This is a genomic window from Psychrobacillus sp. MER TA 171, assembly GCF_023713305.1.
Classification (GTDB): domain Bacteria; phylum Bacillota; class Bacilli; order Bacillales_A; family Planococcaceae; genus Psychrobacillus.
Genome location: NZ_JAMAWN010000010.1, coordinates 1 through 56425, shown reverse-complemented (window position 1 = coordinate 56425; position 56425 = coordinate 1). Strand labels below are relative to the sequence as shown.

At 39.1% G+C, this 56425-nt stretch carries 72 protein-coding genes, 1 rRNA gene and 2 other annotated features (1 of these 75 cut by a window edge); of the genes, 71 read left to right on the top strand and 2 right to left on the bottom strand.

Features of this window, described 5'->3' with window-relative positions:
• The 69 genes from ispD to M3627_RS10760 all read left to right on the top strand — a co-directional run.
• Nucleotides 1-478: the 3' portion of a 2-C-methyl-D-erythritol 4-phosphate cytidylyltransferase gene (ispD, locus tag M3627_RS11100; protein ID WP_169359393.1), read on the top strand. It extends 215 nt beyond the left edge of the window; 478 of the gene's 693 nt are visible here — the last part of the coding sequence; its start codon lies beyond the left edge, outside the window; it ends in the stop codon at nt 476-478.
• A gap of 1 nt (nt 479) precedes the next feature.
• Complete coding sequence (gene ispF, locus M3627_RS11095; RefSeq protein WP_169359392.1) at nt 480-959, top strand: 2-C-methyl-D-erythritol 2,4-cyclodiphosphate synthase; 480 nt, start codon at nt 480-482, stop codon at nt 957-959.
• 146 nt (nt 960-1105) lie between these two features.
• Nucleotides 1106-2569, top strand: coding sequence for a glutamate--tRNA ligase (gltX, locus tag M3627_RS11090; protein ID WP_169359391.1), 1464 nt, complete (start codon nt 1106-1108; stop codon nt 2567-2569).
• A 54-nt stretch (nt 2570-2623) separates the two neighbouring features.
• Nucleotides 2624-2841 (top strand) — a binding site (T-box leader).
• A gap of 48 nt (nt 2842-2889) precedes the next feature.
• A complete protein-coding gene (cysE, locus tag M3627_RS11085; protein ID WP_169359390.1) occupies nt 2890-3564 on the top strand; it encodes a serine O-acetyltransferase in 675 nt (224 codons plus the stop codon).
• Nucleotides 3545-4945 carry a cysteine--tRNA ligase gene (gene cysS, locus M3627_RS11080; protein WP_169359389.1) on the top strand — a complete coding sequence of 467 codons (1401 nt, stop codon included), beginning with the start codon at nt 3545-3547 and terminating at the stop codon, nt 4943-4945. Before cysE ends, cysS begins: the two co-directional genes overlap by 20 nt.
• Before the next feature lie 59 nt (nt 4946-5004).
• Nucleotides 5005-5367: a Mini-ribonuclease 3 gene (locus M3627_RS11075; protein WP_445678204.1), complete on the top strand. Its 363-nt coding sequence runs from the start codon at nt 5005-5007 to the stop codon at nt 5365-5367.
• The gene (rlmB, locus tag M3627_RS11070; protein WP_169359387.1) at nt 5367-6128 is read left to right on the top strand and encodes a 23S rRNA (guanosine(2251)-2'-O)-methyltransferase RlmB; all 762 of its coding nucleotides are present in this window, start codon (nt 5367-5369) and stop codon (nt 6126-6128) included. Before M3627_RS11075 ends, rlmB begins: the two co-directional genes overlap by 1 nt.
• Before the next feature lie 4 nt (nt 6129-6132).
• Nucleotides 6133-6642 carry an NYN domain-containing protein gene (locus M3627_RS11065; protein ID WP_169359386.1) on the top strand — a complete coding sequence of 170 codons (510 nt, stop codon included), beginning with the start codon at nt 6133-6135 and terminating at the stop codon, nt 6640-6642.
• Nucleotides 6643-6686: 44 nt separating this feature from the next.
• Complete coding sequence (gene sigH, locus M3627_RS11060; RefSeq protein WP_169359385.1) at nt 6687-7358, top strand: RNA polymerase sporulation sigma factor SigH; 672 nt, start codon at nt 6687-6689, stop codon at nt 7356-7358.
• A 74-nt stretch (nt 7359-7432) separates the two neighbouring features.
• Nucleotides 7433-7582, top strand: coding sequence for a 50S ribosomal protein L33 (rpmG, locus tag M3627_RS11055; RefSeq protein WP_251555629.1), 150 nt, complete (start codon nt 7433-7435; stop codon nt 7580-7582).
• Between the two features lie 40 nt (nt 7583-7622).
• Entirely contained in the window at nt 7623-7808 is a 186-nt protein-coding gene (secE, locus tag M3627_RS11050) for a preprotein translocase subunit SecE (protein WP_169359383.1), read from the top strand.
• Between the two features lie 101 nt (nt 7809-7909).
• Complete coding sequence (gene nusG / locus M3627_RS11045) at nt 7910-8443, top strand: transcription termination/antitermination protein NusG (protein WP_169359382.1); 534 nt, start codon at nt 7910-7912, stop codon at nt 8441-8443.
• Nucleotides 8444-8608: 165 nt separating this feature from the next.
• Entirely contained in the window at nt 8609-9034 is a 426-nt protein-coding gene (gene rplK / locus M3627_RS11040) for a 50S ribosomal protein L11 (protein ID WP_169359381.1), read from the top strand.
• A gap of 128 nt (nt 9035-9162) precedes the next feature.
• Nucleotides 9163-9855, top strand: a complete 693-nt coding sequence (gene rplA / locus M3627_RS11035; RefSeq protein WP_169359380.1) for a 50S ribosomal protein L1 — start codon at nt 9163-9165, stop codon at nt 9853-9855.
• 42 nt (nt 9856-9897) lie between these two features.
• Nucleotides 9898-10041, top strand: a sequence feature (ribosomal protein L10 leader region).
• Nucleotides 10042-10073: 32 nt separating this feature from the next.
• Complete coding sequence (rplJ, locus tag M3627_RS11030) at nt 10074-10574, top strand: 50S ribosomal protein L10 (protein WP_169359379.1); 501 nt, start codon at nt 10074-10076, stop codon at nt 10572-10574.
• A 70-nt stretch (nt 10575-10644) separates the two neighbouring features.
• Nucleotides 10645-11007 carry a 50S ribosomal protein L7/L12 gene (gene rplL, locus M3627_RS11025; RefSeq protein WP_169359378.1) on the top strand — a complete coding sequence of 121 codons (363 nt, stop codon included), beginning with the start codon at nt 10645-10647 and terminating at the stop codon, nt 11005-11007.
• Between the two features lie 77 nt (nt 11008-11084).
• Entirely contained in the window at nt 11085-11687 is a 603-nt protein-coding gene (locus tag M3627_RS11020) for a class I SAM-dependent methyltransferase (RefSeq protein WP_169359377.1), read from the top strand.
• 228 nt (nt 11688-11915) lie between these two features.
• Nucleotides 11916-15470 carry a DNA-directed RNA polymerase subunit beta gene (gene rpoB / locus M3627_RS11015; protein ID WP_169359376.1) on the top strand — a complete coding sequence of 1185 codons (3555 nt, stop codon included), beginning with the start codon at nt 11916-11918 and terminating at the stop codon, nt 15468-15470.
• A gap of 134 nt (nt 15471-15604) precedes the next feature.
• On the top strand, nt 15605-19207 hold the full coding sequence (gene rpoC / locus M3627_RS11010; RefSeq protein WP_169359375.1) for a DNA-directed RNA polymerase subunit beta': 3603 nt from the start codon (nt 15605-15607) through the stop codon (nt 19205-19207).
• 130 nt (nt 19208-19337) lie between these two features.
• Nucleotides 19338-19586 (top strand): ribosomal L7Ae/L30e/S12e/Gadd45 family protein, encoded by a 249-nt coding sequence (locus M3627_RS11005; RefSeq protein ID WP_169359374.1) that lies wholly within the window; start codon nt 19338-19340, stop codon nt 19584-19586.
• 97 nt (nt 19587-19683) lie between these two features.
• Nucleotides 19684-20103, top strand: coding sequence for a 30S ribosomal protein S12 (gene rpsL, locus M3627_RS11000; protein ID WP_169359373.1), 420 nt, complete (start codon nt 19684-19686; stop codon nt 20101-20103).
• 41 nt (nt 20104-20144) lie between these two features.
• Nucleotides 20145-20615 (top strand): 30S ribosomal protein S7, encoded by a 471-nt coding sequence (rpsG, locus tag M3627_RS10995; protein ID WP_169359372.1) that lies wholly within the window; start codon nt 20145-20147, stop codon nt 20613-20615.
• 50 nt (nt 20616-20665) lie between these two features.
• On the top strand, nt 20666-22744 hold the full coding sequence (fusA, locus tag M3627_RS10990) for an elongation factor G (protein ID WP_169359371.1): 2079 nt from the start codon (nt 20666-20668) through the stop codon (nt 22742-22744).
• Nucleotides 22745-22860: 116 nt separating this feature from the next.
• Nucleotides 22861-24048, top strand: coding sequence for an elongation factor Tu (tuf, locus tag M3627_RS10985; protein ID WP_169359370.1), 1188 nt, complete (start codon nt 22861-22863; stop codon nt 24046-24048).
• A gap of 90 nt (nt 24049-24138) precedes the next feature.
• The gene (locus M3627_RS10980) at nt 24139-24828 is read left to right on the top strand and encodes a response regulator transcription factor (protein ID WP_169359369.1); all 690 of its coding nucleotides are present in this window, start codon (nt 24139-24141) and stop codon (nt 24826-24828) included.
• Nucleotides 24825-25856, top strand: a complete 1032-nt coding sequence (locus M3627_RS10975; RefSeq protein WP_169359368.1) for a sensor histidine kinase — start codon at nt 24825-24827, stop codon at nt 25854-25856. The genes M3627_RS10980 and M3627_RS10975 overlap by 4 nt, the downstream gene beginning before the upstream one ends.
• 98 nt (nt 25857-25954) lie before the next feature.
• Entirely contained in the window at nt 25955-26716 is a 762-nt protein-coding gene (locus M3627_RS10970; protein ID WP_169359367.1) for an ABC transporter ATP-binding protein, read from the top strand.
• Nucleotides 26706-28685, top strand: a complete 1980-nt coding sequence (locus M3627_RS10965; protein WP_169359366.1) for an ABC transporter permease — start codon at nt 26706-26708, stop codon at nt 28683-28685. The genes M3627_RS10970 and M3627_RS10965 overlap by 11 nt, the downstream gene beginning before the upstream one ends.
• 175 nt (nt 28686-28860) lie before the next feature.
• On the top strand, nt 28861-30177 hold the full coding sequence (locus M3627_RS10960) for a Na+/H+ antiporter family protein (protein ID WP_169359365.1): 1317 nt from the start codon (nt 28861-28863) through the stop codon (nt 30175-30177).
• Between the two features lie 366 nt (nt 30178-30543).
• Nucleotides 30544-30852: a 30S ribosomal protein S10 gene (gene rpsJ, locus M3627_RS10955; protein ID WP_042478628.1), complete on the top strand. Its 309-nt coding sequence runs from the start codon at nt 30544-30546 to the stop codon at nt 30850-30852.
• Nucleotides 30853-30897: 45 nt separating this feature from the next.
• Nucleotides 30898-31527, top strand: coding sequence for a 50S ribosomal protein L3 (rplC, locus tag M3627_RS10950; protein ID WP_144540976.1), 630 nt, complete (start codon nt 30898-30900; stop codon nt 31525-31527).
• Nucleotides 31528-31553: 26 nt separating this feature from the next.
• The gene (gene rplD, locus M3627_RS10945; protein WP_169359364.1) at nt 31554-32177 is read left to right on the top strand and encodes a 50S ribosomal protein L4; all 624 of its coding nucleotides are present in this window, start codon (nt 31554-31556) and stop codon (nt 32175-32177) included.
• On the top strand, nt 32177-32461 hold the full coding sequence (gene rplW / locus M3627_RS10940) for a 50S ribosomal protein L23 (RefSeq protein WP_169359363.1): 285 nt from the start codon (nt 32177-32179) through the stop codon (nt 32459-32461). Before rplD ends, rplW begins: the two co-directional genes overlap by 1 nt.
• Before the next feature lie 41 nt (nt 32462-32502).
• Nucleotides 32503-33333, top strand: a complete 831-nt coding sequence (rplB, locus tag M3627_RS10935) for a 50S ribosomal protein L2 (RefSeq protein WP_169359362.1) — start codon at nt 32503-32505, stop codon at nt 33331-33333.
• 60 nt (nt 33334-33393) lie between these two features.
• A complete protein-coding gene (rpsS, locus tag M3627_RS10930; protein ID WP_090567829.1) occupies nt 33394-33672 on the top strand; it encodes a 30S ribosomal protein S19 in 279 nt (92 codons plus the stop codon).
• Nucleotides 33673-33692: 20 nt separating this feature from the next.
• Complete coding sequence (gene rplV / locus M3627_RS10925; RefSeq protein WP_144540983.1) at nt 33693-34037, top strand: 50S ribosomal protein L22; 345 nt, start codon at nt 33693-33695, stop codon at nt 34035-34037.
• Between the two features lie 3 nt (nt 34038-34040).
• On the top strand, nt 34041-34697 hold the full coding sequence (gene rpsC / locus M3627_RS10920) for a 30S ribosomal protein S3 (RefSeq protein ID WP_169359361.1): 657 nt from the start codon (nt 34041-34043) through the stop codon (nt 34695-34697).
• A gap of 1 nt (nt 34698) precedes the next feature.
• Complete coding sequence (rplP, locus tag M3627_RS10915; RefSeq protein WP_144540987.1) at nt 34699-35133, top strand: 50S ribosomal protein L16; 435 nt, start codon at nt 34699-34701, stop codon at nt 35131-35133.
• Nucleotides 35123-35323, top strand: a complete 201-nt coding sequence (gene rpmC / locus M3627_RS10910) for a 50S ribosomal protein L29 (protein ID WP_053591325.1) — start codon at nt 35123-35125, stop codon at nt 35321-35323. Before rplP ends, rpmC begins: the two co-directional genes overlap by 11 nt.
• 18 nt (nt 35324-35341) lie before the next feature.
• A complete protein-coding gene (gene rpsQ, locus M3627_RS10905) occupies nt 35342-35605 on the top strand; it encodes a 30S ribosomal protein S17 (RefSeq protein ID WP_169359360.1) in 264 nt (87 codons plus the stop codon).
• Nucleotides 35606-35648: 43 nt separating this feature from the next.
• The gene (gene rplN, locus M3627_RS10900; protein ID WP_053591327.1) at nt 35649-36017 is read left to right on the top strand and encodes a 50S ribosomal protein L14; all 369 of its coding nucleotides are present in this window, start codon (nt 35649-35651) and stop codon (nt 36015-36017) included.
• Nucleotides 36018-36053: 36 nt separating this feature from the next.
• Nucleotides 36054-36362 carry a 50S ribosomal protein L24 gene (gene rplX, locus M3627_RS10895; RefSeq protein WP_169359359.1) on the top strand — a complete coding sequence of 103 codons (309 nt, stop codon included), beginning with the start codon at nt 36054-36056 and terminating at the stop codon, nt 36360-36362.
• A 23-nt stretch (nt 36363-36385) separates the two neighbouring features.
• On the top strand, nt 36386-36925 hold the full coding sequence (gene rplE / locus M3627_RS10890; RefSeq protein ID WP_169359358.1) for a 50S ribosomal protein L5: 540 nt from the start codon (nt 36386-36388) through the stop codon (nt 36923-36925).
• Nucleotides 36926-36943: 18 nt separating this feature from the next.
• Complete coding sequence (gene rpsN / locus M3627_RS10885; RefSeq protein ID WP_169359357.1) at nt 36944-37129, top strand: 30S ribosomal protein S14; 186 nt, start codon at nt 36944-36946, stop codon at nt 37127-37129.
• A gap of 30 nt (nt 37130-37159) precedes the next feature.
• Nucleotides 37160-37558, top strand: coding sequence for a 30S ribosomal protein S8 (rpsH, locus tag M3627_RS10880; protein WP_169359356.1), 399 nt, complete (start codon nt 37160-37162; stop codon nt 37556-37558).
• A gap of 30 nt (nt 37559-37588) precedes the next feature.
• Nucleotides 37589-38128 carry a 50S ribosomal protein L6 gene (rplF, locus tag M3627_RS10875; protein ID WP_169359355.1) on the top strand — a complete coding sequence of 180 codons (540 nt, stop codon included), beginning with the start codon at nt 37589-37591 and terminating at the stop codon, nt 38126-38128.
• Between the two features lie 30 nt (nt 38129-38158).
• Nucleotides 38159-38518: a 50S ribosomal protein L18 gene (gene rplR / locus M3627_RS10870; protein WP_169359354.1), complete on the top strand. Its 360-nt coding sequence runs from the start codon at nt 38159-38161 to the stop codon at nt 38516-38518.
• A gap of 21 nt (nt 38519-38539) precedes the next feature.
• Nucleotides 38540-39040: a 30S ribosomal protein S5 gene (gene rpsE, locus M3627_RS10865; RefSeq protein WP_251555628.1), complete on the top strand. Its 501-nt coding sequence runs from the start codon at nt 38540-38542 to the stop codon at nt 39038-39040.
• A 14-nt stretch (nt 39041-39054) separates the two neighbouring features.
• Entirely contained in the window at nt 39055-39237 is a 183-nt protein-coding gene (rpmD, locus tag M3627_RS10860; RefSeq protein ID WP_142538201.1) for a 50S ribosomal protein L30, read from the top strand.
• Nucleotides 39238-39269: 32 nt separating this feature from the next.
• Nucleotides 39270-39710, top strand: coding sequence for a 50S ribosomal protein L15 (gene rplO / locus M3627_RS10855; RefSeq protein ID WP_169359353.1), 441 nt, complete (start codon nt 39270-39272; stop codon nt 39708-39710).
• Nucleotides 39710-41002: a preprotein translocase subunit SecY gene (gene secY, locus M3627_RS10850; protein ID WP_169359352.1), complete on the top strand. Its 1293-nt coding sequence runs from the start codon at nt 39710-39712 to the stop codon at nt 41000-41002. Before rplO ends, secY begins: the two co-directional genes overlap by 1 nt.
• A gap of 65 nt (nt 41003-41067) precedes the next feature.
• Entirely contained in the window at nt 41068-41721 is a 654-nt protein-coding gene (locus M3627_RS10845) for an adenylate kinase (RefSeq protein WP_169359351.1), read from the top strand.
• A gap of 452 nt (nt 41722-42173) precedes the next feature.
• The gene (gene infA, locus M3627_RS10840; protein WP_016429904.1) at nt 42174-42392 is read left to right on the top strand and encodes a translation initiation factor IF-1; all 219 of its coding nucleotides are present in this window, start codon (nt 42174-42176) and stop codon (nt 42390-42392) included.
• 38 nt (nt 42393-42430) lie between these two features.
• Complete coding sequence (gene rpmJ, locus M3627_RS10835) at nt 42431-42544, top strand: 50S ribosomal protein L36 (RefSeq protein WP_003247619.1); 114 nt, start codon at nt 42431-42433, stop codon at nt 42542-42544.
• A gap of 23 nt (nt 42545-42567) precedes the next feature.
• The gene (gene rpsM / locus M3627_RS10830; RefSeq protein ID WP_090567879.1) at nt 42568-42933 is read left to right on the top strand and encodes a 30S ribosomal protein S13; all 366 of its coding nucleotides are present in this window, start codon (nt 42568-42570) and stop codon (nt 42931-42933) included.
• A 25-nt stretch (nt 42934-42958) separates the two neighbouring features.
• The gene (gene rpsK, locus M3627_RS10825; RefSeq protein WP_169359350.1) at nt 42959-43348 is read left to right on the top strand and encodes a 30S ribosomal protein S11; all 390 of its coding nucleotides are present in this window, start codon (nt 42959-42961) and stop codon (nt 43346-43348) included.
• 136 nt (nt 43349-43484) lie between these two features.
• On the top strand, nt 43485-44429 hold the full coding sequence (locus tag M3627_RS10820) for a DNA-directed RNA polymerase subunit alpha (protein WP_169359349.1): 945 nt from the start codon (nt 43485-43487) through the stop codon (nt 44427-44429).
• A 52-nt stretch (nt 44430-44481) separates the two neighbouring features.
• On the top strand, nt 44482-44862 hold the full coding sequence (rplQ, locus tag M3627_RS10815) for a 50S ribosomal protein L17 (RefSeq protein ID WP_169359348.1): 381 nt from the start codon (nt 44482-44484) through the stop codon (nt 44860-44862).
• Nucleotides 44863-45187: 325 nt separating this feature from the next.
• Nucleotides 45188-46036, top strand: coding sequence for an energy-coupling factor ABC transporter ATP-binding protein (locus tag M3627_RS10810; RefSeq protein WP_251555627.1), 849 nt, complete (start codon nt 45188-45190; stop codon nt 46034-46036).
• Nucleotides 46012-46887, top strand: coding sequence for an energy-coupling factor ABC transporter ATP-binding protein (locus tag M3627_RS10805; RefSeq protein ID WP_169359346.1), 876 nt, complete (start codon nt 46012-46014; stop codon nt 46885-46887). Before M3627_RS10810 ends, M3627_RS10805 begins: the two co-directional genes overlap by 25 nt.
• Nucleotides 46881-47678: an energy-coupling factor transporter transmembrane component T family protein gene (locus M3627_RS10800; protein WP_169359345.1), complete on the top strand. Its 798-nt coding sequence runs from the start codon at nt 46881-46883 to the stop codon at nt 47676-47678. The genes M3627_RS10805 and M3627_RS10800 overlap by 7 nt, the downstream gene beginning before the upstream one ends.
• Before the next feature lie 14 nt (nt 47679-47692).
• A complete protein-coding gene (gene truA / locus M3627_RS10795) occupies nt 47693-48439 on the top strand; it encodes a tRNA pseudouridine(38-40) synthase TruA (RefSeq protein WP_169359344.1) in 747 nt (248 codons plus the stop codon).
• A gap of 171 nt (nt 48440-48610) precedes the next feature.
• Nucleotides 48611-49048, top strand: coding sequence for a 50S ribosomal protein L13 (gene rplM / locus M3627_RS10790; protein ID WP_151112062.1), 438 nt, complete (start codon nt 48611-48613; stop codon nt 49046-49048).
• Between the two features lie 22 nt (nt 49049-49070).
• The gene (gene rpsI, locus M3627_RS10785; protein ID WP_144512714.1) at nt 49071-49463 is read left to right on the top strand and encodes a 30S ribosomal protein S9; all 393 of its coding nucleotides are present in this window, start codon (nt 49071-49073) and stop codon (nt 49461-49463) included.
• A gap of 283 nt (nt 49464-49746) precedes the next feature.
• Complete coding sequence (locus M3627_RS10780; protein ID WP_169359343.1) at nt 49747-50169, top strand: GNAT family N-acetyltransferase; 423 nt, start codon at nt 49747-49749, stop codon at nt 50167-50169.
• 191 nt (nt 50170-50360) lie between these two features.
• On the top strand, nt 50361-50864 hold the full coding sequence (locus M3627_RS10775; protein WP_251555626.1) for a GNAT family N-acetyltransferase: 504 nt from the start codon (nt 50361-50363) through the stop codon (nt 50862-50864).
• A gap of 17 nt (nt 50865-50881) precedes the next feature.
• The gene (locus tag M3627_RS10770) at nt 50882-52066 is read left to right on the top strand and encodes an MFS transporter (RefSeq protein WP_251555625.1); all 1185 of its coding nucleotides are present in this window, start codon (nt 50882-50884) and stop codon (nt 52064-52066) included.
• 51 nt (nt 52067-52117) lie between these two features.
• A complete protein-coding gene (locus tag M3627_RS10765; protein WP_251555654.1) occupies nt 52118-52831 on the top strand; it encodes an N-acetylmuramoyl-L-alanine amidase in 714 nt (237 codons plus the stop codon).
• Between the two features lie 77 nt (nt 52832-52908).
• Nucleotides 52909-53961: an Mrp/NBP35 family ATP-binding protein gene (locus M3627_RS10760; RefSeq protein WP_169359341.1), complete on the top strand. Its 1053-nt coding sequence runs from the start codon at nt 52909-52911 to the stop codon at nt 53959-53961.
• 30 nt (nt 53962-53991) lie between these two features.
• Here M3627_RS10760 and gerD read toward each other — a convergent pair whose 3' ends face one another.
• Nucleotides 53992-54564 (bottom strand): spore germination lipoprotein GerD, encoded by a 573-nt coding sequence (gene gerD, locus M3627_RS10755; protein WP_251555624.1) that lies wholly within the window; start codon nt 54562-54564, stop codon nt 53992-53994.
• Between the two features lie 137 nt (nt 54565-54701).
• Here gerD and M3627_RS10750 point away from each other — a divergent pair, with 137 nt between their 5' ends.
• Nucleotides 54702-55379 carry a KinB-signaling pathway activation protein gene (locus tag M3627_RS10750; protein WP_251555623.1) on the top strand — a complete coding sequence of 226 codons (678 nt, stop codon included), beginning with the start codon at nt 54702-54704 and terminating at the stop codon, nt 55377-55379.
• Nucleotides 55380-55443: 64 nt separating this feature from the next.
• Here M3627_RS10750 and M3627_RS10745 read toward each other — a convergent pair whose 3' ends face one another.
• Nucleotides 55444-56103 carry a polysaccharide deacetylase family protein gene (locus M3627_RS10745; protein WP_251555622.1) on the bottom strand — a complete coding sequence of 220 codons (660 nt, stop codon included), beginning with the start codon at nt 56101-56103 and terminating at the stop codon, nt 55444-55446.
• 252 nt (nt 56104-56355) lie between these two features.
• On the opposite strand from M3627_RS10745, the gene M3627_RS10740 reads away from it, so the two are divergent.
• Nucleotides 56356-56425, top strand: a 16S ribosomal RNA gene (locus tag M3627_RS10740); the annotation flags it as partial.

The following is a 56425-nucleotide window of genomic DNA, read 5'->3' as shown; positions in this document are numbered from 1 at the left end:
GGTGTCAGCCATTGTAGAAGGCGGTTCTGAAAGACAGCATAGTGTATATGCGGGCTTGAAGGCTAGTCCTGCTAAAGGGATTGTATTGGTGCATGATGCTGCTAGACCGTTCATTCAGCAGGAAATCATTCATCAGCTAGTCCAAGCAGCTGAAAAATTTGGCGCAGCAGTTGCTGCAGTACGGGCAAAGGATACGATGAAAAAGGTTCACAATGGTATAATACAGGAAACGGTTGATCGAGAGAGTCTTTGGATTATCCAAACACCTCAAGCTTTTCAATATGATGTATTGGAGAAAGCCGAAAGACTCGCTGAGCAGGAATCCTTTTTAGGGACAGACGAGGCTATGCTAGTAGAGAAGCAAGGTGGAAATGTTCACATCGTGGAGAGTACCTATGATAACGTAAAGGTAACCACTCAAGAGGACTTATTGTTAGGAGAAGTAATTTTAAATAAACGAAAGCAGGAGGAAAAATAAATTGTTAAGAATAGGACAAGGCTTTGATGTACATGAATTTGCAGATAACCGCCCATTAATCATAGGTGGGATAACGATCCCTTATGAAAGAGGTTTAATAGGTCACTCGGATGCAGATGTGTTACTCCATACCATTACAGATGCAGCGCTAGGAGCAATTGGAGAAGGAGATATTGGAAGACATTTCCCTGATACGGATCCTGAATTTAAAGATGCAGATTCAGCGAAATTACTCGAGTATATTTGGAAGCTAGTAGATGCAAAAGGCTATAAGCTTGGAAATATAGATTGCACGATAATAGCTCAGATGCCTAAAATGGCCCCGTACATAGAGCAAATCCGCTCAAAAGTAGCAGAGCTTCTGCAAGCTGATGTCTCTCAGGTCAATGTAAAGGCAACAACTACCGAAAAGCTAGGGTTTACTGGGCGTGGGGAAGGGATTGCTTCGATGGCAACTATCCTTTTAATGAAAAAAGACTAGCTTTAAAAATGCTACACGCAGTGGTAGAATAGATAAAGTTTACTACTTTAGCGAAACAGGCAACAATCACGTTGTCTATCAACGGTTTAATTCCACTTTCCAGATAACGGTTTAATTTAAACGTAAGATAATTAGGAGGATTTATAATGACACAAGAAGTTCGCGTACGCTATGCACCAAGTCCTACAGGAAATCTTCATATTGGAGGAGCACGTACTGCATTATTCAATTATTTATATGCTCGCCACCATAATGGGAAATTTATCGTTCGTATTGAAGACACAGATATTGAGCGAAATATTGAAGGCGGAGAATTATCACAGCTGGATAACTTAAAGTGGCTAGGAATGGAATACGATGAATCAGTAGATATCGGTGGACCTTATGCACCTTATCGCCAAATGGAGCGATTAGATATTTACACGAAATACGCAGAGGAAATGCTAGAAAAAGGCCATGCTTATAAATGTTTCTGTACTTCTGAGGAATTAGAAGCTGACCGTGAGCAACAAAAAGAAAATGGTGTAGCTGCTCCGATGTATAACGGAAAATGCCGACATCTATCCAAAGAAGAAGTACAAGAGAAGGAAGCGGCAGGAACACCTTATACGATTCGTATGCGTGTGCCTGAGAATGTAACGTATAAGTTTGACGATTTAGTTCGTGGAACTGTGTCCTTTGAATCCAAAGACGTTGGTGACTGGGTTCTTGTCAAAGCAAATGGCATTCCAACCTATAACTACGCAGTAGTATTAGATGATCACTTAATGGAGATTACGCATGTATTCCGAGGTGAAGAGCATTTATCCAATACTCCAAAACAATTAATGGTATTTGACGTTTTCGGCTGGGAATATCCTAAGTACGGGCACATGACGTTAATCATCAACGAAAGCCGTAAAAAATTATCTAAACGTGATGAATCAATCATACAATTTGTAGCACAATATAAAGACCTAGGGTATCTTCCAGAAGCAATGTTCAACTTCTTTGCTCTATTAGGCTGGTCTCCTGAAGGAGAAGAAGAAATCTTCTCTAAAGAGGAATTCATTAAACAATTTGATGTAGCTCGTCTTTCCAAATCACCGTCAATGTTCGATAAGCAAAAACTAACTTGGATGAACAATCAATACATTAAGCAACTTCCACTAGAAAAAGTAGTAGAGCTTGCGTTGCCACATCTACAAAAAGAAGGACTTCTTCCAGAGGAATTATCTGAGGAGCAACAAGTATGGGCTACAAATTTAATAGGGCTTTACCATGATCAAATGAGCTTTGGAGCAGAAATTATTGAGTTGTCATCATTGTTCTTTAACGACGATGTTGCATATAATGAAGAAGCTCTTGAAGTATTGACTGGTGAACAAGTACCAGAGGTTATGGCTGCCTTTAAAGCACAGTTAGAGGCTCTAGAAACATTTGAACCAGCAGAAATTAAAGCATCGATTAAAGCAGTGCAAAAGGAAACGGGTCATAAGGGGAAAAACCTATTTATGCCTATCCGTGTCGTAACTACTGGCCAAACACATGGTCCGGAATTAGCGGATGCAATTAGCTTAATCGGTAAAGAAAAAGTAATTGCAAGAGTTTCCAAATACGCTAAACAATAAAATTGACTTTTCCACTACAAGGTGTGAAAATGAGTGTAATTCATGAACGAAGTAAAGAAAGCTAAGAAGAGGAGAAGTACGTAACGCAAGTTCCTTAGAGAGGACCATCACCGGCTGAAAGTGGTCTGAACCTATGAGTTATGGAAATGCACCTCGGAGCGCCAAGCCGAACGATTAGTAGGCTGGACGTATCATCTGCGTTAAAGATGTGAAGCGGGAAAGATAAACATCTTTCCAATCAGAGTGGAACCGCGCAAAACAGCGTCTCTGTCTATATTTATAGACAGAGACTTTTTTTATGGAAAAAAGGAGTGATTAACGTGTTTGAGCGGATGAAAGAAGATATAGAGGTAGTGTTTGAACAGGATCCCGCTGCTACTAGTAAGTTGGAGGTTATATTAACCTATGCAGGTTTACATGCAGTTTGGAGCCATAGGTTAGCACATGTCTTTTATAAGAGGAAATGGTTTTTCCTTGCAAGGCTAATCTCCCAAATCAGCAGGTTCTTTACAGGTATAGAAATCCATCCTGGAGCGGTGATAGGCAGACGCTTCTTCATCGACCATGGTTCAGGGGTGGTTATTGGAGAAACCTGTGAGATAGGAGACGATTGTACGATCTATCAAGGTGTTACCTTAGGGGGAACTGGTAAAGAAAAAGGAAAGCGTCACCCTACTCTTAAGAATAATGTCTTAGTAGCTACTGGAGCTAAGGTGTTGGGGTCTATCACAATCGGCGACAACAGTAAGGTAGGAGCAGGCTCCGTCGTCCTAAAGGATGTACCAGAAGATTCTACGGTAGTTGGCATACCTGGTGTAGTCGTTATTCAAAATGGTAAAAAGGTAAAAAGAAACTTAGATCATCAAGATCTTCCTGATCCATTTGCAGATCGGTGCAAGGAAATGGAAGATAAGATTAAGCAGCTACAGGAAGAAATAGTTCGATTGCTAGAGGAAAAGGAGAGAGCCAAACGCCATGACAATTCAAATCTTTAATTCACTAAAACGTGAGAAGGAACCATTTGTGCCAATAGAAGAAGGAAAGGTAAAAATGTATGTATGCGGTCCAACGGTATACAATTACATTCATATCGGTAATGCACGACCGGTTATCGTATATGACACGGTCCGAAAGTATTTGCAATATCGTGGATACGATGTGACATTCGTAAGTAACTTTACTGATGTAGACGACAAGATTATTAAAGCGGCCAACGAACTCGGTGAAGATGTATCAGAGCTTACGGATCGCTTTATTAAAGCTTATTATGCAGACGTAGAGGCACTAGGGTGCACAAAGGCAGACTCCCATCCTCGTGTAACGGAACATATGGATGAAATTATAGATTTTATTAAAGTGCTAGTAGAAAAAGGCTATGCTTATGAATCACAAGGTGACGTTTACTACCGTACGAGAAAGTTTGAAGGGTACGGAAAGCTTTCACATCAGTCCGTAGATGACTTAAAGGTAGGAGCACGCATTGAGCGTGGAGAGAAGAAAGAAGACGCATTAGACTTCGCTCTATGGAAAGCTGCAAAGCCAGGTGAGATATTCTGGGAAAGTCCATGGGGGCAAGGTCGACCAGGTTGGCATATTGAGTGCTCTGTTATGGCACGTGAGATTTTAGGAGACACAATTGATATACACGCTGGTGGTCAGGATTTAACTTTCCCTCACCATGAAAACGAGATTGCTCAATCTGAGGCTAGAACTGGAAAAACCTTTGCTAGGTATTGGATGCATAACGGTTATATCAATATAGACAATGAAAAAATGTCTAAGTCACTTGGTAACTTTGTATTGGTGAATGACATTCGCAAGCAAATTAACCCGCAGGTGCTCCGATTCTTTATGCTAAGTGTTCATTACCGTAACCCAATTAACTATTCTCAAGAGCTTGTAGAGCAGGCAGAGGCAGGATTAGAACGTATTCGTACTTCATATGAAAATGTACTTCACCGTTTGAATACAACAGCGGATTTAGGTGACCAGCATGATATATGGCTGCACAAAATACAAGAGGTTAAGCAACAATTTGAAATGGCAATGGATGATGATTTTAATACTGCCAATGGGATAGCTGCATTATTTGAATTATCTAAGCTAGCGAATACTTATCTATTAGAAAAGCAAACATCTGAAGAAGTATTAAATCAATTTATATCCGTTTTGGATTTATTAACTGCAGTTCTTGGAATTACTCTTTCAAAGGAGCAAGAGGTGTTGGATGAAGAAATTGATGCGCTGATCGAAGAACGTAACCAAGCGAGAAAAGATCGAAATTTTGCTCGTGCGGATGAAATTAGAGATCAGCTGAAGGAAATGAATATTATTTTAGAAGATACTGCCCAAGGTATCCGATGGAAGCGTGGGTGACCCTCGTGGAATTTAAATTATCTGATGTAAAGCAACTTAACTCTTTAGCCTTAGCTTATATGGGTGATGCGGTGTTCGAACAAGTAGTTCGAGAACACCTCATCCGCTCAGGGCGGGTTAGACCAAACATCCTTCACAAAGAAGCAACAAATTACGTGTCTGCCAAGGCACAAGCAACAATCGTTAAAGAAATGTTAAACACTAATTTCTTAACTGAGGAAGAAGAGGCTGTCTTAAGAAGAGGAAGAAATGCCAAATCTGGAACGGTTCCTAAAAATACAGATGTTTTGACGTATCATTACAGTACAGCGTTTGAAGCTGTTATTGGTAGCTTATACTTAAGTGAGCAAGCAGATCGTTTGCAAGAGGTGCTGCGATTTTCCATTGAATTTATCGATGGGCAAAAGGGAGAGAAAAAATAATGATAGAGAAATCCGAACAAACTGGTGAAATTATTGCTGGTAAAAATCCAGTCGTAGAAGCACTGCGCTCTGGAAGAGACATGAATAAGGTCTGGATAGCTGAAGGTATTCAAAAAAGTGGCGTTACAGAAATCATACAATTGGCGAAGGAAGCAGGAATTATCGTTCAGTTTGTCCCAAAGAAAAAGCTGGATAATCTAACCGATGCAAATCATCAAGGGATTGTAGCTTCAGTTGCTGCTTACAAATATGCAGAATTAGATGATTTATTTAATCTAGCTGCAAGTAAAAAAGAGGATCCACTTTTTATCATTTTAGATGAAATTGAGGACCCACATAACCTAGGTTCTATTATGCGTACTGCGGATGCAGTAGGAGCACATGGTATTATCATTCCGAAGAGAAGAGCTGTTGGGTTAACAGCAGTAGTAGCCAAAGCATCTACAGGTGCAATTGAGCATGTGCCAGTTTATCGTGCCGGGAACTTGGCTCAAACAGTGGACGAGCTTAAAGAGCGCGGAGTGTGGATTGCAGGAACAGATGCTGCGAAGTCAACAGATTATAGAAATATGGATGCTACCCTCCCGTTAGCACTCATTATTGGAAGTGAAGGAAAAGGGATGAGTCGATTATTAAAAGATAAATGCGACTTTCTTTACCATTTGCCGATGGTTGGTCATGTAACTAGCTTGAATGCGTCCGTTGCTACGTCAATCCTTCTATACGAAGTTTTGCGCGTAAGAAACCCGCTTAAACAATAAAATCATGCAGATTCTACTTGTCGATGGTTATAATATCATCGGCGCATGGAGCGAGTTAAGAAAACTAAAAAATGATAAATTACTAGATGCTAGAGATAGACTAATCGAGCAAATGGCAGAATATAAAGCATTTACTGGTATACGAGTAATTGTAGTGTTTGATGCCCACCTAGTACCGGGTATAGAAAACAAAAAGAAACAGTATGATGTGGAAATTATCTTTACAAGAAAAAATGAAACAGCAGACGAGCGAATTGAAAAGATGACTCGGGAGTTAAGTGGTAGACGCGTACAAATTTATGTTGCTACCTCTGATATGACAGAGCAACGAGTCATATTTGGACAAGGTGCGCTAAGAAAATCTGCAAGAGAGTTAGAAATTGAAATGATTTCTATTTCCTCGAATATTACGAAAAAAGTGAAGGATATCCAAGAAGCTAAGCCGTCTTCGACCATTGATTTATCAGAAGAAGTAGCGGAAATTTTCGAAAAATGGCGAAGAGGAATGAAATGACTCATTGACGCTATAAATTTGAATCCTGTATACTGATGGTAAATATGTCTAATTTAGCTGAGGTGACTTCATTGGAAAAGACAGAGCTGAATCTACAACAATTGGATAGTTTACTAGATGAAGAGCTTGTAGAAATGGTTCATCAAGGAAACACCGAAGCGCTAGATTATTTAATAACGAAATACCGTTCATTTGTGAGAATGAAAGGTAGATCCTATTTTTTAATAGGTGCGGATAAGGAAGATATACTTCAAGAAGGAATGATTGGACTATATAAGGCGATTCGTGATTTCAAAGAGGAAAAGCTTTCTTCTTTTAGGGCATTTGCTGAATTATGTATTACAAGGCAGATTATTACTGCTATTAAAACAGCTACCAGGCAAAAGCATATTCCGCTCAATTCATATATTTCCTTGGACAAGCCGATCTATGATGAAGAATCGGACCGTACACTTATGGATATTATCGCAGGATCTGTGGTAGACGACCCAGAGGAGTTAATCATAAACAGAGAAAACTATGATTACATGGAAGGTAAAATGGGTGAAATTTTAAGCGAGCTTGAGCAGCAGGTGCTCTCCTTATATCTAGATGGCCAATCCTATCAAGAGATATCCGAGGAATTGAATAGACATGTTAAGTCTATCGATAATGCCTTGCAAAGAGTAAAGCGTAAGCTAGAGCGTTATATGGAGATTGGAAGTAATTATGCATAATTTGGGATTTTGTTGACACAGTAAGTCTAAGGTGATAATCTTGAAAAAGACTTATACACCAAAAAGGTGAGATTATGACTAAAAAAATCGTCTTGAGTTGCGTAGAATGTGGTAATCGCAATTATACAGTTCCAGCGTCTAAAGAGAGCGGTTCTGTTCGTATAGAGAGAAAAAAATACTGCACGCATTGTAATGCTCATACAGTACACAAACAAACATTATGAGTATGTAAGAAGATAGATATTCATGTGGAGGTTCAACTAAATGGCTAATATTAGTGGGTTTTTTAAAAACGTAGGGTCAGAAATGAGAAAAGTAAGTTGGCCAAAACGCAAAGAGCTAACACGGTACACAATCATTGTGCTTGCAACAGTAGCGGTAATGGCTGTATTCTTTGCAGTAGTGGACTTAGGTATTTCTGAATTGTTCCGTTGGTACTTGGAGTTATAAGTTTGTAGCATGTAAATATCTGAAAATAGCCCGTCTTAGTCAACGAACGGGTTTTTTCATTTGTCTTAGAAAAGGAGGGAAGGACGTCTAGTCCTGACACTATGGAAAAAAATTGGTATGTCGTTCATACGTACTCTGGGTATGAAAATAAAGTAAAAGCAAATTTAGAAAAGCGTGTAGAAACAATGGGGATGTCTGACAAGATATTCCGAGTGTTCATCCCGGAACAAGAAGAAACAGATTTTAAAGATGGAAAAAAACGTGTGGTTACAAGAAAAACATTCCCTGGGTATGTTTTTGTAGAGTTAATCATGACTGACGACGCTTGGTATGTAGTACGTAACACACCAGGAGTAACTGGATTCCTAGGTTCATCAGGTGGAGGGACAAAGCCTACACCGCTTGCTCCAGAAGAGGTTCAATCTATGCTGAAGCAAATGGGTATGAACGATCGCAAAGTCGAGGTAGATTTCTCAGTTGGAGAATTAGTAGAAGTACTAGAAGGGCCATTTGCTCATTTCCAAGGTAAAGTAGAAGCAATCGAGGCAGAAAAAGGAAAAGTTACTGTTTCTATAGATATGTTCGGACGCGAAACGAATATGGAGCTAGATTTCGAACAAGTAATTAAAGTATAATTTATACTTGCTAAAAAAATGGATAAGTGGTATCATTTCAAAGGTCAGACTGAAAAAAAGTCTGCATGAATTTTCTAAATGTTATCAGCGCAGAGCTGAGAGACAGATATTTGAGTGGGAGGGGCAACCCAATTACCACATCACGGACTTAAGGAGGTGTGTCTCGTGGCTAAAAAAGTGATTAAAGTTGTTAAATTACAAATTCCTGCTGGTAAAGCTAATCCAGCTCCACCGGTTGGTCCTGCATTAGGACAAGCAGGTGTTAATATCATGGGATTCTGTAAGGAGTTCAACGCACGTACTGCTGATCAAGCAGGTCTAATCATTCCGGTTGAAATTTCTGTATTTGAAGATCGTTCTTTTACATTCATTACAAAAACTCCGCCGGCAGCAGTGTTACTTAAAGTAGCAGCAGGAATTCAATCTGGATCAGGTGAACCGAACCGCGTTAAAGTGGCGACAGTTAAACGTGAAAAAGTTCGCGAAATCGCTGAACAAAAAATGCCAGATCTAAACGCTGCATCTGTTGAAACAGCTATGTTGATGGTTGAAGGTACAGCACGTAGCATGGGTATTACGATCGAAGACTAATACTTTATGTGATTTTGATATGAAGCAATTGTTTTTTGGAAGGTTGTAGTTGTTCCTTAGAATAACTGCAACCTTTACACGTGGGAGGTTTATTCCGCTAAAACCACTATCAAGGAGGACATTTTAAAATGGCTAACAAAGGTAAAAAGTTACAAGAAGCTGCTAAATTAGTTGACAAAAATACTACGTATTCAGCTAAAGAAGCAATTGAACTTGCTAAAAAAACTAGCACAGTTAATTTTGATGCAACAGTTGAAGTTGCTTTCCGTCTAGGAATTGATACTCGTAAAAACGACCAACAAATCCGTGGAGCAGTAGTACTTCCAAACGGAACTGGTAAAACTCAACGCGTATTAGTTTTTGCTAAAGGTGAAAAACTTAAAGAAGCTGAAGCTGCAGGTGCAGACTATGTAGGTGACGTGGAATATATCAACAAAATCCAACAAGGATGGTTTGACTTCGATGTAATCGTAGCTACTCCTGACATGATGGGTGAAGTTGGTAAAATCGGTCGAGTACTTGGACCAAAAGGTTTAATGCCAAACCCTAAAACTGGTACTGTTACATTTGATGTTACTAAAGCGATTGAAGAAATTAAAGCTGGTAAAGTAGAATACCGTGCTGACAAAGCAGGGATTATTCATGCACCTATCGGAAAAGTTTCTTTCGAAGACGACAAATTAGTAGAAAACTTCATGGCAGTATTTGAAGTAATTCAAAAAGCTAAACCAGCTGCATCAAAAGGTGTTTACATGAAATCTGTAAATGTAACAACTACAATGGGCCCAGCTATTAAAGTTGATGCTCAATCAGTAAAATAATAATTGACAACCTATAGTCTATCTGATAAGATGACTTTTGTTGTGTAATATACATTTGTACCGAAGACAGTAGGAGTGACTTGTCACTTAATATCCTACCGAGGACACGTAAATTCAGATTCTAATTAGATGATGACTTTCTGCCTCTGTGTCTATCCGTAGATCAGAGGCTTTTCTTTTGTCGGTATAAATGGCCAATTCTTATAGGAGGTGCCAAGATGAGCAAAGCAATCGAAACAAAAAAAGTAATTGTAGACGATATCGCTGGTAAATTTAAAGCTGCTGCTTCAGTAGTAGTTGTTGATTACCGTGGTTTAAACGTTGCACAAGTTACGGAATTACGTAAACAACTTCGTGAAGCTGGCGTTGAGTTCAAAGTTTATAAAAACTCACTTACACGTCGTGCTACTGAAATCGCGGGTGTTGATGCGATCAACGAATTCTTAGTTGGACCAAATGCTGTTGCATTCTCTAACGAAGACGTAGTTGCTCCTGCAAAAATCATCAACGATTTTGCTAAAAAGAACGAACAATTAGAAATTAAAGCAGGGATCATCGAAGGTAACGTATCTTCAGCTGAAGATGTAAAAGCACTTGCAGAACTTCCATCACGCGAAGGACTTCTTTCAATGCTTTTATCTGTACTTCAAGCTCCAGTGCGCAATTTCGCACTTGCAACAAAAGCTGTTGCAGAACAAAAAGAAGAACAAGGCGCATAATTCATTATGCAACTCTTCGACAAAAAACCGGCTAATAGCCTAACATACCCAATAATAGGAGGAAAATAAAATGAATAATGAGCAAATCTTAGAAGCTATCAAATCAATGACAGTTCTTGAATTAAACGACTTAGTAAAAGCAATCGAAGAAGAATTCGGTGTTACTGCTGCTGCACCTGTAGCTGCTGCAGCTGGTGGCGGTGCTGCTGCTGCTGAAGAGCAAACTGAATTTGACGTAATCCTTGCATCTGCAGGCGACCAAAAAATCAAAGTAATCAAAGTAGTTCGTGAAATCACTGGTCTTGGCTTGAAAGAAGCTAAAGAAGTAGTAGATAACGCTCCTAAAGCTATTAAAGAAGGCGTATCTAAAGAAGATGCAGAAGCTATGAAAGCTCAACTTGAAGAAGTAGGCGCTAACGTAGAAGTTAAGTAATTTCTGGTACAACTCGGGGAAAAAGCTCGTCTATATACGACGGGCTTTTCTTCGTATGTATGATGGAGGGTTAAACGGTGTCTGAACATTATTATTCTAGAAAACCTCAAACGGAAAGTAAGCCTCAACATTGGAATTTTAAATTACTTGGTCATAATTTTCGGTTTGAAACAGATGCTGGTGTATTTAGTAAGAGCGAAGTAGATTTTGGCTCCCGTGTATTAATTGATGCTTTTAGTGCCCCAGATCTCGAAGGAGATATATTGGATGTGGGCTGTGGGTACGGTCCAATTGGACTTGCCGTTGCAAAAGCAAATGAAGAAAGAACAGTTCATTTAGTAGATGTTAACACACGTGCAATCCAACTTGCAGTAAAAAATGCGGCTGCTAACGGGGTACAAAATGTGCGAATCTATGAAAGTGATGGGTTGTCAGCAGTGGAAACTGCAAACTTTGCGGCTATTATAACTAATCCACCTATTCGCGCTGGAAAAGAGACTATATTTCGTTTCTATAAGGATTCCTATGAAAAATTAGTTTCAGGGGGAGAATTGTGGGTTGTAATTCAAAAGAAACAAGGGGCACCATCTACTTTTAGTTTTTTAGAAGAGATTTTTGGTCAAGTAGAAGTTGTGAACAAAGAAAAAGGTTATTGGATTATAAAAGGTACAAAAGATTGACTTGACAAAATCGCTATGATATTATAATAAAATGCAAAAATATTATTTTGAGGACTTATGCCCTTTTGTATAAAAGCTATACTTTATGGGTATACTGGCCGAGAAAAGTTTGGTGAATCAAAAATGAGCTCTTATTAAGAACTCGTTTTCTTTTTGTCTTTCGATATCATACACCAAAATGTCTATATCGAAAAGACCTAATATCGCTTTAATTGAGGGGTGAATGAGTTGACAGGTCAACTAGTTCAGTACGGACAACACCGCCAGCGTAGAAGTTTTGCGCGTATTAGTGAGGTGCTAGAGTTACCGAATCTTATTGAGATTCAAACAGCATCTTATGAATGGTTCCTTGAAGAAGGTTTACGTGAAATGTTTAAAGATATTTCACCAATCGAGGATTTTACAGGCAATCTATCATTGGAATTTGTCGACTATAGTTTGAATGAACCAAAGTATTCAGTCGATGAATCAAAAGAACGTGACGCAACATACGCAGCACCACTACGCGTAAAAGTACGTCTTCATAACAAAGAAACGGATGAAGTGAAGGAACAGGATGTCTTTATGGGTGATTTCCCACTAATGACAGAAACCGGAACTTTCGTAATTAATGGTGCAGAGCGAGTAATCGTATCTCAGCTAGTCCGTTCACCAAGTGTGTACTTCCATGACAAAACTGACAAAAATGGTAAAAAAGGCTTTGGTGCTACAGTTATTCCTAACCGTGGTGCATGGCTGGAATACGAGATTGATGCAAAGGACGTAGTCTATGTTCGTATTGATAGAACTCGTAAATTACCAGTAACTGTTTTACTTCGTGCTTTAGGTTTCGGTTCAGATCAAGAAATCATTGATTTAATCGGTGACAATGAGTATTTACGTAACACGCTTGAAAAGGACAATACAGAAACTACTGAAAAAGCGTTATTAGAAATCTATGAACGCTTACGTCCTGGTGAGCCACCAACAGTGGAAAGTGCAAAGAGCTTGCTATACTCTCGCTTCTTTGACCCAAAACGCTATGACTTAGCTAATGTTGGTCGTTACAAAATGAACAAAAAATTGCATATTAAAAATCGTTTATTTAACCAAACGGTAGCAGAAACGCTAGTGGATCCTGAAACAGGTGAAATCTTAGTTGAAGCTGGTACGCTGATTGATCGTCGTGTATTAGACAGACTGATTCCACATCTGGAAAACGGAATTGGCTTTAAAACATTCTCTCAAGTAGGTGGAGTGTTAGAAGACGATATTACGGTTCAATCGATTAAAATTTATGCGCCAAATGATGAAGAGCAAAAAGAAATTAACGTAATTAGTAATGCGTATGTGGAAACAGAAGTTAAAAACATTACGCCTGCTGACATCGTTTCATCTATTGGTTACTTCTTTAACCTATTATTCAACGTTGGAAACACAGATGATATTGACCATCTTGGTAACCGTCGTTTACGTTCAGTTGGAGAGTTACTGCAAAACCAATTCCGTATTGGTCTTTCTCGTATGGAACGTGTAGTTCGTGAGCGTATGTCTATTAACGATACACAAGCAATTGTTCCACAACAGCTGATAAATATTCGTCCAGTTATTGCATCTATCAAGGAATTCTTTGGTAGCTCGCAGTTATCTCAGTTCATGGACCAAACAAACCCACTTGCAGAGTTGACTCATAAGCGTCGTCTATCTGCTTTAGGACCCGGTGGTTTAACGCGTGAGCGTGCAGGGTTCGAAGTACGTGACGTTCACTACTCTCACTATGGTCGTATGTGTCCGATTGAAACTCCTGAGGGACCAAACATTGGATTAATTAACTCACTTTCCAGTTTTGCGAAAGTAAATAAATTTGGATTTATCGAAACACCATACCGTCGTGTGGATCCTGAAACAGGTCTTGTGACTTCTCGTATTGACTACCTAACAGCTGATGAAGAGGACAACTACGTTGTTGCGCAAGCAAACTCGCCATTATCTGAAGATGGTGCTTTCAAAAACGAAGAAGTAGTTGGTCGTTTCCGTGGAGATAACACGGTATTTAGAAGAGATCAAATCGATTACATGGACGTTTCGCCGAAGCAAGTAGTTTCTGCAGCGACAGCATGTATTCCTTTCTTAGAAAATGATGACTCTAACCGTGCCCTAATGGGAGCGAACATGCAACGTCAAGCGGTTCCTCTTTTAAACCCAGAAGCTCCGTTTGTCGGAACTGGTATGGAACACGTCAATGCACGTGACTCTGGTGCAGCGGTTATTGCGAAATATCACGGAATTGTAGAACACGTAGAAGCGAAGGAAATTCGCGTGCGTCGAATTGAAGAAGTGGACGGAAAAGAAGTTAAAGGTGACTTAACAACTTATAAAGTACACAAATTTGAGCGTTCCAACCATGGTACATCTATTAACCAACGTCCAATTGTTAAAGTTGGAGATCGTGTTAAACCTTTAGATATTCTTGCAGATGGTCCATCTATGGAACAAGGAGAGCTTGCACTAGGACGTAACGTACTAGTAGCCTTCATGACATGGGACGGATACAACTACGAGGATGCTGTAATTATGAGTGAACGTCTTGTGAAAGATGATGTCTATACTTCTGTGCATATAGAAGAATACGAATCAGAATCACGTGACACGAAGCTTGGGCCAGAAGAAATCACTAGAGATATTCCAAACGTCGGAGAAGATGCATTACGTAACTTAGATGACCGTGGGATTATCCGTGTTGGTGCAGAAGTAAGAGACGGAGATATTTTAGTTGGTAAAGTAACACCTAAAGGGGTTACAGAACTTACTGCTGAAGAACGTTTACTTCATGCTATTTTCGGGGAAAAAGCGCGTGAAGTTCGCGATACATCTCTACGTGTACCTCATGGTGCAGGCGGAATTGTATTAGACGTTAAAGTCTTCAATCGTGAAGATGGCGATGAGTTATCACCTGGCGTTAACCAATTAGTACGTGCTTATATCGTTCAAAAACGTAAAATCTCTGTAGGGGATAAAATGGCCGGACGACATGGTAACAAAGGGGTAATCTCTCGTATACTACCGGAAGAAGATATGCCTTTCCTTCCAGACGGAACACCAGTAGATATTATGTTAAATCCACTAGGGGTACCTTCTCGTATGAATATCGGGCAAGTATTAGAGCTTCACTTAGGTATGGCTTCTAGACTTCTTGGTGTACACATGGCTTCACCAGTATTTGATGGTGCCAACGAGGAAGATGTTTGGAACACAATGGAAGAAGCAGGCTTAAACCGTGATGGTAAAACGACTCTATATGATGGTCGTTCAGGTGAACCATTTGATAACCGCGTATCTGTAGGGGTTATGTATATGATCAAACTTGCCCACATGGTTGATGATAAGCTTCATGCTCGTTCAACAGGACCTTATTCACTTGTTACGCAACAGCCTCTTGGAGGTAAAGCGCAATTCGGTGGACAACGTTTTGGTGAGATGGAAGTATGGGCACTAGAAGCTTATGGTGCTGCTTATACATTACAAGAAATCTTAACAGTTAAATCTGATGACGTGGTTGGACGTGTGAAAACATATGAAGCGATCGTTAAAGGAGAAAGCGTTCCTGAACCAGGTGTTCCTGAATCATTCAAAGTATTGATTAAAGAACTTCAAAGTTTAGGTATGGATGTTAAGATGTTAACAATTGACGAAGAAGAAATTGAACTTCGCGATTTAGATGAAGATGACGATATTCCGGCAGCTGATGCGCTTGGTTTATTACCACTAGCTAATGAAGAAGAGCCAGTTGGAAACTTAGAGTAAGGCAAAGCAGGAATAATTGATTAGATAAAAAATCGGACAGGTGATGCCTGTCCGTATTTCCGTATTAAATTGCATGATGCAGAGCTACTTGGAAGGTCTTTCTAAAGACTCAAGACTAAAGGGAGGTAGGCTCCTTGATAGACGTTAATAATTTTGAGTATATGAAAATTGGTTTAGCTTCACCAGATAAAATTCGTTCATGGTCTTATGGAGAAGTAAAAAAACCTGAAACAATTAACTATCGTACACTAAAACCTGAAAAAGATGGGTTATTCTGTGAGCGTATTTTCGGTCCAACTAAAGACTGGGAATGTCATTGTGGTAAATACAAACGTGTTCGTTATAAAGGCGTAGTTTGTGATCGATGTGGAGTTGAGGTTACGCGTTCGAAAGTCCGTCGTGAGCGTATGGGACACATTGAATTGGCAGCTCCTGTATCACATATTTGGTATTTCAAAGGTATTCCAAGCCGTATGGGTCTGATTTTGGATATGTCTCCAAGATCACTTGAGGAAGTAATTTACTTTGCTTCGTACGTAGTAATCGAACCAGCGGATACACCTCTTGAAAAGAAACAATTACTTTCTGAAAAAGAATACCGTGCATACCGAGATAAGTTTGGCAGCAAATTCCAAGCAGCTATGGGTGCAGAGGCTATTAAGCGTCTATTATCAGAAATAGATCTAGAAAGTGAAACTGAACACCTAAAAGAAGAGTTGAAAACAGCTCAAGGTCAACGTCGTACACGTGCGATTAAACGTTTAGAAGTAGTTGAATCATTCCGTAACTCAGGGAATAAGCCAGATTGGATGATCTTAGATGTTCTTCCGGTAATTCCACCAGAATTACGTCCGATGGTTCAATTAGATGGTGGACGCTTTGCTACATCTGATTTAAATGATCTATACCGTCGTGTAATCAACCGTAATAACCGTTTAAAACGCTTATTAGACTTAGGTGCTCCAAGCATCATCGTTCAAAATGAAAAGCGTATGCTACAAGAAGCAGTAGATGCATTGATTGATAATGGTCGTCGTGGCCGTCCGGTAACAGGACCAGGTAACCGTCCGTTGAAATCACTTTCTCACATGCTTAAAGGGAAACAAGGTCGTTTCCGTCAAAACTTACTTGGTAAACGTGTAGACTATTCTGGTCGTTCGGTTATCGTAGTAGGACCAAACTTAAAAATGTACCAATGTGGTCTTCCAAAAGAGATGGCAATCGAGTTATTTAAACCGTTTGTTATGAAAGAGCTAGTGGAACGCGGCTTGGCACATAATATTAAGAGTGCAAAACGCAAAATCGAGCGCATGCATCCAGAGGTTTGGGATGTACTAGAAGATGTAATCAAGGAGCATCCGGTTTTATTAAACCGCGCACCTACTCTTCACCGTCTAGGTATCCAGGCATTTGAACCAACATTAGTAGAAGGCCGTGCAATTCGTCTTCACCCTCTAGTATGTACAGCATATAACGCTGACTTTGATGGTGACCAAATGGCTGTTCACGTTCCTTTATCAGCAGAAGCACAAGCGGAAGCTCGTCTATTAATGCTTGCAGCACAAAACATTTTGAACCCTAAAGATGGTAAACCAGTTGTTACACCTTCTCAAGATATGGTATTAGGTAACTATTACTTAACACTAGAGCGTAAAGGTGCAATGGGTGAAGGTTCTACATTCTACGGTCCAGAAGAAGTGTTAATCGCTTATAACACTGGTCATGTACATTTGCATACTCGTATTGCAATTGCTGCATCATCATTAAAAAATCCGACGTTTACGGAAGAACAAAACAAGATGTTGTTATTAACTACTGTAGGTAAAGTTATTTTTAACGAAATACTTCCTGAAACGTTCCCGTACATTAACGAACCAACGGATTATAATTTACAAATTGAAACACCTGAAAAATATTTCATCTCTACTACAACAGATGTGAAAAAACATATTGAATCTATGGAACTTGTTCAACCATTCAAGAAGAAAATTTTAGGTAATATCATCGCTGAAGTATTTACACGTTTCCATATTACAGAAACTTCTAAAATGCTTGACCGTATGAAAGCACTTGGATTTAAGTACTCCACTAAGGCTGGTATAACTATCGGTATCTCTGATATCGTCGTACTTCCAGACAAAGGTGAGATTCTTGAAGAAGCACAAGGAAAAGTAGATAAAGTATTGAAACAATTCCGTCGTGGTCTAATAACAGAAGAAGAGCGTTATGCAAGCGTTATTGGACATTGGAGTAGAGCAAAAGAAGTTATTCAAGAAAAACTAATGAAATCATTAGATAATATGAACCCGATCTTCATGATGAGTGACTCTGGTGCCCGTGGTAACGCGTCCAACTTTACTCAACTTGCAGGTATGCGTGGTCTGATGGCCAATCCGGCTGGTCGAATTATCGAACTTCCGATCAAGTCATCGTTCCGTGAAGGTTTAACAGTACTTGAATATTTCATCTCTACACATGGTGCCCGTAAAGGTCTTGCCGATACAGCACTTAAAACAGCCGATTCAGGTTACCTGACTCGTCGTCTTGTTGATGTAGCGCAAGATGTAATCGTACGTGAGGATGACTGTGGTACTGACCGTGGCTTACTAATAGGTTCTCTTATGGAAGGAACGGAAGTTATTGAAGAGTTTGGCGAACGTATTGTTGGTCGTCATACGAAGAAAACAATTTTCCATCCTGAAAAAGGGCATGTTATTTTAGAAAGAGACGGCTTAATTACTAATGAAATCGCGCGTTTGATTGAAGATGCTGGAATTACTCAATTAACTATCCGCTCAGCATTTACTTGTAATACGAAACATGGTGTATGTAAAAAATGTTACGGCTTAAACTTAGCTACAGGTGACAAGGTAGAAGTAGGGGAAGCGGTAGGTATTATCGCTGCTCAATCTATCGGGGAACCAGGTACTCAGTTAACAATGCGTACATTCCATACAGGTGGGGTTGCCGGTGATGATATCACACAAGGTCTTCCACGTATTCAAGAGATCTTCGAAGCTCGTAATCCAAAAGGGCAAGCGGTTATTTCAGAGATTACAGGTACAGTTACTGAAATCGAAGAGATTAGAGAAGGACAAAAAGAAATTACAATTCAAGGTAATGTAGAGACTCGTAAATACTTAGCTCCATACAATGCTCGTCTAAAAGTTCAAGTTAATGACGTTATTCATCGTGGGCAAGTATTAACTGAAGGTTCTATTGATCCTAAAGAATTGTTAAAAGTAAAAGATGTTTCAACTGTTCAAGAGTACTTGTTAAAAGAAGTACAAAAAGTTTATCGTATGCAAGGGGTAGAAATTGGTGATAAGCATATCGAAGTAATGGTTCGCCAAATGCTTCGTAAAGTGCGCGTAATTGAAGCGGGAGAAACTGACTTGCTTCCTGGCTCACTATTAGATATTCATCAATTTGCTGAAGCGAACAAAGAAGCAGTACTACAAGGTAAGATTCCTGCAACTTGTCGCCCAGTTATCCTTGGTATTACAAAAGCTTCTCTTGAAACAGAATCATTCTTATCAGCAGCGTCATTCCAAGAAACGACTCGTGTCTTAACAGATGCAGCGATTAAAGGAAAACGTGATGAGTTACTTGGATTGAAAGAAAACGTAATTATTGGTAAACTAGTTCCTGCTGGTACTGGTATGCAACGTTACCGTCAAATCCAAATAACTAAAAACGAATCAGATGCACAAAAAGAAGCAGTAAACGCAGAGTAACTTTATATTAGGGAGAGTTAATAATAATTCTCCCTAATATTTTCTTGTTAAGTGTTGACACTTTTTGCAGGGAATGATAATATATTTAAGGTTGATAGTTATCGGACTTGTAGCTTTGGAGGATATGTAAATGTCTTATGAAAAAGTAAAACAAGCAGACAAAACGATCATAGGTACAAAGCAAGCAGTAAAAGCAATGAAAAAAGGGCTTGTCAAAGAAGTATATATTGCACTTGATGTAGAATTGAGAATCATTGAATTAGCACGTCAGACAGCAACAGAAAATGATGTACCAATTACCTATGTCGAGTCTAAAATAGACCTTGGTAGAGCCTGTGGATTGCGTTTAGGCGCTTCCGTTGTGGCTATTACTGTGTAACAGTTTTTGTGTGAAGCACAAAGACTTTGTTTTTACCCAAAAAATGAACCACCTGGATGTGTGGTATTAAAAGAACAAATGAAGGGAGGAATAATCGATGCCTACAATTAACCAATTGGTACGTAAGCCTCGTAAATCCAACATCACGAAATCAAAGTCTCCAGCATTAGGAAAAGGCTACAATAGCTTTAAAAAATCTGCTACAGATCTAAACTCGCCACAAAAGCGTGGGGTTTGTACTCGTGTTGGGACAATGACGCCGAAAAAACCAAACTCAGCACTTCGTAAATACGCTCGTGTACGTTTAACAAATACGTTAGAGGTAACAGCTTATATTCCAGGAGAAGGGCACAACCTACAAGAACATAGTGTTGTACTTATCCGCGGAGGACGTGTAAAAGATTTACCAGGGGTACGTTACCATATCGTACGTGGTGCTCTTGACACAGCTGGTGTTACTGGTCGTATGCAAAGCCGTTCTCTATACGGTGCAAAACGCCCTAAAGTTAAAAAATAATCTATTTAATAAATTGACATTCGTCGAAAGGAGGAAAACACATGCCTCGTAAAGGTCCTGTTTCCAAACGTGACGTGTTACCAGATCCAATATATAATTCGAAACTAGTAACTCGTTTAATTAATAAAATGATGATTGACGGTAAAAGAGGTACTTCTCAAAAAATTCTATACGGTGCGTTTGATCTTGTGAAAGAACGTTCTGGTAAAGATGCATTAGAAGTATTTGAAGCTGCATTAACTAACATTATGCCAGTTCTTGAAGTTCGTGCTCGTCGTGTTGGTGGTGCTAACTACCAAGTACCGGTTGAAGTACGTCCTGACCGTCGTTATACTTTAGGTCTTCGCTACCTAGTAAACTATTCACGTCTTCGTGGAGAAAAAACTATGGAAGAGCGTTTAGCTAATGAAATTCTTGATGCATCTAACAACACTGGTGCTTCTGTTAAGAAACGTGAAGATATGCATAAAATGGCGGAAGCTAACAAAGCATTTGCTCACTATCGTTGGTAAGATTCTAATACAATCATACTCTAATCCGAAATTGAAAGGAGAAATACAATATGGCTAGAGAGTTCTCCTTAGAAAAAACACGTAATATCGGTATCATGGCTCACATCGATGCTGGTAAAACGACTACTACGGAGCGTATTCTATACTACACTGGTAAAATCCACAAAATTGGGGAAACTCATGAGGGTGCTTCACAAATGGACTGGATGGAGCAAGAGCAAGAACGTGGTATCACTATCACTTCTGCTGCGACAACAGCTGCTTGGGATAATCACCGTGTAAATATTATCGATACACCTGGACACGTAGACTTCACTGTTGAAGTTGAACGTTCACTTCGTGTACTTGATGGTGCGGTTACAGTACTAGATGCTCAATCTGGTGTTGAACCACAAACTGAAACAGTATGGCGTCAAGCTACAACTTATGGCGTACCACGTATTGTTTTCGTAAACAAAATGGACAAAACAGGTGCGGATTTCTTATATTCTGTAGGAACTCTTCGTGACCGTTTACAAGCTAACGCTCACCCAATTCAGTTACCAATTGGTGCTGAAGATGAATTCAGCGGAATCATCGACCTAGTGTCAATGAAAGCTACTTTATACGGAAACGACTTAGGTACTGATATCCAAGAAGTTGAAATTCCAGAAGAATATAAAGCACAAGCTGAAGAATACCGTGAAAAACTAGTTGAAGCGGTAGCTGAGCTTGATGAAGATCTAATGGAAAAATATCTTGGTGGAGAAGAAATTACGAACGAAGAATTAGTTGCTGGTATCCGTAAAGGTACCCTTAACGTAGAATTCTACCCAGTAGTATGTGGTACAGCATTCAAAAACAAAGGTGTTCAAAAAGTTCTTGATGCAGTAGTTGCTTACCTTCCATCACCACTTGATATTCCAGCTATGAAAGGTATCGATCCAGATAGCGAAGAAGAAGTAGAACGTCACTCTGACGATTCTGAACCATTCTCTGCGTTAGCGTTTAAAGTTATGACTGACCCTTACGTTGGTAAATTAACTTTCTTCCGCGTATACTCTGGTACTCTTCAATCTGGTTCTTATGTACAAAACTCTACTAAAGGTAAGCGTGAGCGCGTAGGACGTATCCTACAAATGCATGCTAACTCTCGTGAAGAGATCTCACAAGTTTATGCTGGAGATATCGCTGCAGCAGTAGGCTTAAAAGATACAACAACTGGTGACACACTTTGTGATGAAAAATCTCTAGTAATTCTTGAGTCTATGGAATTCCCAGAGCCAGTTATCTCACTTTCAGTAGAACCTAAAACAAAAGCTGACCAAGATAAAATGGGTCAAGCTCTACAAAAATTAGCTGAAGAAGATCCAACATTCCGCGTACACACTGACCAAGAAACTGGTCAAGTAATCATCGCTGGTATGGGTGAACTTCACCTTGATATTCTAGTTGACCGTATGCGTCGCGAATTCAAAGTAGAAGCTAACGTAGGTGCTCCTCAAGTATCTTACCGTGAAACTTTCCGTTCATCGGCACAAGTTGAAGGTAAATTCGTTCGCCAATCTGGTGGACGTGGTCAATTCGGACACGTTTGGATTGAATTCTCACCAAACGAAGAAGGAAAAGGCTTTGAATTTGAAAATGCTATCGTTGGTGGGGTAGTACCACGTGAATATATCCCAGCTGTTGAAGCAGGTCTTCGTGACTCTCTTGACAACGGGGTAATCGCTGGATTCCCATTAATCGATATCAAAGCTAAATTATTCGACGGATCATACCATGATGTTGACTCGAATGAGATGGCATTTAAAATTGCAGCATCTATGGCATTGAAAAATGCTGTATCTAAAGTAAACCCTGCACTTCTTGAGCCAATCATGAAGGTAGAAGTTGTTATTCCTGAAGAATATTTAGGAGACATCATGGGTGATATCACATCTCGTCGTGGACGCGTTGAAGGTATGGACGCTCGTGGTAACGCACAAGTAGTACGTGCAATGGTTCCACTTGCTGAAATGTTTGGATATGCAACGTCATTACGTTCAAATACACAAGGTCGAGGAGTATTCTCGATGGTATTTGACCACTATGAAGATGTTCCAAAATCAATTGCTGAAGAAATTATCAAAAAACATAAAGGTGAATAATTAATTTTTCATCTTGATTCAAGCATAACTTTCTTGTAGTGTATGAATTATAGGGACTACTTGTCCCTATCTTTTATCATAAAAAAAACTAACAATTACTGAGGAGGATTTCTCTAATGGCTAAAGAAAAATTTGACCGTTCCAAAACACATGCTAACGTTGGTACAATCGGACACGTTGACCATGGTAAAACAACTTTAACTGCTGCAATCGCTACAGTTCTTTCTAAAAAAATGGGTGGAGTAGCGAAATCTTACGCTGACATCGATAACGCTCCTGAAGAAAAAGAGCGCGGAATTACAATCAACACTTCTCACGTTGAATATGAAACTGACACTCGTCACTACGCTCACGTAGACTGCCCAGGGCATGCTGACTATGTTAAAAACATGATCACAGGTGCAGCTCAAATGGACGGCGGGATCTTAGTAGTATCTGCTGCTGATGGCCCAATGCCACAAACTCGTGAACACATTCTTTTATCTAAACAAGTAGGTGTTCCATACCTAGTTGTATTCATGAACAAATGTGACATGGTAGACGACGAAGAATTACTTGAATTAGTTGAAATGGAAGTTCGTGACCTTCTTTCTGAATACGATTTCCCAGGCGACGACATTCCAGTAATCAAAGGTTCTGCTCTTAAAGCTCTTGAAGGAGAGCCAGAATGGGAAGAAAAAATCGTTGAATTAATGGACGCTGTAGATAGCTACATTCCAACACCAGAACGTCAAACTGACAAACCATTCATGATGCCAGTTGAGGATGTATTCTCAATCACTGGTCGTGGTACAGTTGCTACTGGACGTGTTGAGCGTGGACAAGTTAAAATCGGTGACGTTGTAGACATCATCGGTATTTCTGAAGAAGCGAAATCAACTACTGTAACAGGTGTTGAAATGTTCCGTAAACTTCTTGACTATGCAGAAGCTGGCGACAACATTGGTGCTCTTCTTCGTGGGGTTTCTCGTGAAGAGATCCAACGTGGTCAAGTATTAGCTAAACCAGGTTCAATTACACCACACACAGACTTCAAAGCTGAAGTTTATGTTCTTTCTAAAGAAGAGGGTGGACGTCATACTCCATTCTTCTCAAACTACCGTCCTCAGTTCTACTTCCGTACAACTGACGTAACAGGTGTTTGTAACTTACCAGAAGGCGTAGAAATGGTTATGCCTGGAGATAACATCGAAATGACTGTTTCTCTAATCTCTCCAATCGCTATCGAAGAAGGTACTAAATTCTCTATCCGTGAGGGTGGACGTACTGTAGGCGCTGGTGTAGTTGCTACTATCACTAAGTAATCTTATTTAAACTGTTAAAACCATCTCGTGACGACGAGATGGTTTTTTTTATGTGTATAATTGTGTACACTGGGTTTAGGAGGTAATTATATGCGAAAAATTATGCTAATAGAAGATGATGTTTCTATATTTAATTTATTAAAGGAAAAATTTCATCTATGGTCATTTGAAGTTATAGGCCCTACTGATTTTCAACAAGTACTTCCTAGTTTTTTAGAACAGAAACCCGAGTTAGTTATGATAGATATACAGCTGCCAGCATATGATGGTTTCCATTGGTGCCGAGAAATTCGAAGACATTCTAAAGTACCTATTATATTTCTTTCCTCACGAGATCACCCAATGGATATGGTCATGGCCATGCAGATGGGGGCGGATGACTTTGTTCAAAAGCCTTTCAATATGGAGGTTTTATTAGCAAAGGTTCAAGCTATTTTAAGAAGAACGTATGATTATGGAGAGGAACAGTCAGATATCGTTCATTGGAATGGTGCAATTATTGATTACTCTAGAAGTACAATTTCCAAAGAGGAACAAGAGGCTGAACTTACAAAGAATGAGTTATTTATCCTTAGAGTATTAGTCCAATCTGTAGATAAAATAGTATCGAGAGATGAACTCATGAGAAAGCTATGGGACGATGAAAAGTTTGTAAATGATAATACTCTTTCTGTAAATGTTAATAGATTGCGGTTAAAGTTAGAACAAATTGGATTAGATGAGGTTATTGTAACGAAGAAGGGATTAGGCTATCTAGCTGTTACTAAGGAGGAGCTATGAGGTTACTGTTATATTATATTAGAGAGCGAATTGCCTGGATTTTATTTTTTGGCTTTTTCCAGCTTTGGCTCAATATTCTCCTGACGGTTGACGTTGCCTTTACCAATACTTCGATTGTGTACTTGAATGGTACCAACCTACTTTTATTTTTAGTATTCTTTTTATGGCGATACTTTAGGGAAACAAAGTTTATAAAAAGTATTTTAAAGATTAATCAGGGTGACCCGACTTTCGATGAGCTTATAGCAAGACTACCAGAAGGACAATCACTTTTTGATAAAATGATTATAGAAGAGGTAGAAGTACTAATTTTAACCGGAAAACAAGAACTGAATGATTCCAATACCAGTTCTCTTGAAGAGAAGGATCAAACTCTTTCCTGGATACATGAGATGAAGACACCGCTAACCAGTATGAAACTAATGATAGACAATGTAGAAGATCCAACACTTAAGAAGCAATTAGAAGTAGAATGGCTTCGACTGCATATGCTCTTAGATCAACAGCTTCATAAAACACGACTTCCTTCAATTGAAAAGGATAATGTAATCGAGGAAGTAACTATACAAAGAGTAGTATTTCAGGAAATTAAAGAGTTGATGCCATGGTGTATACAACGAAATATAGGGTTTGAGGTTAGCGACTTGGAAAACGTCATACTAACAGATCAGAAATGGCTAGCGTTTATTCTAAGGCAGCTAATATCGAATGCAGTGAAATATAGTAATGAAAATAGTGAAATTCGAATTTTTACTTCTACAGATGATTTAGGCCACCTAATCCTTTCTATTCAAGATGAAGGAGTAGGAATCGCGCAATCGGATTTGCCAAGAATTTTTGAAAAGTCTTTTACTGGTAGGGTTGGCCGAGAGAGTGCTGCTTCAACTGGAATGGGTCTATACTTAGCAAAGAATTCCGCTGAAAAGCTAGGGATCAGGATCAACGTTGTTTCTGATATCGGTCAGGGTTCTACCTTCTCCTTACACTTTCCACTACAAAATGAGATGCAACAAATACTAGGTAGGTGACGAAAATGTCATCTACTTTCTTTGATTGTCACCTAAAACGAACGATTTTACTTAAATTAATGGGTAAAATGAAGTTAATAAAAGGTAGGAGGTAGACCATGGTAATTTTAAGAGGTCGCAAGATTAAAAAAGTATTTGGTAAAAAATCTAATACTCAGGAAGTATTAAAGGATATTGACATAGAAGTTCGAGAAGGAGAGTTTGTTGGAATTATGGGACCTTCGGGTTCAGGGAAAACAACGCTATTAAATGTCTTAGCTTCCATTGATAAAGTTACATCTGGATTAATCGAGATTAACAATAATAATCTTCAAAAAATGAAAGAACAGAAGCTTTCCAAATTTAGAAGAGAACAGTTAGGTTTTATCTTTCAGGATTATAATTTGTTGGATACACTAACAGTTAAAGAAAATATTTACCTACCATTATCTGTAGGAAAATCCTCTAAGAGCGAGGGGGAGGAAAAGATAAGGGAGATTACAACTCTGTTAGGAATTGAAGATATTCTAAACAAATATCCTAATGAGATATCTGGTGGACAAAAGCAACGAACATCGGCGGCAAGAGCACTAGTTGGTAATCCTTCAATTGTATTTGCAGACGAGCCCACTGGAGCTTTAGATTCTAAATCGGCTACGGCGTTGTTAAGTAATCTAGAAAAAATAAACAAAGAAAAGAAAGTTACGATTATGATGGTAACGCATGATTCTGTAGCTGCGAGCTTTTGTACACGTGTTCTATTTCTAAAGGACGGTCAAATATACTCGGAGTTGTATAAAGGTGATAAGGATCGCAAGCAATTTTTCCAAGAGATCATGAATACCCAAGGTGTATTAAGTGGTGATGGCTATGACGCTTAATCAATTAGTTCTAAGAAGTATGAGGAAAAATATAAAGAGTTATTATCTTTATGTCTTTGCTTTAGTCTTCAGTGTTTCATTATATTATTCCTTTGTCACATTACAGTATAATCCCGCAATCGTTAATGAAATCGGGACTGGAAGATCAGCAGCTGCATTAGAAACAGCTTCCTATTTATTATTATTTATTGTAACTTTCTTTGTACTCTATGCTAATAAGCTTTTTATGAACAGACGGAGCAAGGAAATAGGCTTGTACCAGCTAGTCGGAATGTCCAAGAGCCTAGTGGCTAGACTAATAGCAATAGAGAACATTATTCTCTGGTTCAGTGCGATTGTCATTGGTGTATTAGTAGGTTTACTTTCCTCCAGAATATTTGTCATGATTCTCTTAAAAATAGTAGAAAAGGATGCATTTGTCGAGCTCACATTTTCTATAGAAGCACTAATGACTACTGTAGTTGTTTTCTCCGTACTATTATTGATAGTTATTCTACAAACTGCAATAAGAATCAAAAGAGTAACTCTGCTAGCTCTCATTACAACTACTGCAGTCGCAGACGAGCGAGTCAAAAAGTTTAATGCCTTTCAGATGTTTTTAGGATTTATAGGGTTGATTTCTATAGGATATGGCTATTATTTATCGACGACACTATTAGATTTGGATAACTTACCATCTGCTAATGTACTGTTATTCAAAATGGTTTCTATCCTTGCTTTAACGATTGGCGGAACCTATTTTGTATTTCGATTCTCGGTAGCATTAATCTTAAATTTTGTAAGAAAAAGTAAAAAAGGTTTACTGTCTATTCAAGATGTATTGTCTTTATCCACAATCATGCACCGAATGAAGGCTAATGCCATGTCTCTGACTACTATTACAGTATTGTCAGCGACTACGCTAGCAATATTAACATTAACCTATATCTCTTACTATTCCACAGATTCAGTAGCAAAAGAGGCAGTACCTTATGATTATATAATGTATGAGGATACTGGCTTCGAATTGGTCGAGGAATTTGATAAAGAAGGTATTCAATATACCAGGTATGATATAGATTTACTAGAGGTTCCAGCAGATGTTCGCCCATTATTAGTCAAGGAGTCTGCATTAAATAAAAATTTATCCACCGAGCTAGGTATACAAGTTGTAAGCCTTAATGCGATTCAAAATAAGCTTCCTAATATTCAATTACAAGAAGGGGAAGGCTATATACTGGGTTATGATAGTTTGAGTGCAGAAAACATAAGAATAGAATCACAAAAACCTATCCAGTTCAATACTTCTACAGGAAAAGAGGAAATATTTATTAAAGAAGCGATGGAAGATCGGTTAGTACCGGATTATCATAATTATGGTTTATTTACAGTTGTAGTGTCCGATTCTTTTTTTCAAAAGCTACTTAATGACCCTCTTACTGTGAATCAAAAAATAGTTGGTATGGATTTGAAGGAAGAAAATCAATTAATAAAGGCGCAAGAAGTGTTTGAAGCCAATAAAGTGTCAGTTGAAATACCTATTCCAGGTAATGACCGAGCAACAAACACAATCAGTGTAGAATCTCAGGAAGATTATCGTATAAAGATGTTAGACTCACTTGGAATGACTATTTTTATAAGTGGATTTTTAGGCTTAGCGTTTTTAATAGCTACGGGTAGTATTCTGTACTTCAAGCAAATGTCTGAGGCAGATGAAGAGAAAGGTACCTATAAAGTTTTACGAAAAATGGGCTTCACTACTAATGAAATTATGAGTGGAATCCGACGTAAACAGCTGTTCAACTTCGGCTTTCCATTAATCATAGGGTTAGCACACAGTTATTTTGCAGTAAAATCGGGGTGGATTTTATTTGGCACCGAGTTGGTAGCTCCCTTATTGATCACGATGGGTATATATATTGTTCTATACTCCATCTTTGCAATTCTTTCTGCAGGGTACTATCGAAAAGTAGTCAAAGCTGCTTTATAAGAAAAAGCTTGATTTCCAATTGGAGGTCAGGCTTTTTTTTATATAGAAGCTAGTGGGCTACTGTAAAATGCTTGGATGTTAACTATTGGCATAGTATATTCTATTGACATTATAGAAAAAAGAATATAAACTTCTATCATATTAGCAATCTAGTGTGTGAAAGTGAGTGTGTAAAATGAATGCAGTACTAATGGCAGTTACAGTTATGTTAGTTCTGAGTCTACTTCGTATAAATGTAGTATTCTCATTGATTATAGGTGCATTGGTAGGAGGCCTCACAGCAGGCTTATCGGTCGCAGAAACGATAGAAGCGTTTACGGGCGGATTAGGTGCTGGAGCTACAATAGCGCTTAGCTACGGGCTTTTAGGAGGCTTTGCGGTGGCTATCTCCAAGACAGGAATACCAGAGCTATTAGTAGCAGCTATTCTTAAGCTTGTAAGAAGAGAAGGGGATTCCCAGAAGACTGGTCTAGCTAAGACATTAATATTCTTGTTATTACTGATGATGGCTATATTCTCGCAAAATTTAATCCCGATTCATATCGCATTTATCCCATTATTAGTTCCGCCAATTTTGAAAGTATTAAATATGCTTCAGATTGACCGTAGATTGATTGCAACTATTTTAGCGTTTGGATTGATTACACCATACATGTTGCTGCCATATGGTTTCGGTGCAATCTACCAAGAGATCGTAGCTACTCAGATGGGTTTATCTGGTCTAGCAATCAATTTAAATGATATTCCTCAAGCAATGGTAATACCAGCCCTAGGAATGGTGGCAGGACTAGTTATGGCGTTTGTATTATATAGAAAGCCAAGACAATACAAACAACAGGAAGTGGATGTAGAAGAATTACAACTGAACGTTAAAGTTAGTAGTGTGATTTTCACTATCATTTCCTTGATTGCTGCCTTGTATGTCCAAATTGCGACTGATTCAATGATAGCTGGGGCTTTAGCTGGTATCACAGTGCTGTATATTACAGGAGCGTTAAAATGGAAGGAAGCGGACCTACTATTAACAGAAGGTATGAGAATGATGGCCTTTGTAGGTTTTGTAATGATTACGGCAAATGGGTTTGCTGCAGTTATTAGTTCAACGGGACACATAGAAAGTCTAGTAGAGACATCTGCACAACTTTTAGAAGGAAACGTAAGCTTGGCTGTTTTAATAATGCTAGTAATTGGTTTAATCGTAACTTTAGGGATTGGTTCTTCTTTTGCTACGATTCCAATTATTGCAGCTATCTTTGTTCCTTTGGCATTAGAGCTGGGGTTAAGTCCTTTAGCCACTATAGCTCTAATAGGAACAGCTGGTGCACTAGGAGATGCTGGATCGCCAGCATCCGACTCCACGCTTGGACCAACTGCTGGGTTAAATGTTGACGGACAGCATAATCACATATGGGATACAGTAGTGCCTACATTTATTTGCTATAATATCCCACTAATCATTTTTAGCTGGTTTGGAATTGTATATATACTATAGAAGAGAGAGCTCCTAAGTGAGCTCTTTTTCTTTTGATGAGAAGAAGTATCAAACTCTTTATAGATGACACTCGTGGACAGGGATTTCTACCATTCATTTCATTTGTATTTTTAGTGATAATTTTATATACTAGAAAACGGCTAAAAAATGTATTGTTTAAATGAATATATATAAAGTTGAAGCATATAAAAAGAATTTGAGAAAAAGACTTGCATATTCTATTTTTATTGGATATAATGTTGAATGTTGGTCTTTGACTGCGATGAAACGAGAGGTTACCGACACACCCGGCCGCTTTGCCATGGCGAGTGTACGGAAAATTTTCGTGGAGAATGTCTAGAAAATAGGCGAAAAGGAGGGAAAATAATGGCAAAACAAAAAATTCGTATTCGTTTAAAAGCGTATGATCACAGAATCCTGGATCAATCTGCTGAGAAAATTGTAGAAACTGCTAAACGTTCAGGTGCAAGTGTATCGGGTCCGATTCCACTTCCGACTGAAAGATCTGTGTATACGATTCTTCGTGCTGTTCATAAGTATAAAGATTCTCGTGAGCAATTCGAAATGCGTACGCATAAACGTCTTATCGATATCGTTAACCCAACACCACAAACTGTTGATGCGTTAATGAAGCTTGACTTACCATCTGGCGTTGATATAGAAATCAAACTTTAATGGTAAAAGATAAAAAACAACAAATTATTATAGGAGGTGTGACGGATGACCAAAGGAATCTTAGGTAGAAAAATCGGTATGACGCAAGTATTTGCTGAGAACGGTGACTTAATCCCTGTAACAGTTATTGAAGCTACTCCAAACGTAGTACTTCAAAAGAAAACTGCTGAGACAGACGGATACGAAGCAATTCAGTTAGGTTTTGAAGATAAGCGCGAAAAGCTTTCTAACAAACCTGCTAAAGGACACGTAGCCAAAGCTAGCACCGCTCCTAAGCGCTTCATCCGCGAATTCCGCGGCTTGGATACAGCTAATTACGAGGTTGGTCAAGAAGTCAACGTAGAAAGTTTTGCAGAAGGCGATGTAATTGATGTAACAGGTATTACTAAAGGTAAAGGTTTCCAAGGTGTTATTAAACGCCACGGACAATCTCGTGGACCAATGGCCCATGGATCTCGTTACCACCGTCGTCCAGGTTCAATGGGGCCAGTTGCTCCGAACCGTGTATTCAAACAAAAGAAATTACCTGGTCAAATGGGTGGGCACACAGTAACAATCCAAAACTTACAAATCGTAAGAGTGGATGCTGAACGTAACCTACTATTAGTAAAAGGTAATGTTCCTGGTTCTCGTAAATCACTAGTAGTTGTTAAGGCTGCTATTAAATCGAAATAATTCTCTGAAGAAAGGAGGAAACAGGAATGACAAAGGTGTCTTTATTCAATCAAGCAGGATCTTCTGTTGGTGAAATCGAGTTAAACGATAAAGTTTTCGGAATTGAACCAAACGAATCTGTGCTATTTGAAGCTATCATTTCTCAACGTGCTTCACTACGTCAAGGTAATCATAAAGTGAAAAATCGTTCTGAAGTAGCTGGTGGTGGTCGTAAACCATGGAAGCAAAAAGGAACAGGTCGTGCTCGTCAAGGTTCGATCCGCTCTCCACAATGGCGTGGTGGTGGTACTGTATTCGGTCCAGTTCCACGTAGCTATAGCTATAAATTACCTAAGAAAGTACGTCGTCTAGCTCTTCTATCAGCTCTTTCATCTAAAGTGCGTGAAGAAAGCATCGTAGTACTTGAAGGTTTAGCATTTGATGCTCCAAAAACAAAAGAATTCGTGAAAGTGTTAACTAACCTTTCAATCAATAAAAAAGCGTTAGTAGTAACTGCTGATTTAGATGAAAACGTAGCATTAGCTGCTCGTAACATCCCTGGAATCACAGTTGTGTCTGCAACAGGCATTAACGTTTTAGATTTAGTTGGTCACGATAAATTAGTGATGACTAAAGCTGCAGTAGAAAAAGTAGAGGAGGTGCTTGGATAATGGAAGCACGTGATATTATTAAACGTCCGGTCATTACCGAGCGTTCTTCTGAAGTAATGGCAGATAAAAAGTACACTTTCGAAGTGGACACTCGCGCTAACAAAACTCAAGTTAAATATGCAGTAGAAGAAATCTTTGGAGTAGATGTTGAAAAAGTTAACATCATGAACTACAAAGGTAAATTCAAACGCGTAGGTAAATTTGGTGGGTTTACTAACAAACGTCGTAAAGCGATTGTTACATTAACTCAAGACAGCAAAGAAATCGAGTTATTCGAAATTTAATCCTTATATAAGGAATTAATAATCAAGAAGGAGGGAATAAAATGGCGATTAGAAAGTATAAACCAACGACAAACGGACGTCGTAACATGACTTCACTTGATTACGCTGAAATCACAACGAACAAGCCTGAGAAATCACTACTTGCTCCTGTTAAGCGTAAAGGCGGCCGTAACAATCAAGGTAAAATTACTGTTCGTCATCATGGTGGTGGACACAAACGCCAATACCGCGTAATTGATTTCAAACGAAACAAAGACGGTATTCCAGCACGTGTTGCTACTATTGAATATGATCCAAACCGTTCTGCAAACATCGCATTAGTAAATTATGCTGATGGGGAAAAACGCTATATCCTAGCTCCTAAAGGCTTAGAAGTGGGAATGACAATCGTGTCAGGACCAGAAGCTGATATTAAAGCAGGTAATGCACTTCCATTGCAAAACATCCCAATGGGTACTACTATCCATAATATCGAAATGAAACCTGGTAAAGGTGGTCAGTTAGTTCGTTCTGCTGGTACATCTGCTCAATTATTAGGTAAAGAAGGTAAGTACGTTATCGTACGTTTACAATCTGGTGAAGTACGTTTAATCCTAGGAGTTTGCCGCGCTACTATCGGTGAAGTAGGAAACGAACAACACGAACTTGTAAACATCGGTAAAGCAGGTCGTAATCGTTGGTTAGGTAAACGCCCAACTGTACGTGGATCTGTAATGAACCCGAACGACCATCCACATGGTGGTGGTGAAGGACGTACTCCAATCGGACGTAAGTCTCCAATGTCTCCATGGGGTAAACCAACTCTTGGATACAAAACTCGTAGCAAGAAAAACAAATCCGACAAACTTATCATTCGTCGTCGTAAAAAATAAAGTGGTTTTACTACGGTTCAAAGAACGAGCCGTGGTGCAATCACGGAGGGAGGTTTCAGCATGGGTCGTAGCTTGAAAAAAGGACCTTTCGCAGACGATCATTTATTGAAAAAGGTCGATGCACAAAAGGATTCTGAGAAAAAACAAGTGATTAAGACTTGGTCTCGCCGTTCAACAATTTTCCCAACTTTTATCGGGTTAACTATCGCTGTATATGACGGACGTAAACATGTTCCTGTATACGTGACTGAGGATATGGTAGGTCATAAACTAGGCGAGTTTGCACCAACACGCGCTTATAAAAGTCATGGTGCAGATGATAAGAAAACAAGACGCTAATTTGAGAGGAGGTCATTCAAATGTCACAAGCAAAAGCTATTGCTAAAACAGTGCGCATTGCTCCTCGTAAGGTAAGATTAGTCGTTGATTTAATCAGAGGTAAGCAAGTTGGCGAGGCAGTTGCAATTTTACAACTTACACCAAAAGCAGCATCACCTGTTGTTGAGAAAGTTTTAAAATCTGCTATTGCGAACGCAGAGCACAATTATGATTTAGATATTAACAACCTAGTTGTTTCTGAAGTATTTGTTGATGAAGGTCCAACACTAAAACGTTTCCGTCCACGTGCGATGGGTCGTGCAAGTGCTATCAACAAACGTACAAGCCACATTACGGTAGTGGTATCTGAGAAGAAGGAGGGATAATTCGTGGGTCAAAAAGTTCATCCAATAGGATTGCGAGTTGGGATCATTCGTGACTGGGAGTCAAGATGGTACGCTGGCAAAGACTATGCAAACTTACTTCATGAAGATTTAAAAATTCGTAAGTACATTGAAACTCGTTTAAAAGATGCTTCTGTTTCTACAGTAGAAATCGAGCGTGCTGCTAAACGTGTAAACATTACAATTCACACTGCGAAACCAGGAATGGTAATCGGTAAAGGTGGTACTGAAGTCGAAGCACTTCGTAAACACTTAAACGATATCACTGGCAAGCGTGTACACATCAACATCGTAGAAATTAAAAGAGCTGACCTTGATGCTAAATTAGTAGCAGAAAGTATCGCACGTCAATTAGAAGGCCGCGTATCTTTCCGTCGTGCTCAAAAACAAGCAATTCAACGCACAATGCGTTCTGGCGCTAAAGGTATTAAAACTCAAGTATCTGGACGCTTAGGCGGAGCAGACATCGCGCGTGCTGAACATTACAGCGAAGGAACTGTACCACTTCATACACTACGTGCAGATATTGATTATGCACATGCTGAAGCTGACACAACTTATGGTAAGTTAGGCGTTAAAGTATGGATCTATCGTGGTGAAGTCCTTCCAGTTAAGAAGAACTCTGAGGAAGGAGGCAAATAATATGTTAATGCCTAAACGCGTTAAATATCGTCGCGAACACCGTGGGAAAATGCGTGGTGAAGCAAAAGGCGGTAAAGAAATAGCTTTCGGTGAATTTGGTTTACAAGCAACTGAAGCTAGCTGGATTACAAGTCGTCAAATTGAATCAGCTCGTATTGCTATGACACGTTACATGAAACGTGGCGGTAAAGTATGGATTAAAATATTCCCGCATAAACCTTATACGAAAAAGCCTCTTGAGGTTCGTATGGGATCCGGTAAAGGTGCTCCTGAAGGTTGGGTAGCAGTCGTTAAACCAGGGAAAATTATGTTTGAAATTGCTGGCGTATCTGAAGAGGTAGCTCGCGAAGCATTGCGCTTAGCGTCTCATAAGCTTCCTATTAAGTGTAAAATAGTTAAACGTCAAGAAATTGGTGGTGAATCTAATGAAAGCTAATGACATCCGTGAACTTACTACTGCAGAAATAGAACAAAAGGTAAAATCACTGAAAGAAGAGCTTTTCAACCTTCGCTTCCAATTGGCGACTGGTCAATTAGAAAACACAGCTCGCATTCGTGAAGTTCGTAAAGCGATTGCACGTATGAAAACTGTAATTCGCGAAAGAGAAATCAGTGCAAACAACTGATAAAGGAGGTTTTCAGGCATGACTGAGCGTAATCAACGCAAAGTATACACTGGCCGTGTAGTTTCTGACAAAATGGATAAAACAATCACTGTTTTAGTTGAAACACATAAAAAACATAAATTATACGGTAAACGTGTTAAATATTCTAAGAAATTTAAGGCTCATGATGAGCAAAACGTAGCCCAAATCGGCGATATCGTCCGTATTATGGAAACTCGTCCGCTATCAGCTACAAAACGTTTCCGTTTATTGGAAGTTGTAGAAAAAGCGGTTATTATCTAATAATAAATTCGGAACTACTAATTTCCGGAGGGAGGTAACCTAAGTGATCCAACAAGAAACTCGTATGAAAGTTGCAGACAACTCAGGTGCACGTGAAGTTTTAACAATAAAAGTACTTGGTGGTACTGGACGTAAAACTGCTAATATCGGCGATATCGTCGTATGTACAGTTAAGAAAGCAACACCAGGTGGCGTTGTCAAGAAGGGTGACGTAGTTAAAGCTGTTATCGTTCGCACTAAAAGCGGCGTACGCCGTAAAGACGGAACTTATATCAAATTTGATGAAAACGCGTGCGTTATTATCAAAGACGATAAAGGACCGCGTGGAACTCGTATTTTCGGACCTGTTGCGCGTGAACTACGTGACAGCAACTTCATGAAAATCGTATCTTTAGCTCCAGAAGTTCTTTAATTATCATGAAAGTGCCAATCAAGGAGGTGCGACAGAATGCATGTTAAAAAAGGCGACAAAGTAATGGTGATCTCAGGTAAAGACAAAGGGAAAACAGGTGTTATCCTAACTGCTTACCCGAAGAAAGACCGTGTTTTAGTTGAAGGTGTAAACATCATCAAAAAACACATTAAGCCCAACCAAGCTAATCCGCAAGGAGGAATTGTAAGCCAAGAGGCTGCAATTCACGTATCGAATGTAATGTTAATCGACCCTAAAACTGGCGAGCCGACTCGCGTAGGTTATAAAGTAGAAGATGGCAAAAAAGTTCGTGTTGCGAAAAAATCTGGTGAAATTATTAAATAAGTAAAGAGAAAGGAGGTACACACATGAACCGCCTAAAAGAAAAGTATCTTAAGGAAGTTTCTCCTGCTCTAATGAGCAAGTTTGAATATAGTTCAGTAATGCAAGTTCCTCAAGTTGATAAAATTGTTATCAACATGGGTGTGGGTGATGCTGTATCTAACACAAAAGCACTTGATGCTGCTGTTGAAGAATTACAAATTATTTCAGGTCAAAAACCTGTAGTTACGAAAGCTAAAAAATCGATCGCTGGATTCCGTCTACGTGAAGGTATGCCAATCGGTGCAAAAGTTACTCTACGTGGTGAGCGTATGTACGACTTTTTGGATAAATTAATCTCTATCTCACTTCCTCGTGTACGTGACTTCCGCGGTGTTTCTAAAAAAGCATTCGACGGTCGCGGTAACTACACTCTAGGAGTAAAAGAGCAATTAATCTTCCCTGAAATCGATTATGATAAAGTTTCGAAAGTACGCGGTATGGACATCGTAATTGTAACAACTGCGAACTCTGACGAAGAAGCTCGTGAGTTATTAACACAGTTCGGTATGCCATTCCAAAAGTAAAATAAGGGAGGCGAAAACGTGGCTAAAAAATCAATGATCGTTAAACAACAACGTACGTCAAAGTTCAAAGTGCAAGAGTACACACGCTGCGAGCGTTGTGGTCGTCCGCACTCTGTATATCGTAAATTTAAGCTTTGCCGTATTTGTTTCCGTGAACTTGCATACAAGGGACAAATTCCTGGCGTTAAAAAAGCAAGCTGGTAATCCCCTATAACTGGGAAGGAGGTAAATGTAATGACAATGTCAGATCCAATTGCAGATATGCTAACACGCATTCGTAATGCTAACATGGTTCGTCACGAGAAATTAGAAGTTCCTGCTTCAAACATGAAAAAGGAAATCGCTGAAATTTTAAAACGCGAAGGTTTCGTACGTGATGTTGAATATGTAGAAGATAGCAAACAAGGAATCATCCGCATCTTCTTAAAATATGGTCAAAATGACGAGCGCGTTATTACTGGTTTGAAACGTATTTCAAAACCTGGTCTACGCGTTTACGCTAAAACAAACGAAGTACCTAGAGTATTGAACGGTTTAGGAATTGCTTTAGTTTCTACTTCAAATGGTTTATTAACAGATAAAGAAGCTCGCGCTAAACAAGTTGGCGGAGAAATCGTAGCTTACGTTTGGTAATAATCAACAAACGAATGGAGGTGCAACAAAATGTCTCGAGTAGGTAAAAAACCAATAGAGGTTCCTGCTAACGTTACAGTAACAGTTAACGCTGATAACACTGTGATCGTTAAAGGACCAAAAGGTGAATTAACAAATTCTTTTAACCAAGATATCAAGATTGAACAAGAAGGTAATGTTATTACTTTAGTTCGTCCTTCAGATTCTAAAGAACACCGTACAATCCATGGCACAACTCGTGCTTTATTAGCAAACATGATTACTGGTGTTTCTGAAGGATTTGCACGTGGACTTGAATTAGTTGGGGTTGGTTACCGTGCACAATTACAAGGTAAGAAACTTGTACTTAACGTAGGGTACTCTCATCCAGTTGAATTCACTCCTGAAGATGGACTTGAAGTTGAAGTTCCTTCTAATACAAAAATTATCGTTCGCGGTATTAACAAAGAACGCGTTGGTGCATTAGCATCTAACATCCGTCAAGTTCGCCCACCTGAGCCTTACAAAGGTAAAGGTATTCGCTATGAAGGTGAAGTTGTACGCCGCAAAGAAGGTAAAACAGGTAAATAATGCATTGCGCATTAGAAAGGAGTGACTACTGTGATTACGAAACAAGACAAAAATCAAGTTCGTAAGAAACGTCATGCACGTGTTCGCACAAAAATCACGGGTACTACTGAACGTCCTCGTTTAAATGTATTCCGTTCTAATAAACACTTATACGCTCAACTTATCGATGATACACAAGGTGTAACAATCGTAAGTGCGTCAACTATGGACAAAGATTTCAATGGAACAGCTGGAAACGTTGAAGCTGCTAAATTGATCGGTGAAACAATCGCTAAACGCGCTACTGAAAAGAACATTAAATCTGTTGTATTCGACCGTGGCGGTTACTTATATCATGGACGTGTTAAAGCGTTAGCTGAAGCTGCACGTGAAAACGGCTTAGAATTTTAAGAAGAAGGAGGGACATATTTCATGCGTGGTATTGACCCAAACAAACTTGAACTTGAAGAACGCGTAGTAACAATTAATCGTGTTGCTAAAGTTGTAAAAGGTGGACGTCGTTTCCGCTTTACTGCATTAGTAGTAGTTGGAGACAAAAACGGACATGTAGGATTTGGTACTGGGAAAGCTCAAGAGGTTCCTGATGCTATCCGTAAAGCAGTTGAAGATGCGAAGAAAAATCTAATCAAAGTACCAAGAGTTGGCGGAACTACTCCTCACCAAGTAATTGGTCGCTTTGGAGCTGGATCTATTCTAGTTAAACCAGCAGCACCAGGTACTGGAGTTATCGCTGGAGGACCAGTTCGTGCGGTTCTTGAGTTAGCTGGTATTACTGATATTCTATCGAAATCACTTGGATCTAACACACCAATTAACATGGTTCGTGCTACAGTACAAGGTTTAAATCAACTAAAACGTGCTGAGGACGTTGCTAAATTACGTGGTAAATCAGTAGAAGAACTGTTAGGATAAGGGGGGAAATTACAATGGCAACTAAATTAGAAATCACCCTTACTAAAAGCTTGATTGGTACTAAACCAAATCAACGCAAAACAGCAGAAGCTCTTGGATTACGTAAACTTCATCAAACAGTTGAGCACCAAGACAACGCCGCTATCCGCGGAATGGTTGGCAAAGTAGCTCACTTAGTAACTTTGAAAGAAATTTAAGGTTTATTTTAAGAATAAGGAGGTGCCACCATATGAAACTTCATGAGTTAAAACCAGCAGAAGGATCTCGTTCTACACGTAACCGCGTAGGTCGTGGTATCGGTTCTGGTAACGGTAAAACTGCAGGTAGAGGTCATAAAGGTCAAAATTCTCGTTCAGGCGGAGGAGTACGTCCAGGATTTGAAGGGGGTCAAAACCCTTTATTCCGTCGTTTACCAAAACGTGGATTTACTAACATCAACCGTAAAGAATATGCAATTGTAAACCTTGACACATTAAATCGTTTCGAAGAAGGCACAGAAGTTACACCTGCTCTATTAATAGAAACAGGTGTTGTGAGTAACGAAAAGTCTGGTATTAAGATCTTAGGTAATGGAACTCTTGAGAAGAAACTATCAGTAAAAGCTCACAAATTCTCTGCAACAGCAAAAGAAGCAATCGAGAATGCTGGCGGACAAACAGAGGTGGTTTAATGTTTCAGACAATCTCCAACTTTATGCGTGTGAGAGATATTCGAAATAAAATCATTTTTACATTATTAATGCTAATCGTGTTTCGTATTGGGACATTTGTTCCAGTACCTCACGTTAATGCAGATGTATTAAAGCAAACAGATGAACTAGGTTTAATCGGTTTCTTAAATACATTCGGTGGTGGAGCTCTTGCTAACTTTTCTATTTTAGCAATGGGTATCATGCCATACATTACAGCATCAATTATCGTTCAGTTGTTACAAATGGACGTTGTTCCGAAGTTTACTGAGTGGGCAAAACAAGGGGAAGTCGGAAGACGGAAACTTGCTCAATTTACTCGATACTTCACAATTGTGTTAGCTTTTATCCAAGCGATCGCCATGTCATACGGTTTCAACCAAATGTATAGTGGTTCTTTGATAAAAGACGATGGTATTCTAACGTATCTAACTATTGCGGTTGTATTAACTGCCGGTACTGCATTTTTAATGTGGTTAGGTGAACAAATCACTGCTTCAGGCGTTGGTAATGGTATTTCTGTCATTATCTTTGCAGGTATTGTTGCTGCTATCCCTAACGGAGTTAACCAATTGTATGCTCAACAAATCCAAGATGCTGGTGATGCATTATTCATCAACATCGTGATTATCATCTTGCTTTTATTGGCAATCATTGCTGTTACAGTAGGAGTTATTTATATTCAACAAGCGTTGCGTAAAATTCCTATTCAATATGCAAAACGTGTTGCTGGTTCTTCACAAACTGGAGGCCAACAAACACATTTACCTTTAAAAGTTAACGCTGCGGGAGTTATCCCAGTAATCTTTGCATCTGCGTTCCTTATGGCTCCGCAGTCTATCATTTTGTTCTTTGGTGAAAACAAAACAACAGAATTTATTAGAAACACGCTAGATTACACACAGCCAGTTGGTATGATCATCTATGTTGCTTTGATAGCTGCCTTTACTTATTTCTACGCATTCATTCAGGTGAATCCGGAAAATGTAGCAGATAACTTGAAAAAGCAAGGTGCATATATTCCAGGGATTCGTCCAGGAATAAACACACAAGATTACTTAACGAGCGTTTTATACCGTTTAACTTTTGTTGGAGCTATTTTCTTAGCAGTAATCTCTATTATGCCTCTATTATTTGTAAAGTTTGCTGGTTTACCACAATCGATACAAATTGGCGGAACAAGTCTGCTTATCATTGTTGGGGTAGCCCTTGAAACAATGAAACAATTAGAATCCCAATTAGTTAAACGTCACTATAAAGGCTTTATGAAATAATGTAGGTTTTTAGGAACGATAAGAGTTCCTAAAAATCAACAAATAGTCCTGGGGGGCATTTTCGTATGAATATCGTTTTAATGGGTCTGCCTGGTGCTGGTAAAGGCACTCAAGCAGATAAAATTGTTGAGAAGTACGCAATCCCTCATATTTCTACAGGCGACATGTTTCGTGCAGCTATTAAAGAAGGCACGGAGCTTGGTTTAAAAGCAAAATCGTTTATGGATCAAGGTGCATTAGTACCCGATGAAGTTACGATTGGTATTGTTCGTGAAAGATTAAGTAAACCAGATTGCGATCAAGGATTCCTATTAGATGGCTTCCCGCGTACGGTTCCTCAAGCTGAAGCATTAGATGCTTTACTTTCGGATCTAGGGAAATCTATTGAGCATGTGCTTAATATTCAAGTAGAACAAGAAGAATTGATTAAACGTCTAACAGGTCGTCGTATTTGTAAAGAATGCGGCACTGCTTATCATCTACTGTTCAACCCACCTGCTAAGGAGGGTGTTTGTGACAAAGATGGAGGAGAGCTTTATCAACGTGCGGACGATAATCCCGAAACGGTGACGAACCGTCTGGAAGTAAATATGAAGCAAACACAACCTTTGCTTGATTTTTATGAGAACAAAGGTGTTTTAAGTAATTTAGATGGCCAGCAGGATATTAAAGTAGTATTTGCTGACATCGATGCTCTGTTACAGGGCAACCGCATCTAAAGCCCGGTGCCCGTCGCAGACGACTGAATATCCGGGTAGTATGCAAAGAACGTAAACGTTTTTTTCGAGAGCTGCAAAAGCATATTGCGCCCGGTATACGAACTGGATGATTTTAAAATGTGTTAACAGCGAGGACCCCCTAGTCCACGTGCATTTTGATTTCTGAAAGGGTATAATGGGTTTCGTGGAAAGCATTAATCGAACGGGTACTATGGAACTCATCCAACACATTCGTACGAACATGTTGACATGAGGGAGACAGGTTTCTACCAGTCAGTCTACTCGGTGGATTGCGTTAAACGAAACCTTACGAGTGTCTTTCGAACATCTCTCATGATTTCCAAACATATGCTTAAAACGAATAGTTTCGTTTATTTTGAGGCTATACTACAGCAAATTACGTTTGATTATTGTTGAGAACCTGATTTGTATATAGAAGGGAGACAGGGTTGATGGCGAAAGATGATGTAATTGAAGTCGAAGGAACAGTTGTTGAGACTTTGCCAAACGCGATGTTTAAGGTAGAATTAGAAAACGGTCATACGATACTTGCGCATGTATCGGGTAAAATTCGTATGCACTTTATCCGCATTTTACCTGGAGATAAAGTCACAATTGAACTTTCTCCTTACGATTTAACTCGCGGTCGTATCACGTACCGTTTTAAATAAATCTTTTGCACTCCGGACTACTAAGGAGGTTGGGTTAGATGAAAGTGAGACCATCTGTGAAGCCGATCTGCGAAAAATGTAAAGTAATTCGCCGACGCGGTAAAGTAATGGTAATCTGTGAAAATCCTAAACACAAACAAAGACAAGGATAATAAGAAGGAGGTGCACGACACATATGGCACGTATTGCTGGTGTTGACATTCCACGCGATAAACGCGTTGTTATTGCATTAACATATATTTTCGGAATTGGTAAAACTACGTCACAAAAAGTATTAGCGGAAGCTGGGATCTCAGAAGAGACTCGCGTTCGTGATTTAACTGAAGACGAGCTTAACAAAATCCGTGAACAAATCGGTGTATACAAAGTAGAAGGTGACCTTCGTCGTGAAGTATCACTAAACATTAAACGTCTGATGGAAATCGGTTCATTCCGAGGAATCCGTCATCGTCGCGGCTTACCAGTACGCGGACAAAACACGAAGAACAATGCTCGTACTCGTAAAGGTCCACGTAAAACAGTAGCTAACAAGAAAAAATAATCGGTAAAGGAGGTTTCTTCTTAACATGGCACGTAAACAACAAACACGTAAGCGTCGTGTGAAAAAGAATATCGAATCCGGTATTGCTCACATTCGCTCAACATTTAACAACACTATTGTGACTATAACAGACATGCAAGGTAATGCAATTTCTTGGTCAAGTGCTGGAGCTCTTGGATTCAGAGGTTCTCGTAAATCTACTCCATTCGCTGCACAAATGGCTGCTGAAACTGCTGCTAAAACTTCAATGGAACATGGTTTAAAAACTTTAGAAGTAACTGTTAAAGGTCCTGGTGCTGGTCGTGAAGCGGCAATCCGCGCACTACAAGCTGCAGGTCTAGAAGTTACAGCAATTAAAGACGTAACACCAGTACCACATAATGGTTGCCGTCCACCAAAACGTCGTCGCGTTTAATAGGTGATCCTCAATATGTTTGAGAACATCATTTATTGTACAGACTGAGGTTGTGCAACACAGCAATCAGTTAAACGATCGAATTCATGATGGAAAGAACCTATACATTCGATGTTTTGAGGGAGGGTAAATTGGAATGATCGAAATTGAAAAACCAAAGATTGAAAGTGTAGAAATCAGCGAAAGTGCCAAATTTGGTAAATTTGTTGTAGAACCGCTTGAACGTGGCTATGGAAATACTTTGGGTAATTCTTTACGTCGTATCCTTCTGTCTTCTTTACCAGGAGCTGCAGTTACTTCTATTCAAATCGATGGCGTTTTACACGAGTTTTCAACTATTGAAGGCGTAGTGGAAGATGTAGCATCTATTATTATGAATGTGAAAAAGCTAGCTCTTAAAATCTACTCTGATGAAGAAAAAGTCATAGAGATAGATGTTAAAGGAGAAGGAACGATTACAGCAGCTGACATTACTCATGACAGCGATGTGGAGATTTTAAATCCTGAACTTTATATTGCTACAATCGGCAAAAATGGTCATTTCCGTATGCGTATGTACGCAGGGAGAGGCCGTGGCTACACTCCTGCTGATCAAAACAAACGTGAGGATCTTCCTATCGGCGTAATCCCGATCGACTCTATTTATACTCCAGTTTCACGCGTTAATTTTCAAGTGGAAAACACTCGTGTTGGACAAATGTCTAACTACGATAAATTAACTCTTGATGTGTGGACAGATGGCAGCACCGGTCCAAAAGAGGCGATTTCTCTTGGAGCAAAAATACTAACAGAGCACTTGAACATTTTTGTAGGGATGACAGATGAGGCACAAACTGCTGAAATCATGGTTGAAAAAGAAGAAGATCAAAAAGAAAAAGTTTTAGAGATGACTATTGAAGAACTTGATCTTTCTGTTCGTTCTTATAACTGCTTGAAGCGCGCAGGTATTAATACAGTACTTGAGCTAGCTAGCAAGTCAGAAGACGACATGATGAAAGTAAGAAACCTTGGACGTAAATCTTTAGAAGAAGTAAGAGCTAAGTTAGATGAGCTTGGCTTAGGATTACGTAAAGAAGACTAAGCGAATTTTGATATAGCTAGATATGAATATTCACCAAAGGAGGGAAACATCCATGGGTTACAGAAAACTTGGACGTACAAGTTCTCAACGTAAAGCGATGTTACGTGACTTAACGACTGACCTAATTATTCATGAGCGTCTTCAAACAACTGAAGCACGTGCAAAAGAATTACGTTCTGTTGTTGAAAAAATGATCACTTTAGGTAAACGCGGAGACTTGCATGCTCGTCGTCAAGCAGCTGCTTACATTCGTCGTGAAGTAGTTACTACTACAAACGAAGAAGGCGAAGAATCAACAACTTTTGCTTTGCAAAAATTGTTTGATGATGTTGCACCACGTTATGCAGATCGCCAAGGCGGTTACACTCGTATTATGAAAGTTGGACCTCGTCGCGGAGACGGAGCACCAGTTGTAGTAATTGAGTTAGTTTAATTTAATGGATCAGTCGTTTGATCGATTGCTAAATTAAAATCCAAAGCTGAAGAGGGATGTTGGTGTTGCTACCACCCTCTTCTTTTTTCAAACAGATTTATACGACATTATAAAAGCAGAGTGTTATGATGAGCGGACTTTCATTAGTGGCGTCTCGTCTAGCTCTACGCACCTCATTTTCTGACTGGTCTTGAGCAACCAGTCAAGAAATAAGTTATAGAAGAGCGCATTTCTCCAAATGAGGTGCGCGCTTTTTTAATTTGTCCATAAAATTTGTTAGGATAGAGTTAAGCCGAGCAGAGTTTAGTTAAGGGAGGTTAAGTGGTTGAAAAAAGAAATTATATCCTTACAGAATGTAACCTTTACATATGCTGAAGAGGAGTCTATTATACGGCCAGCTATACATAATGTGTCATTTTCTATTAAGGAAGGTGAATGGGTCGCCATTGTAGGTCATAATGGTTCTGGTAAATCGACGTTAGCCCGACTAATGACTGGTCTTCTATTTCCTCAGGAGGGAACAGTACGTGTTTTTGGTGACTCCTTGTCACAAGACAATCTTTGGGAAACAAGATCGAAAATGGGGATGGTTTTTCAAAATCCCGATAACCAATTCGTCGGGGCTACTGTTCAGGATGATGTAGCATTTGCCCTTGAGAATAACGGAATCCCCTTTGAGGAAATGGTAGAACGAGTTAGACATTCGCTAGCAAAGGTCAATATGCAAGATTTTATGAATAGCGAACCTCATCATCTATCCGGCGGTCAGAAGCAAAGAGTGGCGATAGCAGGCGCTATTGCGATGCAACCTCGAATCTTACTGTTAGACGAAGCAACCTCTATGTTAGACCCGCAAGGAAAGGAAGAGGTGTTAACGACTGTCAGACAGTTAAGAGAAGAAACAGATTTAACTGTTATCTCTATCACCCATGATTTAGAGGAAACATTGCTTGCGGATAGAGTAATAATGATGAATCAAGGAGAAAAGTATGTGGAGGATACTCCTAAAGGGATTTTTGAACGTGGTCAAGAATTGGTGGATTTAGGCTTAGATTTACCTTTCGCCATGAAAATGTCCAAGCTCCTAAAAGCTGAAGGGATATCCCTAACTGCAGAACATATGACAGAAGAAGAGTTGGTGAATGATTTATGGACATCATACTTCAACAAGTAAGCTACGCTTATGCTAAAGATACGCCCTTTGAAAAGAGAGCCCTGTTTAGCGTAAACATGCATATTTCATCTGGCTCTTATCAAGCAATTATAGGGCATACAGGGTCGGGCAAATCCACTGTATTACAGCACTTGAATGCATTGTTAAAGCCTACGGATGGCACAGTTAAAATAGGAAACGTAGAAGTGAAGGCAGATAAGAAAAATAAGCAGCTACGCTCAGTCAGACAAAGGGTAGGCATTGTTTTTCAATTTCCAGAGCATCAATTATTCGATGAGACTGTTCTGAAAGATATTATGTTTGGGCCTATGAATTACGGAGTATCAGAGGCAGAAGCCAAAGCTCGGGCCATCGAATTAATTCGACTATTAGGTCTACCAGATGAAGTCATGGATAAGTCTCCATTTGATCTATCAGGAGGCCAAATGAGACGAGTTGCTATAGCGGGGGTTCTGGCGATGAACCCAGATGTCCTTGTGTTAGACGAGCCTACTGCAGGACTTGATCCTAGAGGCCGGAAAGAGATTATGGACCTCTTCTATCAAATCCATCAAGAGACGGGGCTCACGACCATCCTCGTGACGCACAGCATGGAGGATGCAGCTAGATATGCAGATCAAATAGCAATTATGCATAAAGGGAAATGTGTAGTTCAAGGAACTCCAGAAGAAATATTTCAAAATGAAACTCAATTAAAGGACTACCGTTTAGAGCTACCTCAAACAGTAAAGTTTCAGCGGAAGCTAGAACAAATGATGGGTAAAAGGCTACCGAACCTCTGCTTAACGGAGGAAGTGTTAGCGAAAGAATTGGCACACCTGTTAAAGGAAGGGTGTGAGGATGAATGTTAGAAAAAATGATTTTTGGAAGATATATTCCGGGAGATTCGTTTATCCATCGTTTAGATGCTCGAGCTAAACTAATCTTTGTTTTTCTTTTTATTGCCGTAGTTTTCATCGCAAATAACTGGATTACATATGGGATATTAGTGTTATTTACTTTTTTAATCATTCGTATGTCCAAAATTAGATTATACTTTTTAATCAACGGATTAAAGCCAGTCGTTTTTCTAATTATCTTTACGTTCCTGCTGCACATGATATTTACCCGAGAGGGAGCTATTATTTTTGAATGGAAGTTTATAAAGATTTATGAAGAAGGCTTGAAGCAAGGGATATTTATATCTATTCGTTTCTTCGTCCTTGTTATACTAACGTCCATTCTAACGCTCACTACAACCCCTATATCGATTACAGATGCTTTAGAGATACTTCTGAATCCCCTAAAGAAATGGAAGCTCCCAGTGCATGAATTAGCGCTTATGATGTCAATCTCTTTAAGGTTCATCCCAACTCTTATGGATGAAACTGACAAGATTATGAAAGCACAGATGGCAAGGGGGTCGGATATGACGTCGGGAAGTATGAAGCAGCGCATGAATGCTATTGTACCGCTGCTCATTCCACTATTTGTGAGTGCATTTAAGCGAGCAGAAGATTTAGCAACAGCTATGGAGGTTCGCGGCTATAAAGGTGGAGAAGGAAGGACAAGATATCGCAAGCTTGAGTGGAGGAAGAAGGATACGTCAATTTTAGTCGTTCTTGTCCTACTGGCTGCTATCCTTGTTTATTTTAGACAGTAAATGGAGGTAACCGTATGCGTTTAAGAGCTGTAATAAGCTATGACGGGAGTCAATTTTCGGGTTATCAAATCCAACCGGGAAAAAGAACCGTACAGTTAGAGCTTGAACGAGTTCTACAAACAATCCATAAAGGAGAGCTAGTAAAGGTAGTAGCAAGTGGACGAACGGATGCTGGGGTTCATGCTACAGGGCAGGTAATCCATTTTGATAGTCCCTTTACTTTATCTATGGACAGCTGGAGAACTGCTTTAAATGTTCAACTCCCAAAGGATATCCGAATACTTTTCGTAGAAGAAGTGGCTGCCGACTTTCATGCTAGATACCATGCAGCGGGTAAAACGTATCGTTATAAATGGTCGCTTGAAGAGATTCAAAGTCCCTTTGAGCGTAACTATACGGTCCATGTAGATAGATATAAGCCTAACGTAGAATTGATGAAGGAAGCTTCTGTTCACCTTTTAGGAACGCATGATTTTTCAAGCTTCTGTGCATCTAAAACTAGTGTGAAAGATTTTATTCGAACGGTACGATCGATAGAATTTGAATGGAAGGAAGAATCTAATCAGCTGCATATGGTGATTAACGGCAGTGGTTTTTTATATAATATGGTCCGAATTATTGCAGGCACTTTATGGGAAGTGGCAATAGGAAAAAAAAATGTAGACGAGCTACCGGGAATTCTTCAATCTTGCGATAGAAAAAAAGCTGGGAAAACCGCTCCAGCACACGGTTTATACCTAGAAAAAGTAGAGTATTCATGATATAGCAACTTTTCCAGGTGTTTATGGAAAAATACTTGACTATTAAGCGACGGCGGGTTATGATGATGTATGGTATTTTCATTAGCCCCACAATATAAGCCCCGAAACTTATTGTTATGAGGATATAGAAAATTATAGATCGATTATGATTGAATTAGGAGGACAAAATACATGCGTACAACATTCATGGCTAAAGGTCACGAAGTAGAACGTAAATGGTTAGTTATCGACGCTGAAGGCCAAACTCTTGGTCGTCTTGCTTCTGAAGTAGCAGCTATTTTACGTGGAAAAAACAAACCAACATTCACACCGAATGTTGACACTGGTGATCATGTGATTATTATCAATGCAGAAAAAATTCATTTAACTGGGAACAAGTTAAACGACAAAATTTACTACCGTCACACTCAATTTGCTGGTGGACTTAAACAACGTACTGCTTTAGAAATGCGTACTAAGTACCCAACAAAAATGATCGAATTAGCGATCAAAGGAATGCTTCCTAAAAACACTTTAGGTCGTCAAATGTTCGGAAAACTTCACGTTTACGCTGGAGCAGAACATCCACATGCAGCACAACAACCAGAAGCATTTGAGCTTCGCGGATAATAATTAAGAGGAGGACATACACTTGGCACAAGTTCAATATATCGGCACTGGTCGCCGTAAAAGCTCAGTAGCACGCGTACGTTTAGTACCAGGCGAAGGAAAAATCGTTATCAACAAACGTGACGTAGAAGATTACGTACCATACGAAACTTTACGTGAAATCATTAAACAACCATTAGTAACTACTCAAACTTTAGGTAGCTACGATGTTCATGTAAACGTTAATGGTGGTGGATTCACAGGTCAAGCAGGAGCAATCCGTCACGGTATTGCACGTGCACTACTTACAGTAGATCCTGATTTCCGTCCAGCTTTAAAATCAGCAGGATTCTTAACACGTGACCCACGTATGAAAGAACGTAAAAAACCAGGACTTAAAGGCGCTCGTCGTGCACCTCAGTTCTCAAAACGTTAATATCGAATTTACAACCCTTTCCCAATTTGGGAGAGGGTTTTTTCGTGGAAAAATAAACATTGGCGTATTGGACAGGTATGGACGAATGCTAAGAGTTTATTAGAAACAAATAAAATAATTGTTTATATACTAACTGCAACACAGCGGAGTCAGATGCTTGTGAAATAGCTCCAGTGAAATCTTGTAATATTTGATTTCTAAGGAGTTGTTTTATTATAAAAAAAGACTACGTAATTTATATAAGTTAAAATGGAACAAAGAACGTGGAGAGGGGAATGTTGGCATGGAAATTATAAAGCAATGGAATCAGGCGGATAGTGATTATATACGACAAAAGGTTATCGAGCATAATATGGCCAATGTTCCTGAAGAAGTGAAGCACCCGAAACAACAGATCAGTTACATACTGCGTGATGAACATCAAAAAATTCTCGGAGGAATTACAGGGATAATTTTTTGGTACCACCTTCATATAGACTTCCTATGGGTGGATGACTCATTGAGAGGGCAGGGTCACGGTAAAGAGCTGCTAACTAGGATAGAAGAATTTGCGATAGAACATGGCTGTAAGCTTATACAATTAGATACCTTTAGCTTTCAAGCCCCGAATTTTTATAAAAAATTTGGTTACGAAGAAATTGGGATTGTGGATGATTTTCCTGCGAAGGATAGTAAACAATATTACTTAGTAAAAAAAATAGGTTAACGAAAAAGGTAGATTGGGTCTTCGGCACCTCAATCTACCTTTTTATCGCAATGGAAAAATTTATTACCTGGGAAATTATTATTTAATAACAAATTATTAAGAATAATTTATCTTCTGCCGAAATAGTGATTGTAGCATAAATTGCGAAGGTGTATATTAAGTTAGCAATTATACATATTGGAGGTGGGGAAGTGTTTTCATCTGAACGATTAATATTCCGTTCTTATACAGAGGATGACTTTAAGTTTCTATATTCGATGCTGTCGGATGAGAAAATGATGAGATTTATAGGGAGTGGAAAGCCAAGAAATCGGGAGGAATCGGTAAATTTCTTACAATGGATATTTCAACATTATGAGCTAAACAAGGAATATGGATTAAAGCTACTCGTCCGTAAAACGGATGGAGTACCTATTGGGCATGCGGGAATTGTCCCACAGGTGATAGAGGGTAGAGAAGAACTAGAAGTTGGTTATTGGATTGCTAGAGAGCATTGGGGAAATGGTTATGCAAGTGAAGCGGCAAGATCTTTGTTAGAAAGAGGGTTGAGTCAGCTAGGAGAAGATAGATTTATATCGCTTGTTCAGAAGGGAAACCTAGCATCTAGGAAGGTAGCAGAGAAGACAGGTATGAGACTAGTAAAAGAAATAATCTTGGGCGACAAGCAAGTTTGCTTATATGAATACGAAAAATAGAGAGAAGCAGGGTTGAAATGAGAAAAAAATTTAATGTTGTTACCTCCACCATTTTGGTGAGCATTTTCTTAGCGAGATTTGGAACATTTTTAGTTATTCCCTATCTTACTTTATTTTTATTGAATGAGTTTGAATATACGGGTGTGCAAATTGGAGCTATACTTTCCACCCTTGCGTTTTCAGGTCTTATTATGAGTTTTTTTATTGGTCCTTATATTGACAAGTTTCCAAAAAATAAAGTAATCATTACCGGTTTAGCTGGGTATCTTGCCTGCTATATATATTTTCCATTTATAGATCAATACGCAGGATTTATCATTTTTGCAATTGTTCTTGGAATGAGTCAATCGATTGTAGAGCCGACCTATCGTGTTCTGTTGAGTCTTTATACGGAACCAGAGAATAGAAGACTAATTTTTAATATCCGATATTTCTTGATTAATATATCTGCTGCTGTAGCACCCCTTACTTCTGTCTATTTTCAGCGTTTTGGACTAGAGAATATATTCTTTGGAGTAGGTTTTATCTATTTAATCAACATTATTACATTTTTAGTGTTGTTTAAGAAGTATCCAATGGTGAAGCCAGTGGCTAGTGCAAGTAAATCATCTATTTTTCAATCATTTTATGTATTTAAAAAAGATTATGCGTTTAGCATTTTTGTACTAGCTCTTATTTTTGTAACCTTTGGATACAGTCAGTTTGATTCGACCTTCAGCCAATATCTTGGAAGGACGTTTGACGCTGAGCTTGCTGTACAATATTTTGCATGGTTGATCACTACGAATGCTATTACGGTTCTTGTCATTCAATATTTTGTTTATAAGCTTGGTGAGCGGATTAGCACGACTACTTCTCTAATGATAGGAAGTGGGATGTTATCCTTAGGGTTATTAATATTTGGCCAAAGTCCTAATATTATTGTTTTGATTGGAGCAATGATAATCTTCACTGCTGGAGAGGTGCTCGTATTTACAATGGTAGATATACATATAGACAGTATGTGCGAGGATCATGAGAAAGGAACTTACTTCGCTCTAACCGGAGTTAAGTCTATAGGTAGAATAATTGCCCCTAGTTTGGGAGGCATACTCTTAGACAACATAGGAGCTGGAGCTGTCGTGTTTTTTATCATATCTCTTATTACAGTTTTATCTGTTCCCTCGTTTTGGATAAGTTCTAAAATGAAGCCTAGAATCTAATCATACTCTTTGTCCCTCGTACGTATAATGAGTGAAAAAGGGGCGATTAATCTGAAGAAATGGTTAACAATTGGGGTTTTATTTTTTGTCACTCTATTAGCTGTAACGTACAGTACGAGAGCAAGTGATATTGGTTTCTTCCTGCCAGAGCCTTTGAGTGGGGTAAAGATTGTGATTGATCCAGGCCATGGTGGTATGGATGGCGGCGCTAGTTACGGAGAAATAGTGGAAAGAGATATTACATTAGCTATGTCTCTTAAACTAGAGAAGTTATTGAAGTCTCAAGGGGCAACCGTTGTTATGACAAGAACTAAAGAAGGAGACGCTGTAGCTGAACATTCACCAGATGAGGATTTTCCAACTACAAGAGCTAGAAAACGAGCTGACCTTTTGCTCCGCGAGGAAATAATGAATAACTCTGAGCCAGATATGGTAATCAGTATGCACGTTAATGCTGTGCCAGAGGAGAGATGGAGAGGAGCACAGGTTTTCTATCATGCGGAAGGACATGAAGGCGGCCAGTTATTGGCTAAGTCTATTCAATCTTCTATAAGAACTAACATTGGGAATACAGAAAGAGAAGCACTAGCTATTAAACAAGTATACATTTTAAAGAAAGCGAAAGCCCCGGCGGTATTAGTAGAGACAGGGTTTATAAGCAATACGGAGGAAAGAGAATTGCTAACATCAGACAAATATCAAAACGATATGGTAAATGCAATTGCCAAAGGGATTGGTGTATTTGTAGAGGAAAGCATTTATTGAGCCGTTGATGGGATGGTAGACACTCGTATATGGTATACTATATTGCGAATAGTTAACTAAAGGGGAGTGTCTACACAATGATTAATGAGAATCAAGTTCGTACATTACTTGGGGAATTAAACGATCCGTTTTTACATAGAACGCTTGAAGAAACGAATGGTATCTCTCAAGTTTCAATAAAAGAAGAAAAGAATCATGTTAGCGTTAAGCTTGCAATCGCTAAGATCAATTCTGCGGAGCAGATGCAATTACAAACAAAAGTGGTTGAGGTGTTAAAAAACGCTGGTGCAAATACTGTAGGTATTCGTTTTGAGGAGCTTCCTAAAGAAGTATTGGAGCAGTTCAGAGGAAAAGGGAAAGAAAGCGATAGCGAAGATATTCTTTCTCCAAACAGTAAAGTAAAAATCATCTCAATTGCATCGGGTAAAGGTGGAGTAGGTAAATCTACAGTGTCCGTAAACTTAGCTGTTGCTCTTGCAAGATTAGGTAAAAAAGTTGCATTAGTAGATGCAGATATTTACGGCTTCAGTGTGCCTGATATGATGGGTGTTAAAGACGTACCACAGATTAAAGAGGATCGAATAATTCCAGTGGAACGCAAAGGCGTAAAAGTAATATCCATGGGATTTTTCGTAGAGAACAATACTCCAGTAGTTTGGCGTGGACCAATGCTAGGGAAAGTGCTAGACCAATTCTTTAAAGACGTAGAGTGGGGAGAGTTAGATTTCTTGCTACTAGATTTACCACCGGGAACTGGTGACGTCGCGTTAGACATACACCAAATGCTACCGGCTTCTAAAGAGATAGTTGTAACCACTCCTCACCCTACAGCTGCGTTTGTAGCAGCGCGTGCAGGTGCAATGGCATTACAGACGGACCATGAGATTCTAGGTGTTATTGAAAATATGTCCTGGTATGAATCTAAATCTACAGGCGAAAAGGAATTTGTTTTTGGAAAAGGCGGAGGACCAAAACTTGCGGATGAACTTCGTACAGAGCTTCTTGGCCAAATTCCATTAGGTCAGCCTGACTGGAACGACATTGACTTTGCTCCTTCTGTATACGGCGAAACGCATGATACTGGGAAGCTATACTTAGAAATAGCTGAAAAAGTAATAGAAAAAGCATAAAAAAAGGGCCGTTTCCCAAGAGGAGCGGCCTTATTTTTCTTCTTTTTTACCTTCATCTTCCTTAGAGCCACCCTCTTCTTTAGAGGAACCTGCCTCTTCCATTAGCTTTTGCCATTTTGCTTGAAGAGCCGGGCTTTGGATAGTCTCCTCAACAACCTTTTGCATCTCTTTCCTCATATCACTCGATTTTAACGTTTTTTCTAATTCTTTTTTCATTTCGTCTGAGCTAAAGAAGTTCTCTAAGTCTTTTAGATACTCTGGATCCTTCATCATACTTTTCATCAAATCTTCTTGCTGCTTTTTCATACTCTTAGCCATAGTCTCGGAGAATTTTGGGTCTTGGTAAATCTCTTTCCAGAAATCCTCCGCTTCCTTAGAGAGCATAGTCTCTTCTACTGATTTTTTTACTTGCTCACTGTCTATTACAAGCATTTCTTGAAACTTAGGATCCTCTAAAAGAGTTCGAATAGCTTTTTTACCATCCTCTGTCTGTAAAGCATCGATTAACATCTTTTTGTTTTCTTCATATGAAGGAGTACTAGAAGAGTCACTACAACCTGCTAGTAACCCAATACTTAATAAAATCAGGGCGAAATACTTCATTGATTCCTCACCATCCTTTTCAATTATTGTTCACAATTAGTACGGAAATATGTATTGATATTATGAAGAAATAGATTTTTTGATAAATCGTTGTTACAATTGAAGGATGAAATAGAGTAGATGGAGGCAACCTAGCTGTGACAATACGAAATTGGTTTAAATTTTTTATCAATTCCATGCTCATCGGTGGTTTAATAACAGGAGTTTTAGGTCTATTTATCCGTTGGGATGATGCCTTTGCTAAATACTTTGAAGCAGGCCAATGGAGTGAGTTTCTTGCTGCCTTTGCTTTTATGGTAGTAATGGGCTTTACCGTAAGTGTTATTACTCAAATGGGATTTTTCGCATATTTAACGATTCACCAAATGGGTGTAAATATATTTAGAACCCTAACTTTATGGAATTGGGTACAGTTATTAATCATTGCATTTGTCATATTTGATTTAATAATGTTCCGTTTCCGTCCAAACGCGGATACTACTTCGCAAGTATGGCTATATGCTTTCTTGTTAGTCGTTCTAATCGGAACAGGAGTAGTGGTGGCGCTTATTAAAGCAAATAAAACAAAAAAACACGTGTTAATCTCTGCATTGTTCTTTATGATTGTAATTTCAACATTAGAGTGGCTTCCTGTCTTAATGGTAAATGCGGATAACGTCGATAGCTGGGTTACTTTATTGTTGTTCCCAATTTTAGCGGTTAATGCATATCAGTTATTAGCTTTGCCAAAATATAACGCTAAATCTGATGAAGACCGATTAAAACTAGAAGCGCGTAGAAAAGCGAGAAGAGAAGCTACGGCAAAGGTTAAATAAGAAAACTGCTCTGACTATTAGTCGGAGCAGTTTTTATTATAGAAGAATAGTTGAATTCTATACGCTATTCCGGATAACTTTTGGTTTTCATTTTCATATTAAATATATTTTGTTCAATACTAACAAAAGGTTGTGATCTTAAATATTTTGCAAGCTGGATTGTATCGATTCTTTCTTCTTGGTGGAGCGGAACTGTAAGTATATCTCCCTTCGTAAGCTTAGGCACAGAATTTCCTAAAACTAAAGTAGAGCCTAAAAGATTTACTTCCTCCTTCCAGGCATCCTTTTGAAGTTCAACAGGGAACTCGTAATCAGAAGTCCGAAACCAATCTGGCTTCACACCAATAGCCGCTTCAAATCTAGCTATTTCTTTTTTAAATAGACTCCGGTCCTCTACATACAGCAAGCCTTCTTTACCCAGCAGACTAATAGGAATTTTTTTATCCTGCATAATTTTAATAATGGGCTCAGATCGCTCAATCCATTCAATGCTAATGAAAAAATGAGGATAAGGAGCTTTCAAACCTTCTACTAGGGTTTCTACATCCTCTCTACCAAATGATAGGTCGATAGTTACCGTATTCCCATAGGTTCCCTTCGATATAACACTTGGTTTTTCGGTTACTTGGAACACGGGAAGAAGTGTAGAATAAGTATTGGGCGCGAAGAGTAACAGCAAGAATAACAGTATAGAAGTGATGGTTATTAAGAGCTTTGTTTTCAAGGAAACACACACCTTTTCAATTTGTTTTAATAAATTTTATGATTAAGTGTTGACATTCATGTTAAAACGATGTTAAGATACAAAGGTCGCTAAAACAAAACGACAAAATACATTATATGAACATTGAAAACTGAACATGCAAAACGTTAAGACATACAGCATCAACAAGCTTCGGCTTGATTGACGCAAAACAATTTTTGACATCATTTAATGATGATGCCAGCAAAACAAAATGAGCTTTTTAAGTTCTCTATTATGGAGAGTTTGATCCTGGCTCAGGACGAACGCTGGCGGCGTGCCTAATACATGCAAGTCGAGCGGA

Excerpts from the sequence above, each read along its gene's own strand:
- gltX (WP_169359391.1), top strand. The coding sequence starts at position 1,106 with ATGACACAAGAAGTTCGCGTACGCTATGCACCAAGTCCTACAGGAAAT.
- cysS (WP_169359389.1), top strand. The coding sequence starts at position 3,545 with ATGACAATTCAAATCTTTAATTCACTAAAACGTGAGAAGGAACCATTT.
- M3627_RS11075 (WP_445678204.1), top strand. The coding sequence starts at position 5,005 with ATGGGTGATGCGGTGTTCGAACAAGTAGTTCGAGAACACCTCATCCGC.
- rlmB (WP_169359387.1), top strand. The coding sequence starts at position 5,367 with ATGATAGAGAAATCCGAACAAACTGGTGAAATTATTGCTGGTAAAAAT.
- M3627_RS11065 (WP_169359386.1), top strand. The coding sequence starts at position 6,133 with ATGCAGATTCTACTTGTCGATGGTTATAATATCATCGGCGCATGGAGC.
- sigH (WP_169359385.1), top strand. The coding sequence starts at position 6,687 with ATGTCTAATTTAGCTGAGGTGACTTCATTGGAAAAGACAGAGCTGAAT.
- rpmG (WP_251555629.1), top strand. The coding sequence starts at position 7,433 with ATGACTAAAAAAATCGTCTTGAGTTGCGTAGAATGTGGTAATCGCAAT.
- secE (WP_169359383.1), top strand. The coding sequence starts at position 7,623 with ATGGCTAATATTAGTGGGTTTTTTAAAAACGTAGGGTCAGAAATGAGA.
- nusG (WP_169359382.1), top strand. The coding sequence starts at position 7,910 with ATGGAAAAAAATTGGTATGTCGTTCATACGTACTCTGGGTATGAAAAT.
- rplA (WP_169359380.1), top strand. The coding sequence starts at position 9,163 with ATGGCTAACAAAGGTAAAAAGTTACAAGAAGCTGCTAAATTAGTTGAC.
- rplJ (WP_169359379.1), top strand. The coding sequence starts at position 10,074 with ATGAGCAAAGCAATCGAAACAAAAAAAGTAATTGTAGACGATATCGCT.
- rplL (WP_169359378.1), top strand. The coding sequence starts at position 10,645 with ATGAATAATGAGCAAATCTTAGAAGCTATCAAATCAATGACAGTTCTT.
- M3627_RS11005 (WP_169359374.1), top strand. The coding sequence starts at position 19,338 with ATGTCTTATGAAAAAGTAAAACAAGCAGACAAAACGATCATAGGTACA.
- rpsL (WP_169359373.1), top strand. The coding sequence starts at position 19,684 with ATGCCTACAATTAACCAATTGGTACGTAAGCCTCGTAAATCCAACATC.
- rpsG (WP_169359372.1), top strand. The coding sequence starts at position 20,145 with ATGCCTCGTAAAGGTCCTGTTTCCAAACGTGACGTGTTACCAGATCCA.
- fusA (WP_169359371.1), top strand. The coding sequence starts at position 20,666 with ATGGCTAGAGAGTTCTCCTTAGAAAAAACACGTAATATCGGTATCATG.
- tuf (WP_169359370.1), top strand. The coding sequence starts at position 22,861 with ATGGCTAAAGAAAAATTTGACCGTTCCAAAACACATGCTAACGTTGGT.
- M3627_RS10980 (WP_169359369.1), top strand. The coding sequence starts at position 24,139 with ATGCGAAAAATTATGCTAATAGAAGATGATGTTTCTATATTTAATTTA.
- M3627_RS10975 (WP_169359368.1), top strand. The coding sequence starts at position 24,825 with ATGAGGTTACTGTTATATTATATTAGAGAGCGAATTGCCTGGATTTTA.
- M3627_RS10970 (WP_169359367.1), top strand. The coding sequence starts at position 25,955 with ATGGTAATTTTAAGAGGTCGCAAGATTAAAAAAGTATTTGGTAAAAAA.
- M3627_RS10965 (WP_169359366.1), top strand. The coding sequence starts at position 26,706 with ATGACGCTTAATCAATTAGTTCTAAGAAGTATGAGGAAAAATATAAAG.
- M3627_RS10960 (WP_169359365.1), top strand. The coding sequence starts at position 28,861 with ATGAATGCAGTACTAATGGCAGTTACAGTTATGTTAGTTCTGAGTCTA.
- rpsJ (WP_042478628.1), top strand. The coding sequence starts at position 30,544 with ATGGCAAAACAAAAAATTCGTATTCGTTTAAAAGCGTATGATCACAGA.
- rplC (WP_144540976.1), top strand. The coding sequence starts at position 30,898 with ATGACCAAAGGAATCTTAGGTAGAAAAATCGGTATGACGCAAGTATTT.
- rplD (WP_169359364.1), top strand. The coding sequence starts at position 31,554 with ATGACAAAGGTGTCTTTATTCAATCAAGCAGGATCTTCTGTTGGTGAA.
- rplW (WP_169359363.1), top strand. The coding sequence starts at position 32,177 with ATGGAAGCACGTGATATTATTAAACGTCCGGTCATTACCGAGCGTTCT.
- rplB (WP_169359362.1), top strand. The coding sequence starts at position 32,503 with ATGGCGATTAGAAAGTATAAACCAACGACAAACGGACGTCGTAACATG.
- rpsS (WP_090567829.1), top strand. The coding sequence starts at position 33,394 with ATGGGTCGTAGCTTGAAAAAAGGACCTTTCGCAGACGATCATTTATTG.
- rplV (WP_144540983.1), top strand. The coding sequence starts at position 33,693 with ATGTCACAAGCAAAAGCTATTGCTAAAACAGTGCGCATTGCTCCTCGT.
- rplP (WP_144540987.1), top strand. The coding sequence starts at position 34,699 with ATGTTAATGCCTAAACGCGTTAAATATCGTCGCGAACACCGTGGGAAA.
- rpmC (WP_053591325.1), top strand. The coding sequence starts at position 35,123 with ATGAAAGCTAATGACATCCGTGAACTTACTACTGCAGAAATAGAACAA.
- rpsQ (WP_169359360.1), top strand. The coding sequence starts at position 35,342 with ATGACTGAGCGTAATCAACGCAAAGTATACACTGGCCGTGTAGTTTCT.
- rplX (WP_169359359.1), top strand. The coding sequence starts at position 36,054 with ATGCATGTTAAAAAAGGCGACAAAGTAATGGTGATCTCAGGTAAAGAC.
- rplE (WP_169359358.1), top strand. The coding sequence starts at position 36,386 with ATGAACCGCCTAAAAGAAAAGTATCTTAAGGAAGTTTCTCCTGCTCTA.
- rpsH (WP_169359356.1), top strand. The coding sequence starts at position 37,160 with ATGACAATGTCAGATCCAATTGCAGATATGCTAACACGCATTCGTAAT.
- rplF (WP_169359355.1), top strand. The coding sequence starts at position 37,589 with ATGTCTCGAGTAGGTAAAAAACCAATAGAGGTTCCTGCTAACGTTACA.
- rpsE (WP_251555628.1), top strand. The coding sequence starts at position 38,540 with ATGCGTGGTATTGACCCAAACAAACTTGAACTTGAAGAACGCGTAGTA.
- rpmD (WP_142538201.1), top strand. The coding sequence starts at position 39,055 with ATGGCAACTAAATTAGAAATCACCCTTACTAAAAGCTTGATTGGTACT.
- rplO (WP_169359353.1), top strand. The coding sequence starts at position 39,270 with ATGAAACTTCATGAGTTAAAACCAGCAGAAGGATCTCGTTCTACACGT.
- secY (WP_169359352.1), top strand. The coding sequence starts at position 39,710 with ATGTTTCAGACAATCTCCAACTTTATGCGTGTGAGAGATATTCGAAAT.
- M3627_RS10845 (WP_169359351.1), top strand. The coding sequence starts at position 41,068 with ATGAATATCGTTTTAATGGGTCTGCCTGGTGCTGGTAAAGGCACTCAA.
- infA (WP_016429904.1), top strand. The coding sequence starts at position 42,174 with ATGGCGAAAGATGATGTAATTGAAGTCGAAGGAACAGTTGTTGAGACT.
- rpmJ (WP_003247619.1), top strand. The coding sequence starts at position 42,431 with ATGAAAGTGAGACCATCTGTGAAGCCGATCTGCGAAAAATGTAAAGTA.
- rpsM (WP_090567879.1), top strand. The coding sequence starts at position 42,568 with ATGGCACGTATTGCTGGTGTTGACATTCCACGCGATAAACGCGTTGTT.
- rpsK (WP_169359350.1), top strand. The coding sequence starts at position 42,959 with ATGGCACGTAAACAACAAACACGTAAGCGTCGTGTGAAAAAGAATATC.
- M3627_RS10820 (WP_169359349.1), top strand. The coding sequence starts at position 43,485 with ATGATCGAAATTGAAAAACCAAAGATTGAAAGTGTAGAAATCAGCGAA.
- rplQ (WP_169359348.1), top strand. The coding sequence starts at position 44,482 with ATGGGTTACAGAAAACTTGGACGTACAAGTTCTCAACGTAAAGCGATG.
- M3627_RS10805 (WP_169359346.1), top strand. The coding sequence starts at position 46,012 with ATGGACATCATACTTCAACAAGTAAGCTACGCTTATGCTAAAGATACG.
- M3627_RS10800 (WP_169359345.1), top strand. The coding sequence starts at position 46,881 with ATGTTAGAAAAAATGATTTTTGGAAGATATATTCCGGGAGATTCGTTT.
- truA (WP_169359344.1), top strand. The coding sequence starts at position 47,693 with ATGCGTTTAAGAGCTGTAATAAGCTATGACGGGAGTCAATTTTCGGGT.
- rplM (WP_151112062.1), top strand. The coding sequence starts at position 48,611 with ATGCGTACAACATTCATGGCTAAAGGTCACGAAGTAGAACGTAAATGG.
- M3627_RS10780 (WP_169359343.1), top strand. The coding sequence starts at position 49,747 with ATGGAAATTATAAAGCAATGGAATCAGGCGGATAGTGATTATATACGA.
- M3627_RS10770 (WP_251555625.1), top strand. The coding sequence starts at position 50,882 with ATGAGAAAAAAATTTAATGTTGTTACCTCCACCATTTTGGTGAGCATT.
- M3627_RS10760 (WP_169359341.1), top strand. The coding sequence starts at position 52,909 with ATGATTAATGAGAATCAAGTTCGTACATTACTTGGGGAATTAAACGAT.
- gerD (WP_251555624.1), bottom strand. The coding sequence starts at position 54,564 with ATGAAGTATTTCGCCCTGATTTTATTAAGTATTGGGTTACTAGCAGGT.